The 41,587-nt window shown below is 64.4% G+C and carries 23 protein-coding genes; 9 read left to right on the forward strand and 14 right to left on the reverse strand.

Annotation, left to right across the window (positions count from 1 at the left end; genetic code table 11):
• Positions 1-301: 301 nt before the first annotated feature.
• On the forward strand, positions 302-1,609 hold the full coding sequence (locus CHB96_RS28275) for an AIM24 family protein (RefSeq protein ID WP_089252674.1): 1,308 nt from the start codon (positions 302-304) through the stop codon (positions 1,607-1,609).
• 66 nt (positions 1,610-1,675) lie between these two features.
• Here the strand turns inward: CHB96_RS28275 and rpsQ are convergent, their stop codons facing one another.
• From rpsQ to rpsJ, 11 genes are read right to left on the reverse strand one after another with little or no spacing between them, the layout of a single operon-like run.
• Positions 1,676-1,954: a 30S ribosomal protein S17 gene (gene rpsQ, locus CHB96_RS28280; RefSeq protein WP_089252652.1), complete on the reverse strand. Its 279-nt coding sequence runs from the start codon at positions 1,952-1,954 to the stop codon at positions 1,676-1,678.
• Complete coding sequence (rpmC, locus tag CHB96_RS28285) at positions 1,951-2,196, reverse strand: 50S ribosomal protein L29 (protein ID WP_019663551.1); 246 nt, start codon at positions 2,194-2,196, stop codon at positions 1,951-1,953. Before rpmC ends, rpsQ begins: the two co-directional genes overlap by 4 nt.
• Positions 2,196-2,612 (reverse strand): 50S ribosomal protein L16, encoded by a 417-nt coding sequence (gene rplP / locus CHB96_RS28290; RefSeq protein WP_089252654.1) that lies wholly within the window; start codon positions 2,610-2,612, stop codon positions 2,196-2,198. The genes rpmC and rplP overlap by 1 nt, the downstream gene beginning before the upstream one ends.
• Positions 2,613-2,614: 2 nt before the next feature.
• Entirely contained in the window at positions 2,615-3,418 is an 804-nt protein-coding gene (rpsC, locus tag CHB96_RS28295; protein ID WP_019663549.1) for a 30S ribosomal protein S3, read from the reverse strand.
• Complete coding sequence (gene rplV, locus CHB96_RS28300) at positions 3,418-3,837, reverse strand: 50S ribosomal protein L22 (RefSeq protein ID WP_068432312.1); 420 nt, start codon at positions 3,835-3,837, stop codon at positions 3,418-3,420. Before rplV ends, rpsC begins: the two co-directional genes overlap by 1 nt.
• On the reverse strand, positions 3,834-4,115 hold the full coding sequence (rpsS, locus tag CHB96_RS28305) for a 30S ribosomal protein S19 (protein ID WP_008718309.1): 282 nt from the start codon (positions 4,113-4,115) through the stop codon (positions 3,834-3,836). Before rpsS ends, rplV begins: the two co-directional genes overlap by 4 nt.
• Positions 4,116-4,128: 13 nt before the next feature.
• Positions 4,129-4,965, reverse strand: a complete 837-nt coding sequence (rplB, locus tag CHB96_RS28310; RefSeq protein WP_089252656.1) for a 50S ribosomal protein L2 — start codon at positions 4,963-4,965, stop codon at positions 4,129-4,131.
• 38 nt (positions 4,966-5,003) lie between these two features.
• A complete protein-coding gene (gene rplW, locus CHB96_RS28315) occupies positions 5,004-5,309 on the reverse strand; it encodes a 50S ribosomal protein L23 (protein ID WP_068432316.1) in 306 nt (101 codons plus the stop codon).
• Positions 5,306-5,977, reverse strand: coding sequence for a 50S ribosomal protein L4 (rplD, locus tag CHB96_RS28320; RefSeq protein WP_089252658.1), 672 nt, complete (start codon positions 5,975-5,977; stop codon positions 5,306-5,308). The genes rplW and rplD overlap by 4 nt, the downstream gene beginning before the upstream one ends.
• A complete protein-coding gene (gene rplC, locus CHB96_RS28325) occupies positions 5,974-6,639 on the reverse strand; it encodes a 50S ribosomal protein L3 (RefSeq protein ID WP_089252676.1) in 666 nt (221 codons plus the stop codon). Before rplC ends, rplD begins: the two co-directional genes overlap by 4 nt.
• Before the next feature lie 14 nt (positions 6,640-6,653).
• Positions 6,654-6,959 carry a 30S ribosomal protein S10 gene (rpsJ, locus tag CHB96_RS28330; protein WP_003938093.1) on the reverse strand — a complete coding sequence of 102 codons (306 nt, stop codon included), beginning with the start codon at positions 6,957-6,959 and terminating at the stop codon, positions 6,654-6,656.
• Positions 6,960-7,443: 484 nt separating this feature from the next.
• Here rpsJ and CHB96_RS28335 point away from each other — a divergent pair, with 484 nt between their 5' ends.
• From CHB96_RS28335 to CHB96_RS28370, 8 genes are all read left to right on the forward strand, one after another.
• Entirely contained in the window at positions 7,444-7,953 is a 510-nt protein-coding gene (locus CHB96_RS28335) for a hotdog fold domain-containing protein (protein WP_089252660.1), read from the forward strand.
• A 24-nt stretch (positions 7,954-7,977) separates the two neighbouring features.
• Positions 7,978-8,853 (forward strand): prephenate dehydrogenase dimerization domain-containing protein, encoded by an 876-nt coding sequence (locus tag CHB96_RS28340; protein WP_089252662.1) that lies wholly within the window; start codon positions 7,978-7,980, stop codon positions 8,851-8,853.
• A gap of 14 nt (positions 8,854-8,867) precedes the next feature.
• Positions 8,868-9,821: an AurF N-oxygenase family protein gene (locus tag CHB96_RS28345; protein ID WP_089252678.1), complete on the forward strand. Its 954-nt coding sequence runs from the start codon at positions 8,868-8,870 to the stop codon at positions 9,819-9,821.
• 97 nt (positions 9,822-9,918) lie between these two features.
• Positions 9,919-10,890, forward strand: a complete 972-nt coding sequence (locus tag CHB96_RS28350) for an ATP-binding cassette domain-containing protein (RefSeq protein ID WP_089252680.1) — start codon at positions 9,919-9,921, stop codon at positions 10,888-10,890.
• On the forward strand, positions 10,887-11,714 hold the full coding sequence (locus CHB96_RS28355; protein WP_089252664.1) for an ABC transporter permease: 828 nt from the start codon (positions 10,887-10,889) through the stop codon (positions 11,712-11,714). The genes CHB96_RS28350 and CHB96_RS28355 overlap by 4 nt, the downstream gene beginning before the upstream one ends.
• A 2-nt stretch (positions 11,715-11,716) precedes the next feature.
• Positions 11,717-12,565, forward strand: a complete 849-nt coding sequence (locus CHB96_RS28360; RefSeq protein WP_089252666.1) for an ABC transporter permease — start codon at positions 11,717-11,719, stop codon at positions 12,563-12,565.
• A gap of 98 nt (positions 12,566-12,663) precedes the next feature.
• Positions 12,664-13,554, forward strand: coding sequence for a glycosyltransferase family 2 protein (locus CHB96_RS28365; RefSeq protein WP_089252668.1), 891 nt, complete (start codon positions 12,664-12,666; stop codon positions 13,552-13,554).
• A 93-nt stretch (positions 13,555-13,647) separates the two neighbouring features.
• A complete protein-coding gene (locus tag CHB96_RS28370; RefSeq protein WP_245866280.1) occupies positions 13,648-14,607 on the forward strand; it encodes an esterase/lipase family protein in 960 nt (319 codons plus the stop codon).
• Here CHB96_RS28370 and CHB96_RS28375 read toward each other — a convergent pair.
• From CHB96_RS28375 to CHB96_RS28385, 3 genes are all read right to left on the reverse strand, one after another.
• Entirely contained in the window at positions 14,604-28,373 is a 13,770-nt protein-coding gene (locus CHB96_RS28375; protein ID WP_089252670.1) for a non-ribosomal peptide synthetase, read from the reverse strand. The genes CHB96_RS28370 and CHB96_RS28375 overlap by 4 nt on opposite strands.
• A 194-nt stretch (positions 28,374-28,567) precedes the next feature.
• Complete coding sequence (locus tag CHB96_RS28380; protein WP_089252684.1) at positions 28,568-29,587, reverse strand: alpha/beta hydrolase; 1,020 nt, start codon at positions 29,585-29,587, stop codon at positions 28,568-28,570.
• Between the two features lie 177 nt (positions 29,588-29,764).
• On the reverse strand, positions 29,765-41,587 hold an 11,823-nt coding region (locus tag CHB96_RS28385; protein WP_141136596.1), incomplete at its 5' end, for a non-ribosomal peptide synthetase.

The raw sequence follows: 41,587 nt of genomic DNA on the forward strand, positions 1-41,587 counted from the left end.
AATCATTCGCTGCCTCAAACGAGCCGTCGCCCGCGAAATGTTTCAGCTCCTGACCCGAAAAATCACTACTTGACAGTCATAGGAGCATCACGAGGACTTCGAATTCCCCTACGTAGTCCTGTGCGGAGAGTGCGTCGAGCTGCTCACCGACTGTGTGGACGGCGTTGTAAGTCGGGATAACAACCGATATCAGCGAGAATCGATCCGATTGGTATGTTTCCGTCACCGCATGAGTCAAACATGCACGCGCGCGCCGTCTGTCACCGGATCATCGCCAGTGACGCAGACGACATCGGGCACACTGGATCACGTGAAGAACCTCGCCTCCGGGGAGAACTACCCCGCCCCGTCGTCGACGATGACCGTCTTCGTCGACAGCGGCTTCTCGGTCGACGTGTCCGCTCTGCTGCTCGGCGCCGACGGAGCAGTGCGCTCGGACGCGGACCTGATCTTCTACAACAACCCAGCCGGCCAGGGTGTCGTGTACCGCCGTGACCAGAACCTCCACAGCATCACCGTCGACACCGACAGCATTCCGCCCGACGTCGACAGCGTCGCCGTCACCGCATCGCTCGACGGCAGCGGTCCGACGACCTTTGCACTCGCGGGTCCCGTCTCGACGACCCTCGCCGACGCGTCGGGAAGCCCCGTCGTCGGGTACCGGATCGATGCACACGGCGACGAGTCCGCGCTTGTGTGTCTGGAGATCTACCGCCGCGGCCCCGGCTGGAAAGTGCGAGCCGTCGGGCAGGGGTATGCGGATGGATTGGCCGGTGTCGCACGGGCATTCGGCATCACGATCGACGACGACCCCGAGGCACCTGCTCCGGCACCCACCGCTCCCCCAACAGCTATGCCAGGAGGACACCAGCCGATGAAGAGTGACTTGTTCGCGCCCGCGCATGCCGAGGTGCCCGGCACAGGTATTCAGAAGCAAGGCAGCAAGATGTGTCGCGTCGGAATGAACGGCGAGATCATGGCGCGTGCCGGATCGATGGTCGCGTACCAGGGCGACCTGAAGTTCGAGGCGAAGGGATCGGGTGGTTTCGGTCGAGCCGTTCGACAGGCGTTGTCCGGCGAGGGTGTTCCGCTGATGGCGGTGTCGGGTCGCGGGGATCTGTTCCTCGCCAACGCCGCTCAGGACGTCCATCTGATCGACCTCGACGGTTCCGACGGACTCACGATCAACGGCTCGAACGTCCTGGCGTTCGATTCGACGTTGTCGTACGACGTGAAGCGCGTCCAAGGAGCTGCGTCCGGCGGCAATGCAGGCTTCTTCAACTGTGTCTTCACCGGCCGCGGACGCATCGCGATCACGACCGACGGTGTCCCGGTCGTCCTGAACGTCGACCAGCCGACATTCGCCGATCCGCAGGCAGCGGTCGCATGGTCGTCGAGCCTGTCGACACGAGTGAAGAAGAACGACTCGTTCGGTCTGGGAACGCTGATCGGTCGGTCTACCGGCGAACGGTTCACGCTCGAATTCGTCGGTCGGGGATTCGTCGTCGTGCAACCGTCGGAGCTGCCGCCGGGCGGCCTGATCGGCGGCACCGGCAGTGGCGAGCAGGCAGGCGTCGGTGGTGCGCTGGGCGGTCTACTCGGCCGCTGAGAACGACGAATGAAACGAAAAAGCCCGCCCCCGTGAGGGAGCGGGCTTTTTCGCAGCAGTGAATGCTTACTTGGCCTTTTCGAGGACCTCGACCAGTCGCCAGTGCTTGGTGGCGGACAGCGGGCGGGTCTCCATGAGCTGAACGCGGTCGCCGACGCCGGCGACACCGTTCTCGTCATGTGCCTTGACCTTGGTGGTGCGACGGATGACCTTGCTGTAGAGCGGGTGCTTGACCCGGTCCTCGAGCTCGACCACGATCGTCTTCTCCATCTTGTCGGATACGACGTAGCCGATCCGAACCTTGCGGTTGTTGCGTCCTTCAGTCACAGTCTTTTCCTCGCTCATGCCGCGTCACCTGCAGTGTCGTCGGCAGGACCTGTGGCCAGACCGAGCTCACGCTCACGCAGCACCGTGTAGATGCGCGCGATCTCGTGGCGGACGGTGCGCAGTCGACGGTTGTTGTCCAGCTGGCCGGTAGCCATCTGGAACCGAAGGTTGAACAGCTCTTCCTTCGACTCACGCAGTTTGGTGACCAGCTCTTCACCGGTGAGCTCGCGAAGCTCTGCGGCTGGGGTTCCGGTAGCCATCAGAACTGCTCCTCCCTGGTGATGATGCGTGCCTTCATCGGCAGCTTGTGGATTGCGCGAGTCAGGGCCTGACGCGCGGTGGCCTCGTCGGGGAACGAGAGCTCGAAGAGCACCCGGCCCGGCTTGACATTCGCGACCCACCACTCGGGCGAACCCTTACCGGAACCCATGCGGGTCTCGGCAGGCTTCTTGGTGAGCGGGCGGTCCGGGAAGATGTTGATCCAGACCTTGCCGCCACGCTTGATGTGGCGAGTGATCGCGATACGAGAAGCCTCGATCTGACGGTTGGTGATGTAGGCGGGCTCGAGAGCCTGGATGCCGTAGTCACCGAACGTCACATGGTTGCCACCCTTGGACGCACCCGATCGCTTCGGGTGGTGCTGCTTCCGGTGCTTGACCCGGCGTGGGATCAACATCGTCAGCCCTCCTGATTCGGCTCGGTCGAGGCCGGAGCCTCTGCGGATGCCGCGCGGCCTGCCTCGGTGCTGGTCGCGGTGGTGCCCGAAGCACCGGAACGACGCGGACGCGAGGGACGCTCACGGCGCGGGCGGTCGTTGCCTGCAGCAGGTGCAGCAGCGGCCAGCTCACGACGGCCACCGACGATGTCGCCCTTGTAGATCCAGACCTTCACGCCGATACGGCCGAAGGTGGTCTTGGCCTCGTACAGCCCGTAGTCGATGTCCGCACGAAGCGTGTGCAGCGGCACACGGCCTTCGCGGTAGAACTCCGAGCGGGACATCTCGGCGCCGCCGAGACGGCCGGAGCACTGGACACGGATGCCCTTGACGTTCGGCTGACGCATGGCCGACTGGATGGCCTTACGCATTGCGCGACGGAATGCGACGCGGTTGCTGAGCTGCTCTGCAACACCCTGAGCCACGAGCTGAGCCTCGGACTCGGCGTTCTTGACCTCGAGGATGTTGAGCTGAACCTGCTTGCCGGTCAGCTTCTCGAGAGCTCCGCGGATGCGGTCGGCCTCGGCGCCACGACGACCGATGACGATGCCCGGACGTGCCGTGTGGATGTCCACGCGAACACGGTCACGGGTGCGCTCGATCTCGACCTTCGCGATACCCGCGCGCTCCATGCCGGTGGCGAGGAGCTTACGGATCGCGACGTCTTCCTTGACGTACTCCGAGTACTGCTTGTCTGCGTACCAGCGCGACTTCCAGTCAGTGGTGATACCCAAGCGGAAGCCGTGCGGGTTGATTTTCTGACCCACTACTGAGCCCCTTCCTTGGACGCCTGGCCCTTGCGGCGGTTACGGCTGGTCCCACCGGTCTTGGGCAGGCTCTCGACGATCACCGTGATGTGGCTGGTGCGCTTGCGGATCCGGAATGCCCGGCCCTGAGCGCGCGGCTGGAATCGCTTGAGGGTTGCGCCCTCGTCCACGAATGCAGTCGCGACGACCAGCGTGCTGGGGTCGAGATCCAAGTTGTTCTCGGCGTTGGCCGCTGCGGACGCGATCACCTTGGCGACCGGCTCGCTGGCTGCCTGCGGCGCGAACTTCAGGATGTTGAGCGCGTCCTCGACGGAGCGCCCGCGAACCAGATCCACGACGCGACGTGCCTTCATGGGCGTGACGCGTACGTGCTTCGCGACGGCCTTGGCAGTCGGGTTGGCGGTTTCGGTCTTGCTCATCGCCTCTTCGCCTTCCGGTCGTCCTTGATGTGACCCTTGAACGTGCGGGTCGGTGCGAACTCTCCGAGCTTGTGGCCGACCATCGAGTCGGACACGAACACCGGCACGTGCTTGCGACCGTCATGGACGGCGAAGGTGTGACCGATGAAGTCGGGGAGAATTGTCGAGCGACGGGACCAGGTCTTGATGACCTGCTTGGTCCCCTTGTCGTTCTGGACGTCGACCTTCGCGAGGAGGTGATCGTCTACGAACGGGCCCTTCTTCAGGCTGCGTGGCATTCTGAACTCCCTCCTAGCGCTTGTTCTTGCCGGTACGGCGACGACGGACAATGAGCTTGTCGCTCGCCTTGTTCTTGCGGGTACGGCCTTCAGGCTGTCCCCAGGGGCTGACCGGGTGGCGACCACCGGAGGTCTTGCCCTCACCGCCACCATGCGGGTGGTCGACCGGGTTCATGACGACACCACGGACGGTCGGGCGCTTGCCCTTCCAACGCATGCGGCCGGCCTTGCCCCAGTTGATGTTCGACTGCTCGGCGTTGCCGACCTCGCCGACGGTTGCGCGGCAGCGCACGTCGACACGACGGATTTCACCGGACGGCATACGCAGCGTGGCGTAGGTGCCTTCCTTGCCGAGGAGCTGGATGCTCGATCCGGCGGAGCGGGCCATCTTGGCGCCGCCGCCCGGACGCAGCTCGACTGCGTGGATGGTCGTACCCGTCGGGATGTTGCGCAGCGGCAGGTTGTTACCCGGCTTGATGTCGGCGCCTGCGCCGGCCTCGATCGGGGATCCCTGGCTGATGCCCTTGGGTGCGACGATGTAGCGCTTCTCGCCGTCCGCGTAGTGCAGCAGTGCGATGTTGGCGGTGCGGTTGGGGTCGTACTCGATGTGAGCGACCTTGGCCGGCACGCCGTCCTTGTCGTTGCGACGGAAATCGATCAGACGGTACGCGCGCTTGTGTCCGCCACCCTTGTGCCGGGTGGTGATACGACCGTGTGCGTTACGTCCACCGCGACCGTGCAGGGGGCGAATCAGCGACTTCTCGGGCGTGCTGCGAGTGATTTCCGCGAAATCGGAAACACTGGAACCGCGGCGGCCCGGAGTGGTCGGCTTGTACTTACGGATTGCCATGAGTCTTCTCGTCCTTATATCCGAAGAGTCCCAGTCGCTTACGCGACCGGACCTCCGAAGATCTCGATGGGCTTGCTGTCGGCGGAGAGCGTTACGAGCGCACGCTTGGTGTCCTTGCGCTTGCCGTAACCGAATCGGGTCCGCTTGCGCTTGCCCTGACGGTTCTGCGTGTTGACGCTGGTCACGGTGACGTCGAAGATCTTCTCGACGGCGATCTTGATCTGCGTCTTGTTCGAATCCGGGTGCACCAGGAAGGTGTAGGTGCCTTCCTCGATCAGTCCGTAGGACTTCTCCGAGATGACCGGCGCCAGCAAGATGTCACGGGGATCGGCGATGGTGGTCACTTGGTTCCCTCCTCGTTCTTCGCAGGCCCTGCGATGAACGTGTTCAGCGCTTCCACGCTGAAGATGACGTCATCAGCTTCGAGCACGTCGTACGTGTTGAGCTGGTCGGGTGCGATGGGATGCACACCTTCCAGGTTCTGAACGCTCTTCCACGCTGCGGTGTCTTCACGTCCGACGACGAGCAGAACCTTCTTGCGATCCGAGATCTCGGCGAGGAAGGTCTTCGCGCCCTTGGTCGACGGAATCTGGCCGGCAACCAATTCGGTGATGACGTGGATGCGCTCGCTGCGAGCCCGGTCGGAGAGGGCTCCGCGCAGAGCGGCTGCCTTCATCTTCTTGGGGGTCCGCTGGCTGTAGTCACGCGGCTGCGGTCCGTGAACGGTTCCACCGCCGACGAACTGCGGAGCGCGGGTCGAGCCCTGACGAGCGCGGCCGGTGCCCTTCTGCCGGTACGGCTTCTTGCCACCGCCGCGAACCTCGCCACGAGTCTTCGTGGAGTGAGTTCCCTGGCGAGCAGCAGCGAGCTGTGCGACGACAACCTGGTGCAGCAACGCGATGTTGGCAGGTGCGTCGAAGATTGCCGACGGAAGATCGACGGTGCCGTTGGTCTTGCCACCGGCTTCCTTGACGTCCAGCGTCAGGTTGGTCTTCTTCTCGAGGCTGGTCATGCCCGTGCACCACCCTTCAATGCAGACTTGACGATCACGACGTTGCCGCGACGGCCCGGGATTGCTCCCTTGATCAGAAGCAGACCGTTCTCGTTGTCCACCTTGTGGACCGAGAGGTTCTGCGTGGTGACGCGGTCGCTACCCATGCGTCCGGACATGCGCATTCCCTTGAACACGCGGCCGGGGGTTGCACAACCACCGATGGATCCGGGGCGACGGTGAACAGCCTGTGCACCGTGGCTCGCACCCTGACCGGCGAAGCCGTGGCGCTTCATGGTTCCGGCGAAGCCCTTGCCCTTGCTGGTGCCGGTGACGTCGACGTATGCGCCGTCCTCGAACACAGCGGCGGTGAGCTCCTGGCCGACCTCGAACTGCGAGGCGTCGGCGACGCGGATCTCCACGACGTGGCGGCGAGGCGTGACGCCTGCCTTCTCGAACTGGCCGGTGGTCGGCTTGTTCACCTTGCGCGGGTCGATCGCACCGAATGCGACCTGGACAGCGCTGTAGCCGTCGCGCTCCTGCGTGCGGATCTGGGTGACCACGTTCGGGCCTGCCTTGATCACGGTCACGGGAACGACGCGGTTGTTCTCGTCGAAGACCTGGGTCATTCCGAGCTTGGTGCCCAGAATTCCTGTCGCAGGCCGATTCTTGTTATCAGTCATCGTTGTCTCCGCGCTCACTGGATGTTGACGTCGACACTGGCAGGCAGATCGATGCGCATGAGCGCGTCGACCGTCTTCGGGGTCGGGTCGAGGATGTCAATGAGCCGCTTGTGAGTACGCATCTCGAAGTGTTCGCGCGAATCCTTGTACTTGTGGGGCGAACGGATGACGCAGTACACGTTCTTCTCGGTCGGCAACGGCACCGGTCCGACGACGCGGGCACCCGTACGGGTGACCGTCTCGACGATCTTGCGCGCTGACGCATCGATCGCCTCATGGTCGTAGGCCTTGAGCCTGATGCGGATCTTTTGTCCCGCCACGCTTAGTGTCCTTTTCTTGCCGCTTGTCGTAGAACCGGCCACTTGGCCTGCTCCACCTCGTATGCACAGTCCCCGAGTCGCTCGGCTCGACGCCGATGGGACTCGAACTGCCTTCGTGCTCGCACGACGAACCGAACGTTGGCGATCAGGGGGGACCCGATCCGTTGCCGCTGTTCATCTGTCATGGTTCTCCGGTCCACGCGGTCGGGCGTGTCGTATTTCTACTCATACTTCGACCGCTTACTCTTCTCCGAAGCCCCTGGCGCGAAAGCCATCGGTGCATCTCCGAGCTGGCGAACCGGACGCACTCACTTGGAGTGCTGGTTCCGTTCTGCTTTTCTTACCTGGTGGAGGCCGCACAGAAGCGCGTCCCTGTCCAGGCAACCCGACCAGTATGCCGTACACCGGCCCTGAGTACAAATCCGACCCGATTGCGCAGCGCACGAAGCGCTCACCCGACCTTACTCGGCGGTAAGGTTCGGCCATGACCTCGACATCGACATCGACGACAGTCGGTCCGACGCTACGGGCCTGGCAAAGACTCCCTCGCAACCCTCTGGGCCAGGCAGTGTTCTCCGTCGGCATGTGCCTTCGAGTCCCCTACTTCGGCACAATCCTCCCCCGCGTTCGTTCACTCGAACCCGGCAGGTGCGAAGTCACCGCTCCGAAGTGGTGGGGCATCCGCAACCATCTCGGGACTTTCCATGCGATCGCCGCGTGCAACCTTGCCGAGGCCGCCATGGGCATGCTCGCCGAGGCCACGGTCCCGACGACCCATCGCTGGATCCCCAAAGAGATGACGGTGCGCTATCTGACCAAAGCGACTACCTCGCTCACCGCGGTGGCCGAGGTCGATCTACCCGACTTCGAGAAGATCGACGACGGTACGGACCTCGTCGTTCCGGTCAGGATCACGGACAAGAGCGGCACCGAAGTGGTGCACGCGGACATCACGATCTGGATATCGCGGGCCTCGGGCGATCGACACAGGTGACGGGCTGCGCTCCATACTGGTGGGATGACAACGTACGACGCGGTGGTGGTCGGCGGCAGCGGTGCCGTGGGGAGTCTGATCGCGCAACTCCTGGCGTCCGACGGATCGACCGTGCTCACCGTCGATCGAGTAGCACCGCAGCACTCCGAAACCGGAGTTCATCATGTCGTCGGTGACGTGCTGGCACCGGACCCAGAGCTCGAAGCGATACTGGGGGCCGCCCCCATCGTCGTGCTCGCTGTACCGGAATCCATTGCCCTACAAACGGTTTCACTACCACTGAAGCCTACGACCCTTCTCGTCGAGACCCTGTCGGTGAAGTCCGGCTTCGCACAAGCGGTCCCGGAGGAGACGGGGCCCGTACTCGGAATCAACCCGATGTTCGCCCCGTCGCTCGGCATGGAAGGCCGACCGGTCGCCGCGGTCACTCACAGGCCGGGGCCCGAGGTCGATCGCTTCCTGCGCCGAATCGAGACGTGGGGCGCACGCGTCGTCGAACTCGATGCGGACGCTCATGATCGGCTCGCGGCTGCGACGCAAGCTCTGACGCATGCCGCCGTTCTCGCGTTCGGCTCGGCGTTGAGCGACCTCGGGGTCGATCCCTCACTCGTCGACGCTGTCGCGCCGCCTCCCGCCCGGACGCTGCTCGCGCTCGTTGCCCGTGTGTCCGGCGGTGAACCCGAGGTGTACTGGGACGTTCAGGCCGGCAATCCGTATGCGGCCGCCGCTCGCTCGGCGCTGGCGAACGGACTTCGCGAGCTCGACGCCGTCGTCACCACGGGCACCGAGGCGGACTTCACCGAAGTGATGCACAGCGCGGGCGCATCGGTGCCGAACGGTGACATCTATCGAGCCTTGTGTTCCGACCTTTTCGGTACGGTGCGAGGAAGCACCACGTGATCGAGGACTCCAGCATGATCCAGAACCCCTCACTACCCGAGTACGACGCCGATGATCCCGTCGAGAGCGCCGTCGTGACACGTCTGGCCGGGAACTGGGGACATCGGGCGACCGTCAAGAAGAACGAACCCGATCTGAACGACCTGTTCGACCTCACCAAGCACGACTTTCCCGAGGCGTTGATTCCGTTCGCGGAACACGACACGTACCGGGATCTCTCGGAGGCTCGGCGCGAGAAACTGCGTGCGTGGGGCTGGATCGCCTACAACACGAACGTCATGGACGTCGAACAGCACGTGGTGAACCCAGGGTTCTCATTGCTGGCGCAGGACGCGTTCGACACCGGCTTGGGTGACGTCCTCTCGGTCGCCGTCACGCAGGCCATGGTCGACGAGCAGTACCACACGCTCATGCACCTCAACGCGAGCGTGTTGACTCGTCGACGCCGCGGGTGGGCTCTCAGCACGCGTGACCTTCCCTTGTGCGCGACCGTCCGTCGGCGTCAGGAAGCGCAGTCGGCGGCACTCGATCCTCGAAGCGCTGCACTGAGCGCACTCGCATTCACGACGGTGGCAGAGATCTCGATCACGTCGTACCTCGATCTGATCGAGGACAACGAGCTCGTGCAACCGGTCAACCGAGCGACGGTCAGGTTGCACAATCGTGACGAGTACTGCCACGCGTCGATCGCGGACGATCTGGCCGCAATCGTGTTCGAGAAGCTCGACGCGCCCGACCGTCGCACATTTCTCGACGGCCTTGCCGACGGCATGGATGCGTTCTCGAGCACGGACTTCTCGACGTGGGAGGCCATTCTGCGCTCCGAGGAGATTCCGAACTACGAGGCGATGCTGGCCGAGGTCGAGACCGACGGCAGCAGACGGCACCTCATCCAGGATTACAGCGGCATCAGGTCCCTCTGCCGAAAACTCGACGTCGAGGACGAAATCGGTATCGACTGGCAATGAGCGTTGCCCCGGGTTCGCTGTGACCGCAGGTAACATTTCGACGGTACTTCTCGAACCCTTCGAGGAAGCCCCATGCCCCCGACCGTACGGAGAATCGATGGCCTTGCCCGAGGACGCAGCTGTACTGGTGGAGGACGTCCACAAGTCTTTCGACGACGTCCATGCACTCCGCGGGATCAGCTTCTCCGCACCTCGCGGCACGGTTCTGGGGATTCTCGGCCCCAACGGCGCGGGCAAGACCACGACGGTCAAGGTCCTGTCGACGTTGATCAAGCCCGACCAGGGGCGGGCCTTCGTCGCGGGCCACGACGTGGCCGCGGATGCTCCTGCAGTGCGCCGGTCGATCATGATGACCGGGCAGTACGCCGCGCTCGACGACACGTTGTCGGGCCGCGAGAACATCGAGTTGTTCGGTCGTTTGATGGGCCTGGACAAGAAGGCCGCCCGTGCACGTGCGGAAGCACTGCTCGAAGAATTCGACCTGGTCCACACCGGCAAGAGGCCAGTTCGCGGCTACTCGGGCGGCATGCGACGACGCATCGACATCGCCTGCGGTCTCGTCGTCCGTCCGAAGGTCGTGTTTCTCGACGAACCGACGACCGGTCTGGATCCTCGTTCGCGTCAAGGCGTCTGGTCGCTGGTGGAGGCGTTGAAGGCGCAAGGCATCACGGTTCTGCTGACGACGCAGTACCTCGAGGAAGCCGACGTGCTGAGCGACAACATCATCGTCATCGACAAGGGCACCGTCATCGCCGAAGGCACGTCCGACGAACTCAAGGCAATGACCGGCGGGAACTTCTGTGAGGTCGTTCCGTTCGACCCGGACGAGCTGCCCAAGGTCGTGCAGGTTCTCGGCGAACTCGTTCCTGCGGCCGTGGCACAGGACCTGGCTCCGGGCGCCGACAAGTTGTCCATCCCGGCTCCCGACGGTGCCGCGACGCTGTCCGAGGTTCTGCGACGCATCGATCAGGCCGGCATTCCGCTCGCGGACATCGCGCTGCGTCGTCCGTCGCTGGACGATGTCTTCCTGACGCTGACCGGCCACACCAACCCCGTGCCGACGCCGTGACGACGGCCGAGCGAGATACGCGTGCCACCGAGGGCGGTGAAACGCGTTCGCGTCGTAGAAGATTCGAACCGTCGGGCTTCGTCCAGTGGCGCGTGCTCACCGCTCGGACAGTGCGGACGATGGTCAAGAAGGGCGAATTGCTCGTCGCGGTCATCGCGCCGCTCATCTTCACCATCGGTTTCTATCTACCGCTGAAATTCGTGATGTCCTTCCAAGGCATCGATTACGCCCAGTTCCTGATGCCCATCATCGTGCTGCAGGCGATGGCGTTCACGGCCATCTCGTCCGCGCAGCGCGCATCGACAGAGGCTCTGACGGGATTGTCGACGCGGCTCAAGACGATGCCCGTGGTCATCGGTGCACCGTTGATGGCCCGTATGAGCAGCGCTTTCCTCCGGTCGACCGTGACGTTGACGGCCGCTTTGATCTACGGCCACGTCATCGGCTTCCGGTTCAGTGCAGGCCCGCTGCAGGCCGTCATGTTCGGCGCGATGGCCCTGGCCATCAGCACTGTCCTGTCGTTCGGTGCCGACGCTATCGGCACGCTGTCGAAGAGCCCGGAGGCGACCAGTCAGGCGTTGACGCTGCCGCAGTTGATTCTCGGAATGGCGTCGACCGGCTTCGTGCCGGAGACGGGGTTCCCCGAATGGATCCGGCCGTTCGTCCGCAATCAGCCGATCTCTCAGTTCTCCGCCGCGATGCGAGACATGGCCGAAGGTGCCATCACCTTCTCGGTGATTCTCCCGGCACTGCTCTGGATCATCGGATTGAGCGTCGTGCTGATTCCGCTTGCCCTGTGGGCGAGCCTGCGACGGAAAGAGTGAGCATGACCGACCTTCACCCCCATCGCACCGAACCGAGCGCACTCGAGTTCCCCGAAGTCGAGCATGCACTGCCCGAGTCGTCTCCTCGCGCGCTCTGGACGCACAGCCTGATTCAGGCGAAGAGGCTGCTCATCCGCTGGTCGCGTGATCCAACCACGATGATTCAGGCGATTCTGTATCCGGCTCTGATGCTCCTGATGTTCCGGGTCGTCCTCGGCAACTCGATCACCATGGCGACCGGTCTGCCTGCCGTGTACGGCCAGGTACCGCTGATCGCGCTGATCGGCGCGATGTTCGGATCGATCGTCAGTGCCGTCGGGCTCAAAGGGGAACGGAACAGCGGCCTGCTCTCTCGCTTCTACACGCTGCCCACGCACCGCGCCGCCGGACTGCTCGGACGCATGATGGCCGAAGCGGTCCGGGTGCTGGTCACGACGATCGTGATCGTCGCGATGGGCTTCGTGCTCGGCTTTCGGTTCAACGAAGGGCTGCTCGCCGGCATCGGATTGATCCTGCTTCCCATCGTGTTCGGTCTGGGTTTCGCGGTCATGGTCACGTTCCTCGCGACGGCAGCCAGCGACGCACCTCTGGTCGAGCTGGTCTCGATGCTGTGCACGCTGCTGTTGTTCTTCAACTCGGGGTTCGTTCCCGTGGCCGCGTACCCGACCTGGCTGCAGCCGATCGTCGCCGCTCAACCGATGTCGTGCGCGGTCGATGCCATGAGGGCGCTCGCGTTGGGCGGACCGACACTGGTTCCGGTCCTGCAGACGCTGGCGTGGTCGTTCGGCCTCATGGCCGTGTTCCTGTTTCCGGCGATCCGCGGTTACCGTCGCGCATCGTCCTCGGCGTGACCAACCGGAGCACACGTCACGATGTGTAGCCGTCGACTTCTCTGGTTACTCCCCTGCCACGGACCCGCTCCCGCAGACGGGATTGACGCAGGAGAAGCATGCCCGAGGGTCGAAGTTCCACACCGCACGTGACCGTCGTCGTTCCGACGAAGAATCCCATTCCCCTGCTCGACGAGCAGCTACGAGGCCTGGCGAAGCAGGATTACACAGGCGTCGTCGACGTCGTGATATCGGACAACGGCGGCAACGGTGCATTGGCCGAGCACGTCGCATCACATCCGCTGAAGGACCTTCTGTCGCTCACGTACGTCGACTCGTCGGACAGTTCCGGCGCGGCCCATGCGCGAAACCGCGGCGTCGAGAAGGCAACGGGAGAGTTTCTCGCGTTCTGCGACGCCGACGACGTGGTCCATCCGGTGTGGATTCGCGAACTGGTGGCGTTGGCACAGGAGCACGACCTGGTGGGCACCGCCGTCGAAACGGCAGGCCTCAACTCCGACAAGGCTTTGTCGTGGACGCCGACGACGCCCCCGGAACGACAGGGCAAGTCGCCGTTCCTGCCGTTCGCGATCGGGGCAAGTCTCGGCTGCTGGGCGTCGGTCTACCGCGAGATCGGCGGCATGGACAACAGGTACGCGACGAGTCAGGACGTCGAGTTCAGCTGGCGGGCTCAGCTGGCCGGTTACTCCCTCGGCTTCAGCCATCGCCAACTCGTCTCGTACCGACTGCGCGACGAGTTCAAGCCGCTCGTCCGACAGTCCTATCGGTTGGGGTACGGCTTCGCGAAACTGCAGGGCGACTACCGCGATCGGGGATGCCCACCGGTGAGGCTCCGACGCGTTCTGTACTGGTGGACCCTGCTGCTCCTGGGCAACCCGCTTGTGCCCTCGTTCATCACCCGTATCTCGCGTGGGCAGTGGGTCAGGGCGGTCGCAGCGCACACGGGCGAGATTCGCGGCGGAATAAGATACCGCACATTCGGGTGGTAGCAAGTTGCTTTCTTCGTCGATTCCCGTGATGCTGGGAAACGACCTGACGAACCTCGCACGAGCAAGTCACAGGGACAGCAAAGGAGCACAGAGTTGAGTTTCGGCGGTACGACCCGTGCACGCAGGACCCACTCTCTACTCGCCTCGCTGCTGCTTCTCCTCGGCGTCGGAGCAGTCGTCACGGCACCGAGTGCCGCAGCAGCGCCGCCACCGTCCGTCGATCAGATGGGTGTGCCGCCCGAGGGGTCGAACGACTGGTCGTGCACGCCGTCGGAAGCTCATCCTCGGCCGGTCGTGCTGGTGCACGGAACCGACACCGACATGCAGGAAAGCTGGCCGACGCTGTCTCCTGACCTCGCCGCTCAGGGGTACTGCGTGTTCGCGCTCAATTACGGAGCGATGCCCGTCATGTGGGACCACAGCCGCCTGGTCTGGGGTATCGACGACATCACCAAGTCTGCTGTCGAGCTCGACGAATTCGTCGACGCGGTCCTCGCCAGCACCGGTGCGTCCCAAGTCGACCTCATCGGCCACTCTCAGGGCGGAACTCTGGCCCGGCAATACCTCAAGTTCAACGGCGGAGCCGACGCAGCCGATCCGGCCAAGGCCAAGGTCCACCAACTGATCACCCTCGGCGCCACCAATCACGGCACCAATTTCGCGGGCCTGCAACAGCTCTACCTGGTCGGCGTGTCCCTCGGCTTGCCTCGTGACATCACTTCTCAGCTGATCTTCGGCATCGCAGGCACGCAGCAGCTCATCGGCTCACCGTTGCTCAAGCAGTTGAACTCGGGTAGCGAAGTGATGCCCGGTGTCGAGTACACGGTCATCGCGACGCGCTTCGACGCCGTCGTGACCCCGCCCGAACGCACGTTCCTCGACGACGGTGGCACCGGCCAGGTCACCAACGAGTGGGTTCAGGACGTCTGCCCCGCGAACACGGCGTCGCACATGGGTTTGACGCGTGATCCCGACGTGGCACACATGATCAGTACCGCGCTCGATCCCAGCTATGCGGAGACCAACCCTCTGGTGTGCGCGGAACCCAGCTAGCGCACCGCCCGCCAGGGGTTCCTGTCGGTATCGACGAGCGCGTCCAGATCAAGGGCCTCGGCGTCCAGATCGGTGGTCGACGGCGCGAAGACGTGTGAGACCCACAGTCGTTCGACGGTGTCGCCCACGTCGACAGGATCGGCAGTGACGGCGATCGACGCTCCGACGACCGCAGCGACGAGCACCGCGAATCCGTCCCACGCGCGAGGCGATTCGGCGACCAGAATCCGCGCGTCGTAGGTGAGGTCCCACTCGTGCGCCGAGGTGAGGGCAGCCGCGACGGCGTCCTTCTGCGACAGGACCGTCTCGCCTGCAGCGTCGACGACGACGAACGCGGGGTCGTCGCCCGACAGCTGTCGACTCCGCATCGCGTAATCGACAGACCTCGGCGACTGTTCGGCGACCGCGGTGGCCGTCTCCGGGTCGTCGAGAACGATCGTGGTCCTGCCTGCGTTGCTCCGCTCCCGCGAGGTGAGGACCACGTCGATTCCGGAGGCTGCGACGGAATGTTCGACGACGGTCGCCGCTCCCGCCGACCACACGGCCCACGATGCGACGACGTATTCGGTGGACATCGGGAGATCGACGACGACGCGATCCCCTGGTCCGATGCCCCGAGCAAGGAGGAACCGTGCCAGACGCGCCGCGCGCGCCGCAATGTCGGAGAACGTCACCTCGCCGTCGTCGGTGACGACGGCAGGCGCGTCGGGTTCCGTCTCGACTGCGCCGTCGATCGTCTGTGGGAGCAACCGTGTCTCCCGACGCGGCGCGGCGGGTGCGGGCCGGCCTGCCAGTTCCGCACGCTCGGTGTCGGTGAGTACGTCGACGTCTGCGACGGTCGTGTCGGGTGACTCTGCGACGACCTGCAGCACCCGCGTCAGCCGTGTGGCCAGGGACTCGACTGTCGCGAGATCGTAGATGTCCGTCGCGTAGACGATCGTGCACGTGACAGCGGTGGCTCCGTCCTCCCCTACCCCGTCGGAGAACACGAACTGCAGATCGTAGTTGGCCGTCTGTTGTCCGGAGTCCAACCCGACTATCGACAGTCCCGGCAGCTCGAGCCACGTCGTGCCGTGGTTCTGCAGCGCGACGACGACCTGGAAGAACGGGGACTTCGAGTCGGACCGCGGCGGATCGAGTAGTTCGACGACTCGCTCGAACGGAACGTCCGCGTGGGCGAACGCGTCGAGGTCGGTGTCTCGGGCGATGCTCAGCACGTCGGAGACGGTGGCGTCCGGCGACACGAGGGTGCGCAGGACGAGCGTATTGACGAACATCCCGACGACATCGTCGAGCGCGGACTCACCTCGTCCCGCCACTGGGGTACCGATCGCGATGTCCTCACGGCCGGACAGCCGTGCGAGAAGTATCGCCACAGCCGTGTGCAATGCCATGAACAACGTCGAATTGTGCCTCCGTACAACGTTGTCGAGCAGATCGAGTAGTTGCCGGTCCAGCACGAACTCGTGCGTGCCTCCAACGCCGGTCGACGCCCCCACCCGTGGGCGATCGGCAGTCGGACCATCCTGCTCCGCGAGATCGGTCAACGTGCTGTGCCAGAACGCTTCCTGAGCCGCAATGACCGACGACGGGTCGTCGGCGTCGCCCAGTATGTCCCGATGCCACAGCACATAGTCGGCGTACTGCACGGTGAGCGGCGCCCAGTCGGGAAGCCCGCCCTGTGACCGAGCGGCGTACGCGGTCATCAGGTCTCGGGTCAGCGGTCCCATCGAGAACCCGTCCGCTGCGATGTGATGGACGACGAGCACGACGACGTGTTCGGTCTCGGACACCTCGAGCACACGTACCAGCAGCGGGACAGCAGCACCGACGTCGAACGACTGCGCGGTCAGCTCCCCGACGCGTCGGGCAACGTGGTCCTCGTCGACGTTCTCGACTGCCGCGACCGGACCGATATCGGCCACCGCCAGCACCTGCTGTGTTCCGATACCGTCGACGTCCGGATAGCGGGTCCGCAACGTCTCGTGTCTGGCCACCACGTCGGTCACGGCCGACATCAACGCGTCGACGTCGAGGACGCCGCTCATGCGCAGCGCCAACGCGATGTTGTAGGCCGCCGACGTCGGATCGAGCTTGTTGGCCAACCACATTCGACGCTGTGCGTACGACAGCGGGATGCTGTCCGGCCTCGTCCTCGCGACGAGTGCCCGACGGTTGCCTGTGCCCACGCCGGACCCGAGCCGTTCCGCGAGTTCTGCCACCGTGGACGATTCGAAGAGCATGCGCACTTCGACGCGCGCATCCAGTGCCGCCGACAGTCTGGAGACGACGCGGGTGGCCACCAACGAGTTCCCGCCGAGGGCGAAGAAATCGTCGTCGGCGCCGACTCGCTCACGCTCGAGCACGTCCGCGAACACGTCGGCGACGACTTCCTCGATCGGATTGGACGGCGCACGGAATGCCTTCTCGATCAGCACCGGCGCCGGAAGAGCGCGCCGGTCGAGCTTTCCGTTCACGGTGAGGGGTATCGCGTCGACGACGACGAACGCCGACGGAACCATGTAGTCCGGCACCCACTTTCCGACGCCTCGCCGCAGCTCGTCCAGGTCCACGTGTTCGGTCGCGGCCGGAACCACGTAGGCGACGAGTCGAACACCTGCAGGCGGATCGTCCCGGACCACCACGGCCACGGAAGCCACGGACGGTTGCGCGGACACCGCTGCCTCGACCTCGCCGAGTTCGATGCGGAAGCCGCGCACCTTGACCTGATCGTCTGCGCGGCCGAGATATTCGAGTTCGCCGCTCGACCCGACCCGAACCCACCTCGCGCGGTCACCGGTCCGGTACAGCACACCGCCGTCGCCGAACGGATCGGCGACGAACCGCGATGCGGTCGATCCCGCACGCCCGACGTACCCGCGCGCAGCCTGACCGCCCGAGACGTACATCTCGCCCGCAACGCCGACCGGAACCGGCCGCAGTCGTCGATCCAGGACATAGACGCGCAACCCGGGGATCGGAACACCGATCATCGACGCCGACCTGATGTCGTTCCTCGTCACCGGTCGAACCGATACGTGAACCGTCGTCTCCGTGATCCCGTACATGTTGACGAGCGTTGCACCGACCGAGCCGTCACCGTGTCGTTCGATCCAGTTCTGGAGACGACGCGGCTCCAGTGCTTCGCCGCCGAACACGATGTACCGCAGAGCAAATGGGACGGGAGGAAGCACTCTGTCGACTTCGGCGAATTGGTGGAACGCCGACGGCGTCTGGCTCAGGACGGTGACCCGCTCGGCCGACAGCAGCTCGCGGAACGCTTCGGGAGAACGCGACGTGTAGTAATCGACGACGACGAGTGTTCCGCCGTGCACCAGCGGACCCCACATCTCCCACACGGAGAAGTCGAATGCGTACGAGTGGAACATCGTCCACACGTCGGTGGAGTCGAAGCGGAACGTCTGCGCAGTGTTGGCGAACAATCGAAGAACATTGTCGTGCGTGACCACGACGCCCTTGGGTCGGCCGGTCGAACCGGACGTGTAGATCACGTATGCCGCGTTGCGAGACGTCAATGCCCCATCACGGTCGTCGTCCGTGACCGGGCGGACGTCGTCCGAGATGTGTTCTGTCGCATCGATCACCGGTATCGATCCGAAACCCGTACCACCGCGCGGCGCAACGACGACGACGGGCCGGGCATCGTCGAGAACGAAATCGATCCGGTCCTTCGGGTACGACGGGTCGACAGGCAGGTACGCAGCCCCTGAGGTCGCCACTGCGAGCAGCGCGACGACGAGGTCGATCGATCGCGGAAGCATCACTGCCACCAGGGTTTCCGGCCGTGCGCCGGCGGCGATCAATCGGTGCGCGAGTGCATCGACCCGGTCCGCCAGTTCGGCGTACGAGCACGTGGCGGAGCCATGGCGAACAGCGTCGTTGTCGGGAAACAGTCGTGCTGCACGTTCGAACGCGTGAACCAGCGTCGTCGATCTCGAGTCGGTACCGAATCCCGATGCGCTCCAACGGTTCACGACCGCCGTGCGTTCGTCGCGCGAGACGAAGTCGACGTCGCCGACGGGTAGATCCGGATGGTCGACCAGACCGGCGAGGAGCCGAACGAATCCCGAAGCCCAGCCTTCGACGGTCGAACGGTCGAACAAGTCGGTGGCGTATGTGAATTCGACGAGCCAGCCCTCGTCGTCACCGGGCGCGTCGGCGATCGTCACCTGCAGGTCGAATTTCGCCTGTACCGCATCGAATTCCATACCGCTGACCGTCAGATTCGGCAGCTCGAGGTGCGTCTGTGCCACATTCTGGAAGGTCAGCATGACCTGGAACAGTGGATGCCGGCCACGGGAACGGTCCGGGTCGATGACCTCCACCAATTTCTCGAACGGTATGTCCGCGTGCGCGAATGCGGACAGGTCCACATCACGGACACCGGCCAACACACTCGCGAACGACGTTCCCGTGTCGATCCTCGTACGCAGGACCAGCGTCCCCACGAACATCCCGATCATGTCGTCGAGCTCTACTTCGCCGCGTCCGGCGACCGGGGTGCCCACAGACACGTCGTCGGTGTCCGACAGCCTGGCCAACAGGACGGCGAGAGCGGAATGCATCACCATGAACGGCGTCGCACCCGCAGCCTGAGCGATGTCGGTTGTTCTGCTGCGTAATTCGGCACCGATCGACACCGTCACCACCGCACCGGAGTGCGACACCACGCGCGGGCGTGGACGGTCCGACGGCAGTTCGATCTCGTCGGGTAGATCGGCGAGTTGCGTCGTCCAGTAGTCGATCTGCGTCGACGCGATCGACGACGGATCGTCGGTGGAACCGAGCACACTGCGCTGCCATACCGAGAAGTCGGCGTACTGAATCGCCTGCCGCTCCCACCCGGGCTCCTGCCCCAAGGTGCGAGCGGCGTACGCCCGCACGAGGTCTCGTGTCAGCGGGCCGATCGAATATCCGTCGACCGAGATGTGATGGGCGACGACGACGAGCACATGCGTCGTCGCCGATTCTCGCAGCAGCGTCGCACGGACCGGGACCGCGTCGGTGACGTCGAAACGGGTCCCCACGAGTTCGAGCACGCGCGACGGCGCCGCGTCGACATCCACGTCTTCGATCTGCAGCCCGACGGTACTTTCGGCCACCGGCTCGATGACCTGGTACCCGACGCCTGCGATGTCGGGATACTTCGTCCGGAGAATGTCGTGCCGTGCCGTCACGTCGTGGAATGCGGCCGTGAATGCATCGACGTCGAGCTGTCCGGTCAATCGAATCGTCACCGGTACGTTGTGCGCAGCGGAGTCGGGATCGAGCCGGTTGAGGAACCACATCCGCTGTTGCGCCAGGGACAACGGGACGGGGGCATGCGTGTCGCGTCGGGCCCGAATCGGTTGGTGGTAAACCGATTCGGTATTCGACTCAACGCGCGCGGCCAGAGCTTCTACTCCGGGCGCCTCGAACACGGCTCGGAGAGAGACGTCGAGGTCGAGTGCCGCCGACAGCCTCGCGACCACACGCGTCGCCGTCAGGGAGTTGCCGCCGAGTGAGAAGAAGTCGTCGTCGAGTCCCACTTGCTCGACGCCGAGCAGGTCGGCATAGGTTGCTGCAACGAGCTCTTCGATCGGTGTGGACGGCGCCCTGAACACCGTGACCTCGAAGACAGGGTCGGGAAGTGCACGGCGATCGAGCTTTCCGTTCGGGCCGACGGGAAACGCATCGACGACGATCACGGACGTCGGCACCATGTAGTCCGGCACACCGAGTGCCGCGGTCCGACGCGCCTCTGCCGGGTCCACGACTGCCCCTGGCTCCGGGATCACGTATCCGACCAGTACGTCGCCGACGGTGACATCGGTGCGCAGCACTACCACTGCCTGCGCCACTCCACGATGCGCCAGAAGTGCGGCCTCGATCTCACCGAGTTCGATGCGCTGTCCTCGCAGCTTGACCTGAAAGTCGCTGCGCCCGAGGTACTCCAGCTCACCGTCGTGATTCCAACGAACAAGATCACCGGTGCGGTAGATGCGTCCGCCGCCGGCATCGAACGGATCCGCGACGAACCGCTCGGCCGACAGTCCCGGCCGCGCCGCATACCCCCGTGCCGTCTGCACCCCTGCAACGTAGAGCTCGCCGACGACCCCCGGCGGAACGGGGTGGAGCCTGCCGTCGAGGACGAGACAGCGAGTGTTCGACACCGGTCGTCCGATCGGTACGCCGGAGTCGTCCGAGGTGGAGAACTCGTGGTACGTCACGTCGACGGCAGTCTCGGTCGGTCCGTACAGATTCACTACCCGCGCCGACGACAGCGCTCCGCGCGCAGCACGAGCGGTCGCCACCGGCAACGCCTCGCCCGACGCGAACAGCCAGCGCAGCGATCGGATCTCGGTCACCGCGTCGTCGGCGACGAACACCGCGAGCATCGACGGGACGAAGTGTGCGACGGTCACCCCCTCGTCCGCGAACAGCGCGGTCAGGTAGGCGGGGTCACGGTGCCCGTCGGGTGCCGTGATCACCATTCGAGCGCCGACGGCGGTGGGCCAGAACAATTCCCACACCGACACGTCGAACGTCACCGGCGCCTTCGCGGCGACGACGTCGTCGCCGCGGAGCCCGTACTCGGCCTGCATCCAATTCAGCCGGTTGACGATCGCTCGGTGACTGACGACGACGCCTTTCGGCCGCCCGGTCGACCCCGACGTGAACAGGACGTAGGCCGGATGGTCCGGGCGCAGCGGCGCGATTCGATCCGCATCCGTGATCGCGGCGGCGGACACCGCACTCAGGTCGAGCGTATCCATGTCGATACGCCGATGCAGAGATGTCAGTGCGATGTCGGACGCCGACAGCACGACTGTCACGTGCGCCGTGTCCAGTACGTAGTCGACCCGTTCGTCCGGCTGGCCAGGATCGACGGGGACGTATGCAGCTCCCGCAGTGACGACTGCGTAGAGCGCGACCAACATGTCGATCGAGCGCGACAGAGTCACTGCGACAGTCGTTTCGGGGCCGATCCCCTGTCCGATCAGATACCGAGCGAGCCGGTTGACGCGATCGTCGAACTCCGAATACGTGAGAGACTCGCCCGCGAACGTCAGTGCAACTGCATCGGGATCTGTCTGCACTCGAGCGCGGTAGGAGTCGAGGAGCAGCTCCTCGGTCGATGGGACCTGCGTCGCGTTCCACTCGTGTAGCACCAGGGCACGTTCGCAGTCGTCGACGACGTCGATGTCACCGACGATCCGCGACCTGTCCGTGACGATCGTCCGTAGGATCTGGACGAAGCGTTCCCCCATACGGACGATGGTGGACTCGTCGAACAGGTCGGTCAGGTACAGGAACTGTGCCAGCATGCCGAGAGGCTCACCCGCAGAGTCGAATTCCTCCGACATCGTCAGGTACAGGTCGAACTTCGCCAGACCGGTCTCGAGCTCGACGCCCGCAGCGCTCAGCCCGGCAAGCTCCACGATCGTGCGTTCGAGGTTCTGAAACGCGAGCATGACCTGGAACAGCGGCTGACGTGCGGTCGATCGGGGTGGGTCCAGTATCTCGACGAGACGCTCGAACGGAATGTCGGAGTGCGCGAACGCGTCGAGGTCGACGTCGCGCACTGCGTGCAGCATCTCGGAAATCGACATCGCCCCGGACACTGTCGTCCGCAGGACGAGCGTGTTGACGAACATGCCGATCACGTCGTCGAGCGCTCGTTCACCACGTCCGGCGATGGGTGTTCCGACCGCGATGTCGTCGGTTCCCGACAGCCGCGCCAGTGTGATCGCGAACGCTGCGTGCACGATCATGAACGGCGTGCACCCGACCTCGAGTCCGAGAGCCACCACGGATCGATGCAGCGCTGCGTCGATCCCGAACGCGTGAATGCCACCGTGTTCGGTGAGAACGACAGGGCGGGGACGATCGGTGGGCAGATCGAGCTGCTCCGGCATCCGGTCGAGTTGTCGCGTCCAGAACGCGATCTGCCTGCTCATGACGGACGACGGATCGGCCTCGTCTCCGAGCATCAACCGTTGCCATACAGCGTAATCCGCATACTGGACGGGGAGGCTGTCCCACCGAGGATCGAGACCGTCCCGCCGTGCCGCGTACGCCGCGACGATGTCCCGCATCAACGGTCCCATCGAGAATCCGTCGGCAGCGATGTGATGCACGACGACGGCGAGAATCTCTTCCGTCTCGCTGATCCGGTACAGATGCGCGCGGAACGGCGCGCGGGCGTCCAGTTCGAACCCCTGGACTACGAGGCGTCGGATGCCGTGCAGGGCTTCCGTCTCGGAGCAGTCGTCGATGCCGAGGACGAAGGGAGACTCCGAGGGCGGCAGGACTTGTTGGTATCCAACACCGTCCACGTCCGGGTAGATGGTCCGAAGCGACTCGTGACGGATGCGGACGTCGTCGATCGCGAGTGCCAACGCGGCCGAGTCGAGCCCACCGCGAAGCCTGACGACGATCGGAATGTTGTAGGCAGCGGAGTTGGGTTCGAATCTGTCGAGGAACCACATGCGTTGCTGCGCAAGGGACAACGGAACCGGATCCGGGCGGAGGCCTGCGACGAGTGGAACACGGCCGCCGGATCCGACGGTGTCGTGCACGAGCGCTGCCAACCCTTCCACGGACGACGCGTCGAACAGTGCACGGACCGGGATCTGGGCGTCGAGCGCAGCACCGAGCCGCGAGACCACCTGCGTCGCGACCAGCGAGTTACCGCCGAGTGCGAAGAAGTCGTCATCCAGACCCACACGCGGCACACCGATGATGTCCTCGAACACGCGCGCGACGGTCCGTTCGGTGTCCGATACGGGTGGACGGAAGGGCCGAACCTCGAACACCGGATCCGGCAATGCTTTTCGGTCGAGCTTGCCCGACGGCCCCAACGGCAACTCGTCCAGGACGAGCAGCACTGCTGGCACCATGTAGTCCGGTACCAGGTTCGCCACCGACGCCGACACAGCGTCCGTATCCACCGATGAGCCTGTAGCGGGCACGACGTAACCGACGAGGCGGTCGCCACGCACCTGGACGACGGCCTGTGCGACCGACGCATCGGTCAGCAACGCAGACTCGATCTCCCCCAACTCGATCCGCAGACCACGCAACTTCACCTGAAAATCCGACCGACCGATGTACTCCAACTCACCCGACGCAGACCACCGCACCAGATCACCCGTCCGATACAACCGACCACCATCACCGAACGGATCCGCCACGAAACGATCCGCCGACAAATCAGGACGACCGTAATACGCACGCGCCAACTGCACACCCGCCAGATACAACTCACCCACCATGCCGACCGACACCGCACGCAGACGGCCATCGAGAACACGAACCTCGGTGTTGTAGACCGGGCGACCGATCGGAACGACGACCACGTCATCCGACGTGTACTCGTGATACGTCACATCGACGGCCGCCTCCGTCGGGCCGTAGAGGTTCACCAACCGTGCAGCCGGAAGCGTCGCCGCGACCGACCGTGCGGTAGCGACCGGCAGAGCTTCACCCGACGCGAACACCCACCGCAGACCCGACGCCTCACGCGCAGCCGGCTCGGCCGCGAACACCGCCAACAACGATGGCACGAAATGCGCCACCGACACCCGCTCATCACGCATCAACCCAGCGAGATACACCGGATCACGATGCCCATCCGGACGCGCCACAACAAGGCGCGCACCGACCTGCAACGGCCAGAACAACTCCCACACCGACACATCGAACGTCACCGGCGTCTTCTGCACGACAACGTCATCGCCGGCAAGCTCGTACTGATCCTGCATCCACACCAGGCGGTTGACGATCGCCCGATGACTGATGGCCACACCCTTCGGCCGACCCGTCGAACCCGACGTGAACAACACGTACGCCACATTCGATGCCACCAACGGCGACACCCGCTCCGCATCCGTCACCGGCGCATCCGAGAACGAGTCCACATCGACTCGATCCAACTCCACGACCGACACCCCGCCCGCGACGACACCATCCCGCAACGTCGACAACACCAACGCCGCACCCGAAGTCTCGAGAATGTAGCCGACCCGCTCCGCCGGCTGATCCGGATCCACCGGCACATACCCCGCGCCCGCCTTGATCACGCCGTACAACCCGACCATCAGATCCAACGACCGCCGCATCGCCACAGCCACCAACGACTCCGGACCGATTCCACGCGACACCAAATACCGCGCAACACGATTCGCGCGAGCATCGAACTCCGCGTACGTCAACGACTCGCCCTCGAACACCAACGCCACCGCCTCAGGAGTCCTCACGACCTGCGCATCGAACAACGACACCAACGTCGCCGACGAATCCACCTCGTGCGCAGTGTCGTTGACACCCTCGAGCAACACCCGCTCCGCGTCGTCGGCCAGATCGATATCGCCGACAGCAGCCGTCGCATCCATCGCCACCGCCGTGAGTATCCGACCGAAACGCCGACCGATCACAGCGACGGTCGAGGCGTCGAAGATGTCGGTCGCATAGGTGATGGCGATCGACATCCCGCCGGATCGGGTGTTGGCCTCGAGGACGGTGAAGTCGAGGTCGACCTTGGCAAGCGCGACGTCGATGTCCACAGCGCGGGCAGTGAGCCCGTCGAGTTCGAAGTCGATTCCTCCGACGTCACCGAACGTCAGCATCACCTGGTAGAGCGGGTGACGCCCGGTCTCACGGGGAGGATCCACCACCTCGACCACACGCTCGAACGGCACGTCCGCGTGCGCGAACGCCGACAGATCCACCTCCCGCGCCTGCGTCAGGACGCCTCCGAAGCTCTGTTCCCCGTCGATGCGCGTTCGCAGAACAACGGTGTTGACGAACATTCCGATGACGTCGTCGAGTGAAGCCTCACCACGACCCGCAACCGGTGTCCCAACGGCAACGTCCGCACTTCCCGACAAGCGTGCCAACAGCACAGCCAGCGCCGCGTGCACGACCATGAACACCGTGACGCCGTGATCTCGGGCGAGCGCGGCGAGCCTGCTGTGCGTGTCTGCGTCGATGGACAGCACGTGCCGACGTCCGATGCCCGACGCGTGCGAGGGGTGGGCCCGGTCTGCCGGCAAGGCGAGATCGGACTGCCCGCCGAGCGTGTCGACCCAGTACCTCTCCTGCGTCGCGATCGGAGACACCGGGTTGTCGGGATTGCCGAGGAGTTCCCGTTGCCACAGCGTGTAGTCCGCGTACTGCACCGACAGTGGTTGCCAGTCGGGTGCGCGCCCGACCCGCCGCGACGCGTACGCGGTCATCACGTCGCGGGTCAGCGGGACCATCGAAAAGCCGTCTGCGGCAATGTGATGAACGGCGACGACGAGAATGTGCTCGTCCGCGTCGGTCTGGAGCAGTCGAACACGGAACGGCGCTGCTGTCCCGACGTCGAAAGGTGTCGTCACCACCGCCGTGATTCGGTCGGGCAGATCCTTCTCTTCGATTCGAAGTGCACGCCAGTCGATCTCGGCGTCGTCGACCGCACCGATGGACTGATACCCGACTCCGCCGATCTCCGGGTAGCGCGTCCGCAGCGATGCGTGGCGGGCAACGAGATCTCCCACGGACGCCTCGAGGGCCTCGGTGTCCAGGTCGCCGGACAACCGGAGAGCAATCGAGATGGTGTTCACCGACGACGTGGGGTCGAGGCGGTTCAGAAACCACATCCGTTGCTGCGCAAGCGACAACGGAATCCGCTCCGGCCACGACCTCGCCGTCAGTGCGTGACCGCTCGCCGAATCTGCCGGCTCGGCGTCGTCGATCAGACGAGCCCATTCGGCGACCGTCGAGGCATCGAAGAAGTCGCGAACTCCGATTCGGATTCCGAAGCGCGTACCCAAACGTGTCACGACCCGCGTTGCGCTCAGCGAGTTACCGCCGAGGGTGAAGAAGTCGTCGTCACGCCCGATCCGATCGATGTCGAGAATCTCGGAGAATGCTTCGGCGACTGCGATTTCGGTGTCGGTGACGGGTTCTCGAAACTCGCCACGTCGGTCGACCGGCTTCGGCAGTGCGGTGCGATCGAGTTTTCCCGATGTCCCGACGGGCATGCGCTCCAATGTCACGAGCGTGGCGGGGACCATGTAGGCGGGCAAGGTGCGCCGGAGATCTGTCCAGACGTCGTCGAGATCGAGATCCGTTGTGGCCGTGGCAGACGGAACGACATAGCCGACGAGTTTCTCGCCGTGGACGAGAACGGCGCTGTCGGCGACCGACGGGTTCGCCTGAAGCACCGATTCGATCTCGCCGAGTTCGATGCGCAGTCCACGGAGCTTGACCTGGAAGTCGGTGCGGCCCAGATAGATCAACTCGCCGTCGTCGGACAGTCTGACCAGGTCGCCTGTACGGTACATACGCTCGCCCGCCCGAAACGGGTCGGCAACGAAGCGATCCGCGGTCTTGGCGGGCCCGGACAAGTACCCACGCGCGAGTTGCACTCCGGCGATGTACAACTCGCCGACGATGTTCGACGGAACGCGACCGAGACCGGAGTCCAGGACGTACAGGTAGGTGTCGTCGACCGCGGTGCCGATCGGTACGACTGCGTCGTCGGCTGCCGTGACCGCATGATGGGTGACGTCGACGGCCGCTTCCGTCGGACCGTAGAGGTTGTGCAACTCGGCGGTGAATCGGCCGGCGAATCGAGCGCCTGTCGAGGCGGACAGTTCTTCACCCGACGCGAACACGTACCGCAGCGTCGGAAGGGTGCGTGCGGCGGTTGCGTCGACGAAAGCGGCGAGCATGGACGGCACGAAATGCACGACCGACACACTGGACTGGCGGATGGTGTCGGCGAGGTAGTCGGCGTCGACGTGTGCACCGGGGTCTGCCAGCACAAGTCGCGCGCCGACCTGGAGTGGCCAGAAGAACTCCCACACTGACACGTCGAACGTGAAGGGCGTTTTCTGGAGTACGACGTCGTCCTCGGTGAGGCGGTAGGTGCGTTGACGCCACGCGATGTTGGCCATGATCGCGCGATTCGACACGGCGACGCCTTTGGGACGGCCCGTGGATCCCGACGTGAAGAGGACGTACGCGAGGTCGTCGGCTCGTGCTGACGAGACTTGGTCGTCGGCTGTGTGCTCGGACTCGACGCGGTCGATCCGGAGCGTCGTCACCCCGGCCGGAAGCCGGTCCGCGAGGACGCTGTCGGTGAGCACGACGACGGGATCGGCAATGGACAGGACGTACTCGTGTCGCTCGACTGGATGGTCCGGGTCCAGCGGGACGTACGCGGCGCCCGACTTCAGGATCGCGTACATCCCGACGACGAGATCGAGCGACCGATACAACGCCAATCCGACGGTCCGGTCCGGCCCGGCGCCGACCGCTCGCAGCATCGCCGCGAGCCCCGATGCCCGACGGTCCAGCTGTGCGTACGTGAGTGTCTCGTCTCGATGCTCGACCGCAACGCGGTCGGGTGTGCGCCGAACGGACGCCTCGAAGGCGTCGACCAGAGTGATCGGCCCGGCCCCGACTTCGAGCCCCAGTACGTCGGTAACCGTCGCGAGCAGGGCGTCGACGGCTCGGTCGAGTTCCCCGTTGTCAGCTTCGAGTGCGCCGGGAGCGATGGCGGACAACACGAGGGGCACGAGAGATTCCGCGCCGAGCACGCCGCCCATCGCCGTGTCGAGAGCGCGGACGTCCGCGTCGATCCGCGCGAGGGACGGTGTCGTGCCGTCGAGGGTCAGCGCCGCCCTGTCCGGGTCGATCTGTGCCGCACGCGAGATCAAGGAGGGAACGTCGCTGATCGACAGCACACGGCCTGTGTGTCGATCGTGCGCCACGCGGCGTTCCTCCCATCTCCTGGGTCGACGGCAACGAACAGACGATCTGCCGAGACTTGGATCTGGCTGGGACGTCGGTACTGAGCAGTCAGATGTTCCCCGCCGGGGTCGGCGGCAAACCCCAGGCTACTGAAACAAATGCCTCCCTCCGGTGAGGAGAGAGGCATTTGTGAGAATTCTCGAGCAGTGGGCCGTCAGATTCCGAGGGCGTGTGCGAGGACCGGCCAGGAGTTCTTCAGGTCGTCGTCCCAGTAGCCCCAGGAGTGGGTCCCGCTGTCACGGAAGTTGTACGTCGCCGGGATGTTCAGCTGGTTCAACCGGTTCTGCAGGTTGTGCGAGCAGTAGTTGGTGGCAGCCTCGATGACTCCACCGATGATGATCTGGTTGGCCAAGGTGGGAACCTTGCCGTTGATGTCGGGGCCGTTCAGGTTGTCGTACATGCCGGGCAGGCCGTTGCCGTTCGAGATGTACAGATCGAGCCCGCGCAGCTGCTCGGCGTTGACGTAGGGATCGTTCTCGGCCCACATCGGGTCGTTGTCCGGCCCGTACATGTTGAGGGTGCTGCCGCCGCCGTACAGTTCGACGACCTGCTTGACGAAGGTCTGCCCGATCGGATCGGACGTCTGAGCGCACCCGCTGTATGCGGCGACGCCGCGGTAGAGGTCCGGCTTCGCGATGGCGAGCTGCAGAACCGATGTGCCCGACGAGGACAGACCTGCGATCGCGTTCACACCGTTGGTACCGAGGGCCGCGTCGACGAGCGGCGGAACCTCTTCGGTCATGAAGGTCTTCCACTTGTTGACCCCGAGAACCGGGTCGGCCTGCTTCCAATCGGTGTAGTAGCTCCACTTGCCACCGATCGGCGAGACGACGTTGATGTTCTTGTCTCGGAAGAAGTCGTACGCATCGGTCCGTGCGCGCCACGTGGCGGAGTCCTCGCCGCCACCTGCGCCGTTGAGCATGTACAGCGTCGGACGGGGTGTGCTGGTGTCGGCAGGACGCAACACGTCGAGCGGGATTTCCTTGTCCATCGACGCCGAGTAGACGTACATGGTCAGTTCACGGTCGTTCTTGGTCTCGATCCTGGTGACCTTGGAACCGTTGCTCGACGTCGCGTTGGCGATAGGTGCGGCGTTGTCGACGACGGGGTCGGCCGAGGCAGTCCCTGCGAGTCCGGCGAAAGGCACGACCAGTGCGACGGACACGACCGCCATTCGCTTGACGACGGCGGACAACGTGCGTGGCTTCGTTCGACGCATGAGTTCTACTTTCACCATTCTCGTTAGGTTCTGCTCGCTCGACTGCAGCCGTGTCGACCACGGCCGACCGACCGACGTCCATCCGGACGTACCGTACCTGCCGACCGCTAATCGACACAGCCGAGACATCCGTTACCGATCCGTGTTCGTGATATGTCCCGACACCGCTTGCTTCATGTCGATGTCCCCCACTATTGCAGTGGGGTCCGACACAGCAACGCTCAGCACCCGACGAAAGGCCTCACCCAGCGCGACGACCGTCGGCTCGTCGAACAGTTCGGTGGCGTAGGCGATCTCGATCGACATTCCTGCGCACGCCCCGTCGGGATCGACGGCTTCGACGAAACTGAAGTGCAGATCCAACTTCGCCGTCGTGGTCGACGTCGCCATGGACTCCATTTTCACGGCGCCCAGCTCGGCCACGTGCTGCTCGTAGTTCTGGAACGCCATCATCACCTGGAAGAACGGGACCTGCGCCACCGGCCTGGGAGGTAACAGTTCGTTCAGCAACCAGTCGAACGGAACGTCGACGTTCTCGAACGCCGCGATGTCCTGCCTCCGGACTTCGGCGAGCACATCGGCGAACGAGATCGACGTGTCCACGACGGTCCGCAGAACGACCGTACTGACGAACATTCCGACGAGGTCGTCGAGTAGTTCGTTTCCGCGGCCCGCTGTCGGTGTACCGACCGTGACGTCGGCGTTTCCGGACCAACGTGCCAGGACCGCCGCCATGGCTGCGTGCACGACCATGAACCGAGTCGTGCCGGTGTCCCTGGCGCACCTGTCTATCGCGGCGTGGATGTCGCGGTCGACGCCGAGGGTCACCGAACTCCCCGCCATGGTGCGCACTTCCGGGCGCGGATGATCCAGTTCGACGTTCAACAGGTCCGGTTGGCCGGCAAGAGTCTCCCGCCAGAACTGCATCTGACGGCTGGCGACGGATTCGGGGTCGGTCAGCTCTCCGAGCGTTTCCCTTTGCCAGAGTGCGTAATCCGCATACTGCACGGCAAGAGGTTCCCATCCGGGTTCCTCGCCCACCGCACGCGCGCCGTACGCATGCGTCAGGTCTCGCGCGAAGGGCGCGAACGACGAACCGTCGGCTGCGATGTGGTGGAACACGACGACCACGACATGTTCCTCCTCGCTCAGCCGGAAGAGGGTGATGCGCAGCGGCGGCTCCGTCGCGGTGTCGAACCCGACCGCGAGCAGTTCGGCGATCCGGCCCGACAGGTCGGTTTCCGACACCTCGATCGGCGCCATGTCCAGCCTCACCGCATCTGCAGGCAGAATTTTCTGAACGGCAGAGTCGTCGACCTTCGGAAAGATCGTTCGGAGCGACTCGTGACGGACTTGAACATCGTGCGCTGCCGCAGCCAACGCGTCGACGTCGATCGGTCCGGTGAGTCGCACGGTGACCGGGATGTTGAAGTACGGCGATTTCGGAATCCATTGCGACAACATCCACGTGCGCTGCTGCTGTACCGACAGGGGGATGGCCTCGGGACGACGTCGTCCGACCAACGGCACCCGAGAACCGCTGCTCACGTACGCCGACACCGCGGCAGCCAATTCCTCGACGCTCGACGCATCGAACAACAGACTCAGAGGAATCGTCGCGTCGAGCGCATCCCCGAGTCTGGAGATCACCTTCGTGGCCGACAACGAGTTACCGCCCAATTCGAAGAAGTCGTCGTCGAGGCCTGCCCGCGGAATTCTCATGACGTCGGCGAACACCGTGGCGACGGCGTCCTCCACCGGACTGGTCGGCGCGCGGTACGCAGCGATCTCGACGACCGGGTCCGGCAGCGCGTCGCGGTCGAGTTTGCCGCTCGCTGTCGTCGGTAGCGAGTCCATGACGACGATGACCGCAGGCACCATGTACTTGGGCAACACCGAACGCACGGCATGTCGAATCTCGTCCGGAGCCAGATCGCTACCGTTCCGCCTCGTCACATACCCGACGAGGCGGTCGCCGCGCACGTCGACAGCAGCCGACGCGACCGAATCATGGTGCAGCAGTGCCGCTTCGATCTCACCCAGCTCGACACGCTGACCACGCAGTTTCACCTGACCGTCGGACCTCGTCACATAGACGAGACGACCGGTCCTCGTGCGTCGCACCAGATCGCCCGTCCGGTAGACGCGCTCCCCGGCCGTCCTGAACGGGTGTGCCACGAACCGCTCGGCCGTCAGATCGGGGCGACCCTCGTAGGCACGTGCGAGTTGCACACCGGCGAGATACAACTCCCCGACGACCCCGACCGGGGACGGCTGCAGACGCGAATTCAACACGTAGGCACCGCTGTTCCAGACTGGTTCACCGATAGGTACGCCGTCCCCTCGACCGGTCGGCGCCGGCTCGGCGGGGTCGTACGGATATGCCGTTGCATGCACGGCGAATTCGGTCGGTCCGTACAGGTTGTGCAGTTGCGCTCCCGGGAGCGCATCCGAGGCGGCCCGGGCGACGCTTCGGCCCAGTTCTTCGCCCGCGACCAACACGTGCCGAAGTGACTGCAGTCGCGACGTTCCCGCCTGTGAGGTGAACACGGCCAGCATCGATGGCACGAACGATGTCGCCGTCACGCCCTCCGATTCGACGAGCGACGCCAGATACCGCGGATCGCGGTGACCGTCCGGTTCGGCGACGACCATCCGGGCACCCGAGGCTGGTGCGCCGAACAGCTCCCAGACGGACACGTCGAACGTGAACGGAGTCTTGTGCAGAACGACATCGAGCTCGTTCAGTCCGTATTCCGCCACCAACCACGAGACCTGGTTGGCGACGGCCGAGTGCGGTACCGCAACGCCTTTCGGCTGACCTGTCGACCCCGACGTGAACATCACGTAGCACGTGTTCTCGGGACGCAGTGGTCCGATCCGATCCTCATCCGTCACAGGAGCGTCGGAGAACTCGGCGATCGTGGCGTCGTCGATGCTCGTCAGCACCATGATCGGACGTGCAACGGCCAGAACATGATCGGTACGCAGGGACGGCTGGTCGGGATCGATGGGGACGTACGCACCACCAGCGGCCACGACTGCATGGACAGCCACGACGAGGTCGATCGAACGGTGCATCGTCACGGCCACCCGCTCGTCCGGCCCTACACCGCGCGAGATCAGCCATCGCGCCGTACGAGCAACTCGCGCCGCGAAGGCGTCGAATGTGAGGCGAGTATCAGCGAAAGTCACCGCGACAGCGTCGGGTGTCGCGACGGCCTGCCTGTCCAGCAGATCGGGCACGATCGACGCCGACGGGATTGCCGTGGTCGCATCGTTCCACGCAGCGATCGTCCGGGACAGTTCGGCCTCGCCGATCACATCGATGTCGCCGATCGGAACGGACGGGTCGGAGGTGCCCGCGACCAGAACTCGTACGAGTTGCTCGCCGATCTCCGTCACTGTCGACTCGTCGAACAGATCGCTCGAGTGCGTGATCGAGCCGAAAAGGCATGCGCGGCCGTCGTCGTCGACTGCATCCTCGACGACGAAATGTAGGTCGTACTTCGCGAATCCGGCGTCGAAGCCGACTGGCTCGACACGTAGCCCCGACAGTTCGAGCGAGCCCCAGCCCAGGTTCTGGAAGCTCAGTGCGACGGGTATCCGTGGACCGTCGAGCCATCGGCGATCCGGGTCGATTTCCTCCATGACCCGTTCGAACGGCACGTCCGAATTCGCGAAGGCCTCGAGGTCGACGTCTCGCGTATGCGCGAGCATGTCCGCGAACGAGGTGAAGGGTGTCGTTCGAGTCCGAAGCACCAGGGAGTTGACGAACATTCCGATGAGTCCGTCGAGCTCCGTCGCGCCTCGCCCGGCCGTGGGCGAGCTGACGGCGACATCCGTCGATACGGACAATCGACCCAGGAGGACCGCGAGCGCTGTGTGCACCACCATGAACAACGACGCATTGTGTTCCCTCGCAAGCGCTTCACACGCAGCTCGCAGGTCCGCACTCACCGGGAATCGCACCGTCGCGCCGCGATAGCTGGCACCATCGGGTCTCGGGTGGTCGAGCGGAAGGTCGATACCTTCCGGAAGTCCGTCCAATTGCTCTCGCCAATAGCCCAATTGATGCGCCATACGGGAATTCGGATCGGTGTCCGAGCCGAGAACGCCCCTCTGCCACAGCGTGTAATCGGCGTACTGCACTGCGAGCGGTTGCTGCTCGGGCGCGACACCTGCCGACCGTGCCGCGTACGCGATCATGACGTCGGCAGTCAACGGGCGCATCGAGAACCCGTCGGCCGAGATGTGGTGCGCCACGAACACCAGCACATGGTCGTCGGCGGCGACCCGTAGTAGGGCCGTTCGCAGCGGCACATCCCCGGTGACGTCGAATCCCCTGGTGACGATGTCTTCGACGGTCGCAGAGACGTCCGCTTCCCCGATGGCAACGGGATCCAGATCGAGGACAACGTCCTCGACGTCTCGGATCAACTGGTAGCCGTCACCGTCGAACTCGGGGTACATCGTCCGCAGCGACTCGTGTCGACCCAGCAGATCGCGAACGGCCGACTGGAGTGCCGGTACGTCCAACGGTCCGGTCAGACGCACTGCGACGGGGATGTTACGAACGCCGGCGTTCGGATGGAGCCTGTTCAGAATCCACAACCGTTGCTGAGCCAGTGACAACGGTATCCGCTCCGGACGAGGCTGCGCCGTCAGAGGCGGACGGTCGTCCGATTCCGCGAGAAGGGCGACCTTCGCGGCGAAGGTCTCGACGGTGGATGCGTCGAACATCAGTCGCAGCGGGACACGACGACCGAGCCGTTCCGCCAGACGTGCGATGACCTGTGTCGCAATCAGCGAGTTACCGCCGAGCGAGAAGAAGTCGTCGTCGAGACCGATCGCCTCGCCACCGAGAACATCTCCGAAGATCTCCGCGACTGCACATTCGACATCCGTCGACGGCGCCCGGTATCGAGCGACACTGAACTCCGGATCCGGCAATGCCTTTCGATCCAACTTGCCCGACGCACCCACCGGCAATGCGTCGAGAACCACGAACGACGACGGAACCATGTACGACGGCAACACCTGGCCCAGCGACGCTTTCACTCCGTCGATCGAGATCTCGGTGCCCACAACGTATGCCACCAACTGATCGCGTCGAACCTCGACGACGGCGCGCGACACCGAATCCACTGCAGCAACGGCAGACTCGACCTCGCCCAGCTCGATCCGCTGACCGCGCAACTTGACCTGAAAATCCGACCGACCCACATAGAGCAACTCACCGGCCGCATTCCACCGCACCAGATCACCGGTCCGATAGAAGCGTTCACCGTCTCCGAACGGACTCGCGACGAAACGATCCGCCGTCAACTCCGCCCGACCGAAATACCCCTCCGCCAACTGAACACCCGAAAGATACAACTCCCCCACCACACCCACCGGCGCCAGCGACAAACGCGAATCCAACACGTATACAGACGAATTCCACACCGGGCGACCGATCGGCACACCCGACTCGCCCCCGACCAGCGAATACGCCGTCGCGTGCACCGTGAACTCGGTCGGCCCGTACAAGTTGTGAATTTCAGTGTCGGGCAATGCGGTGCGAGCATCGGTGGCCACGTGCGCGGACAACGCCTCACCCGCCACAAGTACATGCCGGAGCGACTGCAGCCGAGCAGAATTCACCTGCGACACGAACACCGACAACATCGACGGCACGAACGACGTCGCCGTCACACCCTCCGACTCGATCACCGACGCCAAATACTCCGGATCCCGATGACCATCCGGCTCCGCCACCACCAACGTCGCACCAGAAGCCAACGCACCGAACAACTCCCACACCGACACATCGAACGTGAACGGCGTCTTCTGCAACACCACATCACCAGCACCGAGACCGTACTCCGCAACCAACCACGACACCTGATTCACCGCCGACGCATGCGACACAGTCACACCCTTCGGCCGACCCGTCGACCCCGATGTGAACAACACATACGCCGCAGCATTCGGAGCAGGACGAGGCAAGGCCTCGGAATCGAAGGCGACATCGCTGGAACCGAGATCACCCAAGACCCCGGCCGTCAGCACCAACACCGGACGCACCGAATCCAGGATGTACTCGGTCCGCTCCGCCGGATGGTCGGGATCGATCGGCACATACGCCGCACCCGCCCGCACCACCCCGTACAACGCAGCCACCATCTCCGCCGACCGACGCATCGACACGGCAACCACGCTGCCGGCACCCACACCCTCGGCTCTCAGCGCACGAGCAATCTCCGACACCCGCGCGTCGAACTCCGCATACGTCCACGACGCCCCACCGAACCGCACCGCAACCGCATCCGGCCGCTCCACAACCCGACGAGCAAATGCATCCAACACCGTCACGTCGCAATCGATGTCGTGCATCGGTCCTTCTGCCCATGCCGTAAGCCGATCGCGTTCGGCCGAGTCGGTCAACTCGATGTCTCCGACGACGACGCTCGAATCCTCGACCACCGCGTTCAACACACGGACAAGCTGGTCACCGATCCGAGCCGCACTGGACGCATCGAACAGATCGGTTGCGTACGTCAGGTCGACGCGATAGCCGCCATCCGCGTCGTCCGACACGGTCACCTGCAGGTCCATCTTGGACACCACGGCGTCGAAATCCACAGCGGAAACAGACATTCCGGGTAGTTCGAACGTGTCCGTCCGAATGTTCTGGAACGACAACAGCACCTGAACCAGCGGATGCCGGCCCTGCGACCGCGGAGGATCGAGGACCTCGACCAACCGCTCGAACGGCAAGTCCGCATGCTCGAACGCATCGATGTCCGTGGTTCGAACTGACTCCAGCACATCGCCGAACGCCGCGTCCCACGACAGCGCAGCCCGCAGCACGAGCGTGTTCACGAACATCCCGACCAGATCGTCGAGAACTGCTTCACCGCGTCCGGCGACGGGCGTTCCGATCGCGACGTCGCCACTGCCGGACAACCTCGACAGCACTACCGCCAGCGCCGCGTGCACGACCATGAACGGGGTGGCCCGATGCTGTGACGCACAGGACTCGATCGATGCACGAAGCACCGAGGGCAACGAAACAGTATGTACCGCACCGATACCCGACGACGCCAGAGGACGTGGGCGGTCGGTCGGCAGAGAGATCTCGTCCGGAATCGCGTCCAGTTGCGACGTCCAGTACTGCTCCTGAACGGACATCAACGATCCGACATCACTCGACGAGCCGAGCACGTCACGCTGCCACAGCGTGTAATCCGCGTACTGCACCGGCAACGGCGCCCAGGCAGGAACGTCGTCGTCGGCCCGCGCTGCGTAAGCGATCATGATGTCGCGAGTCAGCGGTGCCACCGAGAAGCCGTCCGCTGCAATGTGATGTACGACGACCAGCAAGACGTGGTCACTCGTGGTCGAGCGCAGCAGACGGGTCCGGAACGGAATCGTCGTGGACACGTCGAACCCTGCAGCGAAGAACTCGACCACTGCGGCCGAAACGTCGCGTTCGGCAACGTCTCGCGGCGCGAGATCGATGTCGACGTCTGCCACCGTACGAACATCCTGATGGCCGACGCCGTCGACTTCCGGGTACACCGTGCGCAGAACTTCGTGGCGCGCGACGACATCTCGCACCGCGGATTCCAGAGCGGCGACATTCAATTCGCCCTGAACCCGAACGGCGATTGGAATGTTGTCCACGGCCGAATCGGGATCCAGGCGGTTCAGGAACCACATGCGTTGCTGAGCAAGGGACAACGGCACATGCGTCGGACGCTCGCGGGCCACCAACGGAGTTCGTGCGTCAGTGCCGACAACAACGCGCGACGCGACCGCCTCGACCGAGGAGGCGTCGAACAACACTCGCACCGGCACCCGCGCGTCGACAGCGGCACCGATACGCGCCGCGACCTGAGTTGCGAGCAGCGAGTTACCGCCGAGTTCGAAGAAATCGTCGTCGAGTCCGACCTGATCGACCCCGAGCACGTCCGCGAACACCGATGCCACGATCTCCTGCACCGGAGTCTGCGGAGCACGGAACTCCCGCACCTCGAACACCGGATCCGGCAATGCCTTTCGGTCCAACTTGCCCGACGCACCCACCGGCAACGCGTCGAGAACCACGAACGACGACGGAACCATGTACGACGGCAACACACGGCCCAGAGCCTCGCGTGCATCCACAGTCTCCAGCGCGTCACCAGCCGGCACTACGTACGCCACCAACCGATCACTACGCACGTCCACGACAGCCCGAGACACCGAATCCAACGCGCCCACAGCCGCTTCGATCTCACCCAGCTCGATCCGCTGACCACGCAACTTCACCTGGAAGTCCGAACGCCCGACGTACACAAGTTCACCCTCGATGCTCCACCGCACGAGATCACCGGTCCGATAGAGCCGTTCGCATACGCCGAACGGACTCGCGACGAAACGATCCGCCGTCAAGTCCGCCCGACCGAAATACCCCTCCGCCAACTGAACACCAGAAAGATACAACTCCCCCACCACACCCACCGGCGCCAACGACAACCGCGAATCCAACACGTACACAGCCGAATTCCACACCGGACGACCGATCGGAACACCCGCACCCGACTCACCACCGACCAGCGAATACGCCGTCGCATGCACCGTGAACTCGGTCGGCCCGTACAAATTGTGCAACCGCGCCGACGGCATGACCGCTGACGCCGCCTCCGCAACAGAAGTACCGAACGCTTCACCGGCAACAAGGACATTCCTCAGCGAAGCCACCGCGTCGGGTCGCACCTGAGAAACGAAGGCCGACAACATCGACGGCACGAACGACGTCGCCGTCACACCCTCCGACTCGATCACCGACGCCAAATACTCAGGATCCCGATGACCATTCGGCTCCGCCACCACCAACGTCGCACCGGAAGCCAACGCACCGAACAACTCCCACACCGACACATCGAACGTGAACGGCGTCTTCTGCAACACCACATCACCAGCACCGAGCCCGTACTCCGCAACCAACCATGACACCTGATTCACCACCGCAGCATGCGACACAGTCACACCCTTCGGCCGACCCGTCGACCCCGACGTGAACAACACATACGCGGCTCCGCCACTCGTGGCAGCACCATCGACACCCACACTCACGTCGCGCACACGGGTGAGTCCGTCCAACACCTCCGCCGTGAGCACCAGATTCGGGCGAACCAAGTCGAGAATGTAGTCAGTTCGCTCCGCCGGATGGTCGGGATCGATCGGCACATACGCCGCACCCGCCCGCACCACCCCGTACAACGCAGCCACCATCTCCGCCGACCGACGCATCGACACCGCCACCGTGCTGCCGGCACCCACACCCTCGGCTCTCAGCGCACGAGCAATCTCCGACACCCGCGCATCGAACTCGGCGTACGTCCACGACGCCCCACCGAACCGCACCGCCACCGCATCCGGCCGCTCCACAACCCGACGAGAGAAAGCGTCGAGAACCGTGGCATCGGAGCCGATATCGACGACATCGCCGACCGACGCGCGCAGCAACACTGCACGCTCCGAGTCCTCGGCCAGCTCGATATCGCCGACGACGACATCCGAGTCCGACACGATGGCGTCCAACACCCGCACCAAACGCTTGCCGAGCACCTCGACCGCAGAGGCGTCGAACAGATCCGTCGCGTACGTGACGTCGACTCGATACCCCGCATCGGGACCGTCGGACACCGTCAGTTGGAGATCCATCTTTGCAACTGTGGCGTCGAATTCGACACCCGAAATGGACAGTCCCGGTAGCTCGAACGTCCCTCCGCCGACGTTCTGGAACGCCAACAGCACCTGAACCAGCGGATGCCGGCCCTGCGACCGCGGAGGATCGAGAACCTCCACCAACCGCTCGAACGGCACGTCCGCATGCTCGAACGCATCGATGTCCGTCCGACGCACACCGCTCAGCACATCACCGAATGTGGCCGACGGCGACACATCGGACCGAAGCACCAACGTGTTGACGAACATTCCGACCATGTCGTCGAGCGCCGAATCGCCGCGTCCCGCAACGGGAGTTCCGACGGCCACATCGGTGGTACCGGACAACCGAGACAGCAGGATCGCCAGTGCCGCGTGCATGACCATGAATGGAGTCGCTTTGTGTTCGGCCGCAGCGTTTTCCACGGCAGAACGCAGTTCTGATCCGATCGAGAACGTATGCATTGCGCCAAGACCCGATGCCGACAGTGGGCGCGGGCGCGACAACGGAATATCGAGCTGATCCGGAAGACCTGCCAGGTGGCCGACCCAGTACGACTGCTGACGCGACAGCACCGAGTCTGCGTCGTCCGCAGATCCGAGGACCTCGCGCTGCCACAACGTGTAGTCCGCGTACTGTACCGGCAGGGGCGCCCAGGCAGGAACGTCGTCGTTCGCCCGCGCCGAGTAGGCAATCATGATGTCGCGCGTCAACGGTCCGATCGAGAAACCATCCGCCGCAATGTGATGCACGACGACCAAGAGCACGTGATCATCGGGCGCGACGGTCGACAACCGTGTGCGGACCGGCGGCTCCACGGTGACGTCGAATCCGCGGGCGAACAGCCCATACGCCGACGCGAGGATCTCGTCCTCGAGAACGGGATGTGGAACGAGGTCGATCTCCACGTCGGACACCGCCCGAACGTCCTGGTAGCCGACCCCGTCGACCTCCGGGTACACCGTGCGCAGAATCTCGTGTCGCGCAATGACGTCCGAGACGGCTGCGCGCAACGCCTCGATATCGAGGTGTCCGCGCAACCGGACTGCGACCGGAATGTTGTCCACCGCGGAATCGGGATCCAATCGGCTCAGGAACCACATCCGCTGCTGAGCCAGCGACAGCGGCACCTGATCCGGACGCGAGCGCGCCACCAGCGGTACCCGGCCGTCCCCGGTGCGAGACTCGACCCGCGCGGCGAGCGCCTCGACCGAGGACGCGTCGAACAGTGCGCGGACGACAATACGCTCCCCCAGCTCGGCGCCGATCCGCGACAGTGCTTGTGTCGCGATCAGCGAGTTGCCACCGAGTGCGAAGAAGTCGTCGTCGAGACCGACCCTGTCGACGTCCAACAGGTCCGCGAACACCCGAGCAACGATCTCCTGCACCGGCGTCTGTGGCGCACGGAACTCACGCACCTCGAACACTGGTTCCGGCAACGCTTTTCGGTCCAACTTTCCCGATGACCCCAGCGGGAACGCGTCCAGCACGACGAACGTCGACGGCACCATGTACGACGGCAGAACCTCGGTCAACGCAGCATTCAGGCCGTCGGTGTCGAGTCCAGCTGCCGATGGCACGACGTAGGCGACCAGACGATCGGACCGTACAGCCGCCGCCGCATGCGCGACCGACTCCAGCCGCGCAAGTGCCGTCTCGATCTCGCCGAGTTCGATTCGCTGACCCCGCAACTTCACCTGGAAGTCCGACCGACCCACGTAGAGCAACTCACCGGCCGCATCCCACCGCACCAGATCACCGGTCCGGTACAGCCGCTCACCGTCTCCGAACGGACTCGCGACGAAACGATCCGCCGTCAATTCCGCCCGGCCGAAATACCCCCGCGCCAACTGAACACCCGAAAGATACAGCTCACCGACCACACCCGCCGGTGCCAGCGACAATCGCGAATCCAACACGTACACAGCCGAATTCCACACCGGACGACCGATCGGCACACTCCCACCCGACTCGCCCCCGACCAGCGAGTACGCCGTCGCATGCACCGTGAACTCGGTCGGCCCGTACAAATTGTGCACACTCGCGCCAGGCAGAGCGCTGCGCGCAGAAGCAGCGACCGCACCCGAGAACGCCTCTCCAGCGACCAACACGTGCCGAAGCGACTGCAGCCGAGCAGAATCGACCTGTGACACGAATGCTGCGAGCATCGACGGCACGAACGACGTCGCCGTCACACCCTCCGACTCGATCACCGACACCAGATACTCCGGATCCCGATGACCATCCGGCTCCGC

Source organism: Rhodococcoides kyotonense, assembly GCF_900188125.1.
GTDB lineage: Bacteria > Actinomycetota > Actinomycetes > Mycobacteriales > Mycobacteriaceae > Rhodococcoides > Rhodococcoides kyotonense.

Bases quoted from the DNA above. Each gene is read 5' to 3' on its own strand.
- rpsS (WP_008718309.1), bottom strand. From the start codon at position 4,115: ATGCCACGCAGCCTGAAGAAGGGCCCGTTCGTAGACGATCACCTCCTC.
- CHB96_RS28335 (WP_089252660.1), top strand. From the start codon at position 7,444: ATGACCTCGACATCGACATCGACGACAGTCGGTCCGACGCTACGGGCC.
- CHB96_RS28360 (WP_089252666.1), top strand. From the start codon at position 11,717: ATGACCGACCTTCACCCCCATCGCACCGAACCGAGCGCACTCGAGTTC.
- CHB96_RS28350 (WP_089252680.1), top strand. From the start codon at position 9,919: ATGGCCTTGCCCGAGGACGCAGCTGTACTGGTGGAGGACGTCCACAAG.
- CHB96_RS28380 (WP_089252684.1), bottom strand. From the start codon at position 29,587: ATGGCGGTCGTGTCCGTCGCACTGGTCGTGCCTTTCGCCGGACTCGCA.
- rpmC (WP_019663551.1), bottom strand. From the start codon at position 2,196: ATGGCTACCGGAACCCCAGCCGCAGAGCTTCGCGAGCTCACCGGTGAA.
- CHB96_RS28365 (WP_089252668.1), top strand. From the start codon at position 12,664: ATGCCCGAGGGTCGAAGTTCCACACCGCACGTGACCGTCGTCGTTCCG.
- rplC (WP_089252676.1), bottom strand. From the start codon at position 6,639: ATGACTGATAACAAGAATCGGCCTGCGACAGGAATTCTGGGCACCAAG.
- rplD (WP_089252658.1), bottom strand. From the start codon at position 5,977: ATGACCAGCCTCGAGAAGAAGACCAACCTGACGCTGGACGTCAAGGAA.
- CHB96_RS28345 (WP_089252678.1), top strand. From the start codon at position 8,868: ATGATCCAGAACCCCTCACTACCCGAGTACGACGCCGATGATCCCGTC.
- rplP (WP_089252654.1), bottom strand. From the start codon at position 2,612: ATGTTGATCCCACGCCGGGTCAAGCACCGGAAGCAGCACCACCCGAAG.
- rpsQ (WP_089252652.1), bottom strand. From the start codon at position 1,954: ATGAGCGAGGAAAAGACTGTGACTGAAGGACGCAACAACCGCAAGGTT.
- rplV (WP_068432312.1), bottom strand. From the start codon at position 3,837: ATGAGCAAGACCGAAACCGCCAACCCGACTGCCAAGGCCGTCGCGAAG.
- rplB (WP_089252656.1), bottom strand. From the start codon at position 4,965: ATGGCAATCCGTAAGTACAAGCCGACCACTCCGGGCCGCCGCGGTTCC.
- CHB96_RS28340 (WP_089252662.1), top strand. From the start codon at position 7,978: ATGACAACGTACGACGCGGTGGTGGTCGGCGGCAGCGGTGCCGTGGGG.